Here is a 57,671-nt window from a genome sequence, read left to right on the forward strand (position 1 = left end):
TTTGATAAAGACATGATCCGAGGCAACGTCATTTATGTTGATGCTTTCGGCAACGCCATTACCAATATCTCAAAAGATCTATTCAATAAAGTTCAAAAAGGACGTCATTTTGTCCTTTATTTCAAACGCAATGAAACCATTACCAACCTTTCCTGGCATTACAACGAAGTTGGAGAAGGTGAGAAACTTTGTTTATTTGGTATTTCCAACTACCTTGAAATCGCCATCAATAAAGGTAATGCAAGCCAGCTACTCGGACTTCATGATGACGATTCCAATGTAATTCGTATAGAATTTAAAGATTAATTTCATAAATTCATTTGTAGTGCTTTCGCTCCATTTTTTTATCCTTGGTCAAACTGATCATAGGGCTAAAATTGTAGATGTAGCTTTATGGCAAAATAAAATTTTACCATGAACGTTAGTTTAAACTAAACATTTGATAAATAGATCGTCCAAATACATGATGAAATTCTTAAGATTCCTACTTCCAATCGCCGTTCTATTTTGCTTCTTTGGACAGGCCAAGTCGCAAAACAACGCAGACTCCAGCTCTTTTGAGGTACAACGAAGCCGTGTAAATGACCTACTCGATGCTAGACAACAGAAATTCGGGGCTTATGACACAAGCCTCACTCAAAAAACAGGACTTTTTGGCCTTTTCAAATCAAAAGGTGATATGCAAAAGAGCATTGATATCCTAAAAGATATCGTCATCACAGATAACAACATTTTCCTGGAAACCCAAAAACTATTGAAAATCAAAGATTTTGAGAAGGATAAATACCAACAATTGGCAACAGATTACGACAAGCAGGTCTCAGCCTATATTGGAACCATAAGTAAGCTTCAAAAAGAAAACGAAAAGCTGCGGGCACAGGGAGACAAAACATCCGGGAATCTGCCGCTAAGCAACATCCTCCTTTATATCGCTTTACTTATTATCGCCGTATTGGGATATTTACTCTATAAATTTAAAGCGCAACAAACAGCTTCGAAACAACAAAATTTAGGATAAAGCACCACAGCGATAAGCATTTGCACAACGACAAGCTACTTAAAACAGCTGTTTAAATCAGAAAAAGTACGATTCTGTTCAAAAATTGACTAAAGTATGATAGCAAAATATTTTTAATCTCTTTACATTTGTCCTCGCAACAAAATTTGAAGTAGCGGATATGGCAAGAGGATTCAACAGCGGTAATAAACAAGAAGAAGATCTACCAAAACCAAAATTGAATAAGGAGCTCCTATTGAGAGCATCTAAATTGATGACCTATTTAAAACCTTATCGGTTTAAATTTGGGGTCGGCATGTTTTTCTTGGTATTATCCAGTTTGGCCATGCTCGCCTTTCCGGCTTTGCTTGGTGCTATGATTGATGCTGCGCAAGGCAAGCAAACTTATCCCTGGCTTGCACCACACGTTTATTATATTGGTGGAATTGCCTTTATTATTCTGTCTTTTCTATCAGTCGTCTCTTTTTTTCGTATACGAATTTTTGTTGAGATTGCTGAGCGTACGCTATCCGCATTACGCAAGGACACCTACCTCAAACTCATTTCATTACCAATCGAATTTTTCGCCAATCGTCGTGTTGGAGAATTAAACAGCCGCTTGTCTGCAGACCTTTCACAGATTCAGGACACGTTAACAACAACATTGGCTGAAATCTTGAGACAGTTGATTAGTCTTTGTTTCGGTGTATTCCTTTTGGTTTGGGTATCGCCCAAACTTGCGCTCATGAACCTTTGTATATTACCGATCATTGTTGTGGCTGCTATTATTTTCGGAAAATTCATTCGCGAATTGTCGCGGCAGGCACAGGATAAAATGGCCGAGTCAAATAGTATTGTTCAGGAAACATTGTTGGGGATAAGCAACGTAAAAGCCTTTGTGAATGAATATTTCGAATTCAACCGCTACAGTAATCAGATGGATTCGGTCGTGAAATTAGCGGTCAAAGGAGCTACTTTCCGAGGTGCTTTTGCGTCTTTTATTATCTTCTGTATTTTCGGAGCTGTGATCGCTGTCATCTGGTATGGAGCGGCATTAGTTTCTATCCATGAAATGACAGTAGGCGACCTCACGACCTACATTCTATATTCGATGTTTGTAGCAGGTTCTATGGGTAGTTTTCCTGAGCTATATGCCAATATCCAACGTTCCCTAGGAGCGAGTGAACGGATTTTGGAAATTTTAGATGAGCCGCAAGAAAACCTCAATGTGAAGCCGACTTGTAAGGAAATTCACAAGACCATGACTGGTAAACTAAGCTTCAATCATGTTTCCTTTGCCTACCCAAGCCGTCCCGATATTGAAATCCTGAAAGACATCAACTTTACAGCCAATGCGGGCGATAAAGTCGCCATAGTCGGCCCAAGTGGAACCGGAAAATCAACAATAGCTTCATTGATTCTGCAATTCTACACAGCAAAAAAAGGGGAAGTAAGTTACGACGACAGACCCGCATCCGATTTTGAACTTTGTGATATCCGCAACCAAGTCGCTATCGTACCACAGGATGTTTTGCTATTTGGCGGGACAATACGTGAAAATATAGCTTATGGTAAGCTCGAGGCTACAGAAGATGAAATTATAGCAGCTGCGAAACGAGCCAACGCACATCAATTTATTTTAAATTTTCCTGAAGGCTATGACACCCTCGTTGGTGAACGTGGCGTTAAACTCTCCGGTGGTCAGCGCCAGCGCATTGCCATTGCCCGTGCACTTTTAAAAGACCCTGCAATTCTTATCCTGGACGAAGCCACCTCTTCCTTAGACTCAGAGTCAGAAAGACAGGTACAGGAGGCATTGGAGGAATTAATGCGTGGACGCACCTCGATCATTATTGCACACCGACTATCGACCATTGTTGATGCCGATAAAATTATTGTTGTCGAAAATGGAATCGTGTCCGAAAGCGGCACTCACTTTGAACTGCTCCAAAAAGAAAGTGGTCTCTATCAGCATCTGTATAATCTACAGTCAAAGCAGCAGAAAATTGATATGTAAAATTTTGTTAATTATTGATTCTTTTTAAACAAATTCACCCTGTGATTGTTCATTTGGTATCATACTTGATTATCATTTGAATATATAACAAAATTGAATATATAACAAAATAGAAGAATTATGAAAAATAGCAAAAATGGATTAGTGGCATTTGCTTTGGTAGGATTAGCTGCGGGAGCTGCTGCATGGTATCTTTTAGGAACTGATGATGGAAAAAAACAATTAGATCGTGCAAATGATGGCATTAAAAGCTTAACTAAGTCATTGAAAGATCTTTCAAAAAAAGAAGCTAAAAAGGCACAAAAACTAGCTAACAGAGCTTCGGCTGAACTAGACCATTTGAAATCAAAGGCACAAGCAGCGTTCAGCAGAGCTTCAGATGATGCAGATGCATTGAAAAACAAAGCAACAGAAGCCGGCAGAGAAGCTTTGGACCACGCCAATAATGCCGCTCAAAATTTGGCAAGCAAAATCGACAATACAACTGATGCTGCAAAGTCCAAAATTTCTAACGCATAAGTAAAAAAACAGCTTTTTTAAGAATTGATGGTTTTGGTCACTCTCGTGGTCAAAATACATTTGTATCTTTGCTGCATATGACTTTGCTGCAACAGGTAAAAACTTTAATTCTTAAAGACATCATTCTGGAATGGCGTTCAAAATATGCTATTAACGGAATTCTACTATATGTCGTATCAACTGTTTTCGTCTGCTATCAAGCGTTCAAATCAGTTGATACGGCTACTTGGAATGCATTATTCTGGATCATTATGCTCTTCGCTTCGATCAATGCAATCAACAAAAGCTTCGTCCAAGAAAACCCAAACCGGCAACTTTATTATTATTCACTGGTCGATCCCAGAGCAATCATTTTAGCGAAAGTCATTTACAATATGATGATGATGAGCCTGCTGGCCATCATTGCCTATTTTGTCTATTCGACAATATTCAGAAACCCTGTCGGTGATCCAACGCTTTACTTCATTTCGGTCATCTTGGGCAGCATTAGTTTTGCTACTGTTTTTACCATGATCTCCGGGATCAGCTCCAAAGCGGGCAACAATAGCACTCTAATGGCCATCTTGAGTTTCCCCGCCATTATTCCGCTGCTGATCGTATTAATCAAGCTGTCTCGCAATGCAATAGAAGGCCTAGAAAGGGCTTCCAGCAGCAAAGAAATAATCGTATTACTTGCAATTAATGTAATCACCATCACTATTTCTTTGTTGTTATTTCCGTACCTTTGGCGAGATTAAATGTCAGAATTGAGAACAAACTAAATTCAATTTATCCATGAGAAAAAAATGGTGGAAAATATTAGCGGTAATGATTATCTGTGCGGTCATTATCAATGGTCTTTTAGGACCTGTTCCCCGTCTATTCATCCTTCACGAAAGCATACGAAATGTTTATTTTCATGTCCCAATGTGGTCTGCCATGTTCGTTATGTACTTGGTTTCCGTTATTTACAGTATTAAATACCTCAATACGGGCAAACAGGAGTATGATTTAATGGCCATTGAAGCTGTCAATACAGGAATAACATTTTGTTTTCTTGGACTTGCGACAGGCATGCTTTGGGCAAACATCACCTGGGGAGAACCTTGGCCAAACGATCCGAAGCTTAATGGCTCAGCAATAGCAACACTCATGTATCTGGCCTATTTGGTGCTCCGTAATGCGCTGGAAGAAGAGCAAAAAAGAGCCAAAATATCGGCGGTGTACAATATCTTTGCATTTCCAATTATCGTCGTGCTACTTTATATTCTACCGAAGATGACAGACTCGCTTCACCCCGGAAGTGGTGGGAACGCCGCCTTTGGCGATTTAAAAATGAGCAGCGAGCTGCGTCCTACATTTTATGCAGCGATGATTGGCTGGCCAATGATTGCAGCTTGGATCTGTTCACTCCGCTATAGAGTACGTTTGCTCGAAAAGAAAGATTTGAACGCATAGAATTGAACGGCTAATACGATCCTTTATTTCTAAAATAGAGAAATCCGGTAAAGCCCAATCAATAAAAAAACAGGATATTACATAATCAAATAGCGTGTATCGAATCATGTATAACAATGAAAACGACACGAATAATATTTTAAACAAATGAAAAAAATAACATTGTCAATCGCCTTACTACTCTTATCGACTTTGAGCACATTTGCACAGGATGATGTCGAGATGGCGACTGGATTGCGTAGCGAAGGTAAGATCTACGTTGTTGTATTGGTCATGTTGGTCATTTTTTTAGGTTTGGCTTTCTTCCTTTTCTTGCTCGATCGCCGTATCAGTAAATTGGAAAAAAAGAATAAATAGCATTTTATTGATCGCATACAATGATTATAAGTCAGTTTAGAAATTATTCACCCATCAATATTTTATTTCTATCCCTCGTGGGTTTTGTTTTATGTTTAGGCATATTTCTTCACCTTCCGGACAAACTTGATTCTGTAATCTTTGAACCTGCCTTGGGGAATCTTTTGGGAGAGAATAACTTAATCAACCTCTCTCCTTCGACCAATGTTTTTATCACACTGATCTTGACGATTTCTCAGGCAACGATACTCAATCGCATCACAAGCCATTTTAACCTACTGGGCAAACCCAGTTTCTTGGTTGCTTTGATGTACATGACATTGGCCAGCTTGTTTTTACCATTTTTGGTACTATCTCCGACCCTGATCTGTAATTTTATTTCGATATGGATGTTAAGCAAGTTGCTCTCCCTCTATCGGCAGACAGATGTTAAAGCCGAAATGTTTGATCTCGGTATGATTGTAGGTATAGGAAGTCTGATCTACTTCCCGTTTCTGAGTATGTTCTTCTTATTGTGGATAGGCCTACTCATTTTTAGACCCTTCAATTGGCGTGAGTGGATCACCCCTTTACTTGGCCTAGCAACAGTCTATTTCATCTTAGCGGTTATCTACCTATGGATGGGTAAAATGGAGCAATTTTATACCATTTGGCTGCCATTTACCTACAAATTCCCTACTGCGATTCGCATTCAATTAGTCGATTATCTGGTACTCGTCCCGGTAATCTTTACGTTAATACTCTTCCTTTTGGTATTGAAAGACAATTTTTTCAAAAGTGTCGTGCATATTCGCAAGTCATTTCAACTGTTGTTTTTTATGTTATGCCTAGCGATCGTCTCTTTTTATTGGAATAAAAAACTAACGGAGGCCCATTTTTTACTTTGTGCCCCTTCTATCGCTATTTATATGGCTTATTATTTCACTTATGCCAAAAAGAAATGGTTTTTTGAAGTCGTATACGCCATCATAACACTTACCATAATCTACTTTCAGTTTTTCTAAGCCGTTGTACAATAGGTGTTTAACCTTTTTTAACAAAATCGGCTTAACAAGCTCGCAAAAATTGAATAGTTTTGTATGCGATTAAAAGCAAAGAACATTTAATATAAGAGTCAGATAACTCGAAAATTTCACTAAAACTAAATAAACATTAGTTTCTCAATTTTATAGATTGACCATGCAGAAACGCTTTACAAGCTCTCTAAGAAATAAATCACTCCAACTGTTGTTAGCAGGTGGAATTTTAGCTAGTTCTACTACCGCATTTGCACAAAAAACGACATCCGCATCACCTTATTCTCAATTTGGACTTGGTCAGATGCGTGAAGATTTATTGCCACAATATAGAGGGATGGGAGGTGTCAATACCGCTGTCCGGAGAATCAATGGCGTATACAATACCAACCCAAGCAATCCTGCATCTTATTCTGCAACACAGTTTACAACCTTTGATGCTGGTTTATACGGGAATTACACGCAGTTGAATTCGACGACCAGATCCGATAATACCGCGGATTTTGCCTTTAGCCACATTACCATGACTTTCCCAATGAAACGATTTGGTGGTATCAGCTTGGGTATCCTTCCCTACTCAGATATAGGCTATCGGACATCTTCAGCTGGAACAGTAAATTCTGATCCCTATACGAAAGTTTTCACGGGCGAAGGTGGTTTAACTAAAGCCTATGCCGGTTGGGGGGTACGCATTGTAAAAGGTCTGAGTATTGGTGCCAATATGTCTTATCTATTTGGAACCTTAAATGATTATAGCCGTGTTGAGTTTTTACCTACATCCGGAGCATTAAATACGCAACAACAAAATAAACGTGAAATCCAGGGGATTATCTTTGATTATGGCCTGCAATACGAACAACCTTTAAATAGAGAATATTCGTTGATCGTTGGTTATTCAGGATCGCTAAATAATGACGTCAAAGAAAGAGCAACAATTTTTAATACAAGAGTTACACCTTCAACGGATCCAGACAACCAAAATATTCCTTTGGATAGTACCTATATTTCAGACCGTAGCAGCAGGCATTTGACGCTTCCGTTGAGACATAACGTAGGTATTACCCTTGCACGTAATAACCGATGGTTAATAGGAGCCGACTTTAAATATGCCGATTGGTCAAGATTTCAGACAAGAGCGGGTGAAAACGAACTAAGGAAGAATTACGGCGTAGCGATTGGTGGTCAGATAACACCAGATGTTACTTCGCTCAAATATTTGAACCAAGTAGACTATAGAGTTGGTTTCAGGTATAATAAAACACAATATTTCTTAAGCGACCAGAATATCAACGATATGGCGGTTACTGTAGGCGTAGGCTTGCCATTGGCAAGAAATCAATTTTCAGGGGCCTTCTCTAAAATAAACTTCTCTGCAGAATTTGGCCAAATGGGCAAAATCAGCAATAGTCTCCTACGTGAGCGTTATATTAACTTTAATATCGGCTTTACCCTAAATGACCGCTGGTTTAGAAAACCTCCTTTAGATTAATTAATACGATGGTACGCAAGACATTTGCTTCATCCATATTCCAAAATATATCGCCCCTAGTAATATTATCTTTACTAGGGGCGCTCTCATTGACCTCTTGCGAACCGGATCTAAAAGAGGTGGACCGCCTTGCTAACATGAAAAAGGAAGAGGCGGTCGACATTTCACGTCATGTCGATATTATCTATAGCGATTCCACACGGGTGAAAGCGAATCTCACAGCGCCCGAAATGCGTATCAAACACGATAGCACCGAAGTATACGAATTTCCAAAAAGCATAAAAATCATCTTTTATGACGACAATTTAAAGGAAACTCAGCGAATCACTTCCGACCACGCCATTCGAAGGGAAAAAGAAAAGACGACCACCTTTACAAAAAATGTGGTGGTAACGATGGCCGACGGTTCTATCATCAAAACAGAAGAGATCATCTATGACGAAAGTAAAGCCGATAGCAACAGCAACATGACCTTTTATAATCATGTTCCCATTACGGCATTCTTTCGAGATAATCGCGGCAACTTACAAGGTTCATCATTTACTTCGGACAAGGATTTTAAACATGTCAATATTGCTAACGCAACCGGCTATACCATCGTTACCAACAATAACCTATTCCCCTCGCTAGGTAAATAGCTATGTACAGGCCATAAATCGGATTCAGGTTTAGTTTAACAGCCGGTATGGATCTGACAGGATGGCTTCAGCCAGTTTATTTATACGATTAAGTTACTCAAAACGAATCGTTTGAACTAAAAGAGAACAAAAAACTCCGCTTTATACAAATAGTTTTCAAATTTGTTTTGCTACATTCAGGAAAATATTCCGTTTTTTTTTATAAAAATTGTATCTTGCACCGCATTTTGCTATGCTATGCATAAATTAACGAAATACAAGTATTTACACAATATAAACACAATAAGCAGACTATGGGATTAATGGGCTTTTTGCGTAACAAAGCTGGCGTCATCTTGACCGCGGCTATGGCTATCGCAATTTTAGCATTTTTACTAGGCGATGTCGTTCGAGGAGGAGCTCCTTTTTGGGCGAGACATCAAAATCGTGTAGGGGAAGTCAACGGAACTGAAATTGAATATCCTGCGTTCAGTAAGCAAGTTGAACAAACAGAGGAAATGTTCAAACAACAAATGGGCGGTGCAGTTACCCCTCAAATGCGGACCTACGCTGTTCAACAAGTATGGAATCAATTTTTGTCAAGAGAGATCTTGAAAAAGGAAATTGAAAAAATAGGTTTGACTGTCGGTAAAGACGAATTAAATGATTTAGTACAAGGCAACAACCCTTCGCCTCAAATCGTTCAAGCCTTCACCAACCCACAAACAGGACAATTTGACCCGAGTCAACTTCGTGCTTTTATTAGCCAAATGAACACATCAGGCAACCAACAAGTGGCTGATCAATGGGAAGCACTACTGGAAGGCGTTAGAGATGAGCGTTTAAGCAGCAAATATGGCGAATTGCTTTCCAATAGCGTATATGTTACTTCTTTGGAAGCAAACGAAGAATACCAAGAGCGTAATAAACTAGCAGACTTCAAATACATTCTTTTAGATTACGCTTCTATTAAAGATGCTGATGCTAAATTGACTGATGCAGATTACCAAGAATATTATAATGAACATAAAAGTATGTTCAAAACACAAGAGGAAACACGTGCGATTCAATACGTAATGGTAGATGCAAAACCTCTTGCAAAAGATTCATTGGCCGTAAAAGAGACCATCAATAAATTGAAACAAGATTTAATCGTTGCCAAAGATGACTCTTTATTTGCTTCGATCAATTCAGACAACAAATTTCCGTTTACTTATGTAAAAAAAGGACAGTTGAGTCCTTCTTTGGATTCAGTTGTATTCAATGTGGCAGCCGGAACAACAGTTGGACCTTTCTTAAACAACAATGCGTTTGAAATCGCGAAAGTTGTTTCGACGATCGTAAGCCCTGACTCTGTGAAAGCATCACACATCCTGTTGGATCCTACTGCCGAAGGTGGAATGGATAAAGCATTGGCGAAAGCAGATTCTATCAAAGGTTTGATTCAAAAAGGAGACAATTTCGCAGCATTGGCAGTTCAATTCAGCAAAGATCCAGAGAGCAAAACCAACGGTGGAGAGCTGGGTACTTTAACAAGAGGCCGTATGGCTCCAGATCTTGAGACAGCCATCTTCGAAAGTAAAACAGGCGATATCAAAGTTGTAAAATCACAATATGGTGTCCATGTCATTAAAATAGAGAAACAATCAGGTAGTTCAAAATATGCTAAAGTTGCCATCATTGACAAAGTGATCAACAGTGGAAAAGAAACGTTGAACAATGCGCATAGCAAAGCAACAGCATTCTTATCTGCAGCTACAGCACAGAACTTTGCTCAAGAAGCGAAAAAACTTGGTCTAGAAGCAAAAACAGCCTCACGCGTAACAGCGATGGACAATGTACTAGATGGTGCCGAAGCTCCACGTGATTTAATCAAATGGGCTTTCGAAGCTAAAAAAGGTGAAATTTCAGATAAAGTATTTGAGACTGAAACCTCATATATCTTAGCAAGCCTGGTCGACATACAGCCTAAAGGAACCCTTTCCTTGGATGCTGTTAAGAAAGATATTGAACCTGCAGTAAGAAATATGGTTAAAGCTAAAATCTTGAAAGATAAATTTGACAAGGCTTTAGCAGGTACATCTTCTATTGATCAAGTTGCACAAAAAGTCGGTAAAGCAGCTATTCACGTTGAAAATGTTGTCTTCGCAAATCCAGTTATCCCTGGTGTTGCATTAGAAAACAAGGTAGTTGGTACTGTTTTTGGACTACAGCCAAACAAACCTTCCAAAGCTATTGAAGGTAATACAGGTGTATATGTTGTACAAGTGAATGGTTTTACCAATCCTGCCGCTATTTCGGATATCAACGGACAAAAGAAACAAATGCTTGCAGCTAAAGCACAACGTGCTTGGGGATCTATTTTCCGCGCATTACAAGACAAAGCTGAAATCATTGACAATAGAGTGAAATTCTTTTAAAAGATTTTTAAGTAAATTTGTAGCCGGACGAATTATCGTCCGGCTTTTTTTTGATGTAAATATGGATATTCAAACAAATATTGTCAACAAAGTTGCGCAAAGTGGGTTAGTCACAGTTGACTTGGCCAACTACCATCCTAAAGCAGACAATGTAGTATATGATATTAAGGATAATCTCTTCCATGGCTTGATTCTTAAAGAAAAGGACTTCCGCGAATTCATTAAGACACACGACTGGTCGCAATACGCGGGTAAACATGTCGCCATTACGTGCACTGCCGATGCTATTGTCCCGACTTGGGCTTATATGTTATTGGCCAACAAATTGGAGCCCTATGCAACGACAGTTATTTTTGGGGATTCAGAAGAGTTATTGCGCATTCAGTATGCTGCGGCAATTGAACAGATTGACATGGAACAATTTCGGGATCAACGTGTCGTTGTGAAAGGTTGTGGCGATACTTTTATTCCAGAGTCTACATTTGTACAGTTTACGGTAAAACTAAGTAAGGTGGCAAAAAGTATTATGTACGGTGAACCCTGTTCTACAGTCCCGGTATTTAAGCGGACACAGCCTAAATAAATCAGCTCAGAAATAAGTATAAGTCATCGTCCATGAACGTCTCATTAACTCCAAAAGTTAAATTTATTTGAATGAAATTAACATTTCTTTTTCAAACAAATTTCGTAAACTTACGTACATGAAACTTATATCGACTTTGCTCCTTTACTTATCCGTTATCGTAAGTACTGCTTTCGCTCAAGATTTACCGCATTTAAAAGAATCGGCATTTAAAGGTGGTGAGAAATTAAAATATAAACTCCGTTATGGCTTTATTTCAGCCGCCACGGGGACATTAACCGTTGAAGATACCAAGGACGGAGCTGGAAACCCTTCCTTTCATCTATACGCTGCCGGCAAAACAGCTGGCGCCTTTGCGATATATACCGTAAAAAATGAATACAACTCGTATATCAACAGCAAAACATTTTTACCGTATTATTATACAGAGAACATTCGTGAAGGTGGATATAGACGGAATGATAAGGTGCGCTTCAACCAGGAGACAAATAGCGTTGTAGGCAATAAAGGGACTTTCAATTCGAAGGTAGATCAGACTTTCGACTTGCTTTCTTCCTATTATTTCGCCCGTAATTTAGATCTGTCGACTGTTAAACCAGGAGAATCTTTTAAGCTGACTTATTTTTTGAATGATGAGATTGCCACCTTAGGCATACAATATATTGGAATAGAAAAAATAAAAACGGAATTAGGCACATTAGAATGTCTCAAATTCAGTCCTGAGATTAAACCGGGACGTATCTTTAAAAAAAATAGCAAGCTTTATCTGTGGGTAACCAACGATGGCAACCGTATTCCGGTCAAAGCCAATGTAGATATTCTCATCGGCTCGGTAACATTAGAATTACTCGAAGCCAGTGGATTAAAATACAAATTGGGACAAAAAGCAAGCTACTCAAAATAATTAGAATGATTGAAGTAGGAAATGTATTGGTACACGAAGATCTAATCAACAATGACTTTGTGTGTAATTTATCAAAATGTAAAGGAATCTGTTGTATTGAAGGCGATTCAGGCGCCCCTTTATTGGAGAGTGAAAAGGCTATATTGGAGGAAATTTATCCCAAAGTAAAGCCCTATATGACCGAGAAAGGCATTGAAGCGATTGAAGAGCAAGGGAAGTATGTTGTCGATGTTGATGGCGATCTAACCACCACCTGTGTCGATGGAAATAAAGAATGTGCTTATGTGACCTGGGAAAATGGCATTACAAAATGTGCTATCGAAAAGGCGTACGAACTTGGTGAGGTCCATTGGCGCAAACCCGTTTCGTGTCACCTCTATCCTATCAGGACAACACATTATCCCGAATTCGACGTACTTCACTATGACCGTTGGCATATCTGTAAAGATGCATGCTCATTTGGCAAAGAATTACAGGTGCCTGTATTTAAATTTTTAAAGGATCCTCTCATCCGCACCTATGGTGAAGAATGGTACAAAAATCTTGAGAAAGCAGTCGAAGAGTTGTAACAAAATCACTATCTTTAAGCTTTAACTATTTTGGTATTTCACCCCAATTCATGTCAAAATTAAGAGAGATCCAACGCCCTATTGCCCACGAACTTGAGGCTTTTGAAAAAAAATTCAAAGCTTCAATGAAAAGCTCCGTCCCCTTGTTGGATCGTATTACACAATACCTGATCAAACGTAAAGGCAAACAAATGCGGCCTATGTTTGTGTTCTTTTCTGCTGGTATATGCAACGGCATTAATGAGTCCACCTACCGAGGAGCTGCTCTTGTAGAATTGTTGCATACCGCCTCACTCGTACATGATGATGTAGTGGACAATTCCTACGAACGCAGAGGTTTTTTCTCCATCAATGCATTATGGAAAAATAAAATCGCTGTTTTGGTGGGTGATTTTCTGCTGTCTAGAGGCCTGCTCCTTTCTGTAAAACATCAGGATTATCACTTGTTAAAAATTGTATCGGAAGCTGTGGATCAGATGAGCGAAGGTGAATTGCTTCAAATCGAGAAGGCCCGTAAACTGGATATTGAAGAATCTATTTATTTTGAGGTCATACGGAAGAAAACAGCTTCCCTGATTGCCTCTTGCTGTGCCTGTGGATCGGCTTCTTCCAATGCAGATCAGGAAACAATAGATAAGCTCCATCAATTTGGTGAAAAAATCGGAATTGCATTTCAAATCAAGGACGATTTATTCGACTTTGGGTTAGATGATGTCGGCAAACCGCTCGGCAATGATATCAAAGAGAAGAAAATGACCTTACCGCTAATCTATGCCTTGAATCAAGTGACTTCAAGTGAAAAGCGTAGAATCATTAATTTGATTAAAAACCATAATGAAGATACGCACAAAGTGGCCCAAGTCATTGCCTTTGTCCGCCAGAGCGGAGGGCTCGAATACGCTACAAATAAGATGCTGGAATACCAACAAGACGCTTTCCGGATTTTGGAAGACTTTCCCGACAGTGAATACAAAGCGGGGTTGGAGCAGCTGGTAAAATATACAACAGAAAGAAAAAAATAAAATGAGTCACGAATTAATGTTTTTTGGCGGATTCCTCATCTTTATTGCACTTATGCTCGCAATAGATCTAGGCTTATTCTCCAAAGGCGACAAGCCTGTTAGCCTAAAGATGGCTAGCATCATGAGCGCCATCTGGGTCTTATTCTCATTGGGTTTCTATTGGCTTCTTCGTCACTATGGATTTGAACTACACAACATCCATGACTTGGACCACCTTCAGGAAATCATTACCAAACACCACCATGATATTAAAATCATTCCGGGTGATTTAGCGGCGAGTCTCGAGCTCTACAACAAAAATCTTGGTCTGGAATATCTCACCGGTTACGTTGTGGAATATGCCCTATCCGTAGATAATATCTTTGTGATGGTATTATTATTTACATCTTTTGGGATTCCGGAGCGCTATTACCATAAAGTTTTGGTATGGGGAATTTTGGGCGCAATCATTATGCGTTTCTTATTTATTTTCCTTGGCGCTACCCTGATTGCTAAATTCGGCTGGATTCTATATGTTTTTGGTGCTTTTTTGGTCTTTACAGGGGTAAAAATGTTTATCAACCGTAACCAGGAAGAAGAAGTAGATCCACAAAACCACCCAGTTGTTAAATTCGCTTCCAGATACTTTAAGGTAACACCAAAATTAGATGGCGGGCACTTCTTCCATGTAGAGAACGGAGTGAAATATATGACGCCACTATTTCTTGTATTACTGGTCATAGAATTTACGGATTTGATTTTTGCTGTGGATTCTATCCCTGCAATTTTCTCGGTTACCAAAGATGCCTATGTTGTATTTTTCTCCAATATTTTTGCCATACTTGGATTGCGGTCTATGTTTTTCCTTTTGGTCAATATTATCCACAAATTCCAATACCTCAAAGTCGGTTTAGCATTTTTGCTGGTCTTCATTGGTTTAAAGATGCTGCTGCATCACTGGTTGGCCGAATTAGGTTTTACAACAACACATTCGTTGATCGTTATTGTTGGCATACTTGCGTTGAGTATCATTGCTTCGCTGCTTTTTCCAAAAAAGCCTTCACCGGCTGATTAAGCGATTATTGACAACCTACCGGTGGTCATTGTTCGACAAGAAACACCAGTAATCAGCGCTAAATTATAAACGATACAAAACACCATGGTCAGAAAAAATTTCTGACCATTTCTATTTGATGTTATCGCTTCTTACATATCCTATTCTCCAACAAAAGATTAGCAAAAAAATAGTAGATTTTTAAGAACAATTATTTTACAGAGGAATTTACCTTACTAAATTTAATTTATTTAATTTAGCACCACACTAAATTAACAAAATACTAACAATGAATTGGAATAAAACGATTGTACTAGCTGCTTCACTTTTCGCAGCTTCATTCCAAGTACAAGCACAGGACAATTTGATCAATGCACTAAAAGCAAATCAAAATGACAATAGCAAATCTGGATTTACATTTACTGAAGTTATCAATTTAGGTAACACATCCATCAAAAACCAAGGTTCATCAGGTACTTGTTGGTCTTATTCAGGTAATTCTTTCCTGGAGTCAGAGATGATCCGTATGGGTAAAAAACCAGTTGAGATCTCCCAAATATATACTGCGCGCAATACGTACTTAGATAAAGCACGTACTTATGTTCGCCTTCATGGTGGATTGTCATTGGGTGAAGGTGGTCAATTCCATGATGTTTTGAACTCATTCCGTAAATACGGTACAATGCCGCAATCTGCTTACACAGGTCTTCACTACGGTACTACACGTAACAACTTTGGTGAAATGACAAATATGTTGGATGCGATGTTAGGAGCAGTAGTAAAAGGCAAAACATTAACTACAAACTGGGAGAAAGCATATACCGCAGCGATGGATTCTTATCTTGGGGAAGTACCTGAGAAATTTGATTACAACGGTAAATCCTATACACCACGCACTTTTGCAGATCAGGTAATCGGAATCAATCCGGATGATTACGTAGGTATTGCTTCGGTAAGTGACCATCCATACTACAGCCAATTCGTATTGTTGATTCCTGACAACTGGTCATTCGACCGTTTCTATAATGTTAAGATGAACGATTTAACGGACATCATCGACAATGCTTTACAAAAGGGTTATACTGTAGCTTGGGCAACTGACGTATCAGAAAAAGGGTTCTCTTGGAAAAATGGTGTAGCTTATGTACCAGAAAAACCTTTCGAGGAAATGACAGATCAGGAAAAGTCAACGATGTTTGTTGGTCCTAAACCAGAGTTAAAAGTAACAGCGGAAGAAAGACAAAAAGCTTTCGACAACTGGCAAACTACAGATGACCACGGTATGCATATTGTAGGTCTTGTAAAAGATCAAAACGGAAAAGAGTATTACATCGTTAAAAACTCTTGGGGCACAACAAATGACTATCATGGTTATTTATATGCATCAAAAGAATTTGTACGTTATAAAACAACTTCTTTGATGTTACATAAAGACGGTCTAACAAAAGATTTAAAATCGAAGATAAATATCAAATAAGCGATTTATCCGTCCACGAAAACACCTCTGAAATTAATACTTCAGAGGTGTTTTTGTTTTCAGATTAATTTAATAACTTAAACATAATTATGAATCTTTTGTTGAGTGAGTATGAGAAGTATAATCGCGTTATGTCTTACAATTTTATTCGGGAATTTGGCTCAGGCCCAGACTAAGGGGGTGAAATTTGTAGAAGGGTTGAGTTGGAAGCAAATAAAGGAGCGGGCACAAGCTGAGAACAAGTTTATCTTTGTAGAGCTATTTGCAACCTGGTGTGGCCCTTGCCAATATATGAGCAATGAGATCTTTCCCTTAGAGCAGGTGGGGCAGCCAATTAATCAGAACTTCATTAGTGTCAGGGTACAAATGGATTCCACAGAGTCCGACAATGCCAATGTCAAAAAATGGTATGCCGATGCGCGTGCTATTTCCAATGAATACAACATTCAATCCTTTCCCACATTTCTTATCTTTAATCCCAATGGGCAAGTGGTACACCGAATTGTCGGTGCAAGTGATGCTCCCGAATTTGTCGGTCATGTGATGGATGGACTATATCCCGAAACACAGTATTACACGCTGTTAAAAAAATTCGAGAAAAGACCTCAAGATATTTACACTGCCAAGCAGATGCTGAAAGCAGCGAATATCGCTTACGATGAAAATACAGCACGAAGGGCAGAAAATACTTTAGCAAATTCGTTGGGCACAGATGAGTTATTCAAAAAAGAAAATGTCCATATTTTATTGGCAGCTGCTAAATTCACCAATTCAAAAGCTTTCAATCTTATTCGCAACAATAAAGAGAAAATTGATATTCTATTAGAGTCACCAGGTATTGCCAACCGCACACTGGCAAATGTTGTCGTCAACGAATTATTTCAGATTAAAATAGATGCCAAACATGAACCCAACTGGGATAGTTATCAAAATGAACTTGCTGCAAAATATCCAGACATCGATTTCGTCCCGATGTTCAAGAAGATAAAAGCACACTATTACCTTCAGGTGAAGAATTATATAGCCATGAAGAATACCATCAATGATTACCTTTCGTCAGAAGATTTTACTCCACACCAATTAAATACCTTTGCCTGGACTATTTTTAACAATAGCAGTGATGCTGCATGTATTGAATCCGCGTTAAGCTGGAGCAAGAAATCCATCATTGAAGATCCAAGCAGTGCATTCTTGGATACCTATGCAAACCTACTCTATAAGAAAGGAGAAAAAGAAAAAGCCATAAAGTGGCAAAACAAAGCTATTGAAATGGCCAGTGAGGACGATCGTCCTATCTATCAAGAAACACTGGACAAAATGATGAAAGGAATAAAAACTTGGGAGAACTAACCTTATCCCGACCAATGTGAACGATTAAATTAAAAATCTAAAATACCGACATTATGAAAAAATTGATTTTAATGCTATTTCTAATTCCTACCCTACTATTTGCGCAAAGCGAGGGGGTCAAATTTGAGCATGGGCTCAACTGGAGTCAGATTAAGGAAAAAGCGGCTAAAGAAAACAAATTCATTTTTGTAGACTGTTTTACAACCTGGTGTGGCCCTTGTAAATATATGTCGAGTACCATCTTCCCACAAGCTAAAGTAGGTGATTTCTTCAATGCGAAGTTTATCAATGCAAAAATTCAGATGGATAAAACCAAGAATGACAATGAAGATATAAAATCATGGTACGAAGAGGCCGACCGTTTTGCCAAAGATTATAAAGTTAGGGCATACCCAACTTTTCTGATCTTTGATTCAAAAGGTACCCTTGTGCATCGTATCGTTGGTGGCGGTGAAGCGGACGATTTTATAGCGAAAGCACAAAAATCACTTGATCCAAATACACAATATGAAACGCTATTAGCAAAATTTAATGCCGACCCAACTAATGTAAACATTGCCAAAAGTATGGCTATGGCAGCCAAAGAAGCTTATGATCAAGAGACACAGGCAAAAGCGGAAGGAGTCGTATTAGCGTCCTTGACTACAGATCAAATCTTTACAAAGGAGAATATCAGTTTATTACTTTCGGCGGCGAATGTTGTCGATTCTAAGGCTTTTAATTTAATCAAAGATAACCCTGCTAAATTTGACGCCGTTAGTGAAAAAGTAAAAGCAAATGACTTCTTGTCCCAGCTGTTGGTTAGCAACGCCGTAAATACCAAAATCCAGGCAAAGGAAACGGTTGATTTCGCAAGCATAGAAAAAGAATTGGCCCAAAAATATCCAACTGTCAATACAGAAAAAGCAAGTCTCGAAATGCAACCACGTTATTACAGTTATACCAAAAATTACCCGGGCTTAAGAGATAGCTTCAATAAATATATTGCAAAATATGGGTCGACCATCACAGCCGCAGAACTGAACAACATGGCTTGGTCTATTTTTGAAAACTGCAATGATCCTGCCTGTTTAAAAGCAGCAGCGGAATGGAGTAAATTGTCCAATGAGAAAGAAAAAGATGCGCCGATGTATCTAGACACTTTTGCAAACATATTGTATCGCCTTGGAGAAAAAGAAAAAGCTATTAAAACGCAAGAAAAAGCAATTTCACTGATCACAGATGCTACCCAAAAAGAAGAATATGTAGCGACCTTACAAAAAATGAAAAAAGGTGAAAAGACTTGGCAATAAGAAGATATTCTAATCGTCGATGAATAAAAAATCCGCGGTCAATAACTTGATCGCGGATTTTTTATTCATTGCTCTACAGACAGTGCTTTGAACCAACAGATAATGCTTTGAGCATTGGAAAACTGTCTACTTATTTTAATTCTTTGACCCCCATATTCCAGAGCGCGAAAGCATATTTATCAACTGTACTATTGATTAGAACTTCTGTTGACCGTCCAGCACCGTGGCCAGCTTTTGTCTCAATACGAATCAATACTGGGTTATCACAAGCTTGCTTTGCCTGCAGTTCGGAAGCAAACTTGTAGGAGTGCGCCGGTACCACCCGATCATCATGATCTCCGGTAAAGACCATCGTTGCGGGGTAACAAACTCCAGATTTCACATTATGCACCGGAGAATATGCTTTCAGATAATCAAACATTTCTTTGCTATCACTGACCGTACCATAATCATAGGACCAACCTGCACCAGCTGTGAAGGTATGATAACGCAACATGTCCAAAACACCAACCTCAGGCAGTGCGACCTTGGCGACTTTGGGATCTATTGTCATTGTTGCCCCAACGAGCAAGCCACCATTGGATCCCCCCGATAAAGCAGTATACTCGGGTGATGTATAACCATTCTCCTGAAGATAATGTGCCGCGGCAATAAAATCGTTAAACACATTCAATTTGTTGAACTGTCTACCGCCATCATGCCATTTCTGACCATATTCACCGCCTCCGCGCAAATTCGGAACAGCATAAACACCACCATTTGCCAACCAAACCGCAACGGAAGTACTAAAGGCAGGTGTCAAGCTGATATTAAAGCCGCCATAACCATACACAATCGTCGGGTTTTTCCCATTCAAGACAATCCCCTTTTTGTACGTAATAATCATCGGAACCTTAGTACCATCTTTGGATGTGTAGAAAACCTGTTTCGATTCATACTGATCGGAATCAAATTTCACCTTAGGTTTGATATAAAGTGTAGACTGACCAGAATTTACGTCAAACGTATAACTTGAAGAAGGTGTAATGTAATTTGAAAAACCAAAATAGATTTCTTTTTCCTTTTTCTTACCCGAAAAGCCACTCGCCGTACCCACACCAGGCAATTCTATTTGCCGAATCTTTTTACCTGTATAATCGTATTGAATCACAACCGAAACGGCATCTTTCAAATAGTTTGCAAAAAGATAGCCCCCACCTGTACTGATCGAAAGTACATTTTCAGTTTCTGGAATAACATCTTTCCAGTTTTCCTTGGCAGGATTCTTCAAATCAACTTTTACCAAACGGTTGTTGGCAGCCTTGTAGTTCGTCTCCAATAAGAAACTATCCCCAATATTGTCAACGACACCTGTATTTGCATCAAAATGATCTTGTAGGCAGACAATCTTGCCATTCGGCTGATTGAGATCTTGGTAATAAAGTTCATTTCCTGTTGTCGTATTTGCAGCGGAAATAATCAGGTAACGTTGATCGTCTGTTAATGAAGCTCCTACATAACGTCTCGGTGTTGCAGGGCCACCAAAAATCAATTTATCTGTAGATTGGGCTGTTTTAAGTTTATGGTAGTATAATTTATGTTGGTCTGTTTTTTCAGAAAGTTCAGATCCCTTTGGCTTATCGTAACTCGAGTAATAAAAACCATCATTTCCTTTCCATGCAATACCGGAGAATTTGACATCCATTAGCGTTTCACCTACAGGCGACTTATCCTTGGCATTCAGTACAATGACTTTCCGCCAGTCTGATCCTCCTTCAGAAATAGAATAGGCGACTAAGCTGCCATCCTTTGAAAACGAAACATCGGCCAATGAAGTTGATCCATCTTTCGAGAATGTATTTGGATCCAAGAAAACTTCTTCTCCTCCCGTCTCCCCTAGTTTACGATAAAGCACAGCATGTTGCTGCAAACCGTTATTCTTAAAAAAATAAGTATATGCACCTTCCTTAAACGGAGTCCCTATTTTTTCATAATTCCATATTTCGGTTAATTGATCTTTTAATTTTGTACGGAATGGAATTGCATTCAAATAGTCAAAAGTCACTTTATTCTCTGCCTGTACCCAGTTTTTTGTCTCAGCTGAACGATCATCCTCCAACCAGCGGTAAGGATCTGCAACCTTTTCACCCCAAAATTCATCCACGACGGTTCCTTTATTTGTCTTCGGATATGTCAACTGTTGTCCATAACCGGTCGTCGCCGTACCTGCCATACCTATCATCATTAGAATAAGGCCAAAATTTTTGTTTATCATAAAAAATCGTCTACTTGTTTCAACCAACCTAAGTTTTATTCACTTAGCATCTGAAAATTCAATTTGAGTTGAATATAAATAAATTTATCGATCTCTTATCTTAAAATATACGATACACCTGCATTTTTTTACTCACAACAACCTATCCAACAACATTATACACATATTTCTTCGCGGTATATTTTTATAGCAACCGAAATTTCTTTAGATTTATTTAAATCTTGAAAATATTACAACAATGTTAAAAAAAGTCATATATCTTTCTTTGTCAATTTCCATTCTTCAAATTGGAATAAGCGAAGCACAACAACTTTCCATAGATCAACAATATCGAGCCACTCCTACTAAGATCAACGATCTTGTCCACACCAAGCTCGATGTACATTTTGACTATACCAATCAATTCCTCAATGGAAAAGAGTGGGTTACATTAAAACCTCATTTCTACCCAACGGACTCCCTTCGCCTCGATGCAAAAGGCATGGATATCAAACAGGTTTCTTTGGTCAATGGCTCACAATTGATTCCTTTAAAATATACCTATGATGATCATTCGATACTGATTAAGCTCGACCGTAATTACCTTGCAAAGGAGCAATATACGGTATACCTCGATTACACAGCAAAACCCAACTTATTAAAAGTTCAGGGCAGCGCAGCGATTAACGATGCTAAGGGACTATATTTTATCAATCCTGATGAACGCGTGCCGAACAAACCTCGTCAAATATGGACACAGGGTGAGACTGAAGCATCATCAGCCTGGTTCCCGACGATTGATCGCCCCAACCAAAAGACTACAGCAGAAATCTCCATGACCGTTCTTGACAATTATGTAAGTTTATCGAACGGTGCATTGAGCAATCAACAGAAAAATAGTGATGGCACACGTACAGATACCTGGAAAATGGATTTACCACATGCCCCATACCTATTTATGATGGCCGTTGGTGATTTTAAAATCTATCAGGACAAATACAACAATATCCCCGTTGACTACTATCTTGAACCGAAATATGCGCCCTATGCCAAAGATATCTTCGGTAAGACACCAGCGATGATGGACTTCTACAGCAAGACATTGGGTGTTCCTTACCCTTGGAATAAATATGCGCAGATAGTCTGTCGCGATTATGTCTCAGGCGCCATGGAAAATACAAGTGCAACACTACATGGCGAACATGTACAAAAGACAAAACGCGAATTGTTGGACGATAATCAGGAAGGAACGATTGCGCATGAACTATTTCACCAGTGGTTTGGTGATTTGGTCACAGCAGAATCCTGGTCCAATTTGACCATGAATGAATCTTTCGCCACTTTCGGCGAGGTTATCTGGCGTGAGCACGACGGCGGTAAAGATCGTGGAGATAAATCTAGATTTGAAAAACTCCAGTCCTATCTCAAATCGACAAAAAATGGGAAAAGCCCGACTTTAGCCCGTTATCATTATCATGATAAAGAAGATATGTTTGATAATATCAGCTATGCGAAAGGCTCATTGATTCTCTATGCCCTAAAAGAGCAAATGGGTGATGAAGCGTTCTATCAATCGTTGAAAAAATACTTGACAGACAATTCTTTTAAAACCGGTGAACCGCAACAGCTCCGTCTAGCGATGGAAGAAGTGACCGGCAAAGACTGGGCTCCGTACTTCAATCAATGGTATTACCAAGGCGGGCATCCAATTTTGAAGGTCACAACAAGAAACGGAGAGAACAGTGTCATACTGAATGTAGCCCAAATTCAAGATTCTACAGTACAGACATTCCAGCTTCCCTTGGCCGTCGATATCTATACCAAAAATGGGAAGATCAGACAGACCTTTCAACTCAACAGGCGGAATGCTCAATTTATGATTCCATTACCTGCTGCTGTTGAATTTATTGATATTGATCCCGAAAAAACACTCGTGGGTCAAATTCAAATCGATAAATCAGATGGCGACTACCTATATCAATATGAGCACGCCCCTTCATTTGCCAACCGCGTCGGTGCGATTGCCTATGCCTCAAAAAATCCGACAAATACCATCAGCCAGCAAATCTTAACAAAAGCATTGGCGGATACCGATGCGGATCTTGCTGCAACAGCGATTCAAGGTCTCGATCTAAGCAATCCCGCGGTTCGCAAGTCAACAGAAAAAACCATCCTAACACTTGCAGAGAAATCCGAAGCATCTGTTATCCGTGCCTCTGCGATTCAAAAGCTTTCACAGACAAAAGATAAAAAATACAAAAGTCTAATTCTGAATGCTGTAACCGACAAATCCTATATGGTTATTGCAAGTTCAATCATGGCAATAAAAAGTACTTATCCAGATCAACTTCAGCAGTCTTTGAAGCGCATTGATCCCGATGCTACGGAATATCTAAAAGCGCTCATCACCGAATTATCAAAATCATAGCAAAATATATTGTGGAGGCGAATTTTGTATTCGCCTCCATTTTTTTTAGTTTTGGCCACATGTCAACAAGAACAAAAATTTATTTTGCCTCCGACTTTCATCTTGGATCTTACCCCTTGGAACGTTCACGGGAAAGGGAGCTGCAAATTATACAGTGGCTGGACCAGATCAAAACAGATGCTGCACAGCTCTATCTTGTTGGTGATATTTTTGATTTCTGGTTTGAATATGCTACTGTTGTTCCAAAAGGCTATATCCGCTTTTTGGGTAAATTAGCCGAAATTGCAGATCTCGGCATTCCCATTACTTTATTTAAAGGCAACCACGATATGTGGATGTTTGATTACCTCAAAAAGGAATTAAATGTACGGATCATCGACAATGAGCTGGAGTTACAACTCAACGGCAAACATTTTTACATTCACCACGGCGATGGTTTAGGTTCGGGAGATTACAAATACAAGATACTCAAGAAAGTATTTCGGAGCCGTCTCTGTCAATGGTTATTTGCACGGTTGCACCCAAATCTCGGAATCGGAATCGCGACACGTTGGTCCAAACATAGCAGGCTTTCGAATAATGAGGACGAAAAGTTTCTGGGCGAAGACAAAGAATGGTTGATCGGTTATGCAAAGGAACTGGAGTCAACCCAACATCACGACTATTATATCTTTGGCCATAGGCATCTTCCCTATGATGTTGAGCTGAACTCCAATAGCCGTATTCTAAATTTAGGGGAATGGATCAATTACCATACCTATGCCGTATGGGATGGTGAAACTTTACGTTTGGAAAAATGGGCGAGCAAATCCTAATTTCTTTATCCGATTGCCTGAATGGTTATCACTTTCTAACGCCTGAAAGTGCTGCAAAATTGGAGCAGGTCAGTAAGAAAATCACGGCGAAAAGAAATAGCCTGTTGATCGAACAGGACAAAATTCAAAAAGACATCTATTTTCTGGCTTCAGGATTAGCCCGCGTTTACTACGAGACGGCCAACCGTCAGATTACCCTGGATTTTGTTTCACCCGGCGGAACACTCATATCGATGAATAGTTATGTCCATGATACCCCGGGTTATGAAAACATAGACCTTTTGGAAGATAGTGTTGTTTATCAGATAGACCAAAAGCAACTTTTTGACCTCTACGAAAGTGATATTGCCATTGCAAACTGGGGAAGAAAGATGGCTGAACTTGAGTTTATCAAGGCCGAACAACGAACCATGTCCAAGCTCTTTAATACTGCCCAAGAGCGCTATGCTGAATTACTTCAAAAGTACCCCCAATATATCCAACGGATCAAACTTGGTTACATCGCCTCCTATCTCGGCGTCAGTCAGGTTACCTTAAGCCGGATTCGCGCAAATATTCACTCAAATTTTTAACATTTGTAAAAATTATTATCGGCCAAAAGCTGGACCTTTGTACCAAAACAAAAAATAGAAAACAATATGAACTGGATATTTTTAATATTGGGCGGATTGTGTGAAATTGGTTTCACCACGTGTTTGGGTAAAGCCAAAGATGCAACCGGGAATGGGCAATGGTTCTGGTATGGTGCCTTTGTCGTATTCCTATTTGCAAGTATGGGCTTATTGATCAAAGCCACACAAACACTTCCCTTGGGCACAGCTTATGCCGTTTGGACCGGAATAGGTGCGGTAGGTACTGTTTTAATGGGGATCATCTTTTTTAAGGAGCCAGCAGATTTCTGGCGCATATTCTTTATTTTCACGCTGATTGCTTCCATCGTAGGACTAAAAGCAGTTTCCTCTCATTAATAGCAGGCTAGGTTGTTTAAAAGCAACAAAATTTCCTTACTTTTGTACACTCAATAGTAATCTAGGTCATACATTCCTAGAAGAAGCATTTTTGATATATGTTAGACAAATTACAAGCGATAAAAGAAAGATGGGAAGAAGTGGAAGCTGAATTGAGCAACCCTGATACCATGCAAGATATGAAACGTTTTGCCAAATTGAATAAAGAGTACAAAGATTTGGGCAAAATTGTGGACCAATACCATATTTACAGAAATATGGTGAGTAATATTGATACCAATAAGGACATCATCATGAACGAGAAGGATCAAGAACTTCGTGAGATGGCAAAAGAGGAATTGGATCTTTTATACGTAGCAAAAGAAGAAAAAGAAGAAGAAATTCGCCTAATGCTTATTCCGAAGGATCCTGAAGATGCGAAAAATGCAATTATCGAAATTCGTGGTGGATCAGGTGGTGATGAAGCAGCCTTATTTGCGGGCGACCTTTACCGCATGTACACACGTTATTTCGAAACCAAAGGCTGGCGCAACGAAGTAATGGACGTTACTGAAGGAACTTCTGGCGGTTACAAGGAGGTGATCTTAAAAGTTATTGGCGATGATGCTTATGGTCAATTGAAATACGAATCAGGCGTTCATCGTGTGCAACGTGTTCCTGACACGGAGACACAGGGCCGTGTACATACTTCTGCGGCATCTGTTGCAGTTCTTCCTGAAGCTGAAGATGTCGATGTTGAGATCAATCCGGGTGATATTGAATTACAGACATCCCGTTCAGGTGGTGCTGGTGGACAGAACGTCAACAAGGTAGAAACAAAAGTACAGTTGACGCATAAACCAAGTGGCATTGTTGTTGTTTGTCAGGTAGAACGTTCCCAATTAGCCAACCGTGAGTTAGCGATGGAGATGTTGCGGAACAAACTTTACGAGCTCGAGTTGAACAAAAAGAACGGCGACATCGCTGCAAAAAGAAAAACTTTGGTTTCTACAGGAGACCGTTCGGCAAAAATTCGTACATATAACTACCCACAAGGCCGCGTAACGGAGCACCGTATTGGAATGACGATGTACAACTTACCGGCAATTATGGACGGTGATATTCAAGGAATTATCGATGCATTGCAGTTTGCTGAGAATGCAGAGAAGATGAAAGATGGCCAAGTAGATTAGTTTTTTTTCAAAAAATCTTTGCAGATACGTAAACAAACGCTATATTTGCACACCTTCTGAGGAGAAGGGTTGAGGTCTGGTAGTTCAGCTGGTTAGAATACATGCCTGTCACGCATGGGGTCGCGGGTTCGAGTCCCGTCCAGACCGCTTCAAGAGAGAGAAATCTCAAACGTTCTTTAACAAAATAAGTTTTTAAGATTTTTAGGTCTGGTAGTTCAGCTGGTTAGAATACATGCCTGTCACGCATGGGGTCGCGGGTTCGAGTCCCGTCCAGACCGCCAAAAATTATTAAAAACAATCCTTAAGATTTTAGGTCTGGTAGTTCAGCTGGTTAGAATACATGCCTGTCACGCATGGGGTCGCGGGTTCGAGTCCCGTCCAGACCGCTAAAATTTTAAAAACACAATTGTTGGTCTGGTAGTTCAGCTGGTTAGAATACATGCCTGTCACGCATGGGGTCGCGGGTTCGAGTCCCGTCCAGACCGCCAACAAAAAAAAGCATCATTTAATTATAAATGATGCTTTTTTTTTGCCTTAACAATACACCAGTTATTATTTTTTTAATTCGTACTGAAGAGCTCCCGAAGGACAGTGCTTGATCTGTTCAATCAATTCAGCCGTACTGGCATTTTGGGCCGTGACCCAGGGCTTATCTTTCGGATGATACACATTCGGCAGACTCTTTACACAAACTGCAGCATGTACACAGCGTTCAGGTATCCAAAGGACGGTTATCTCTCCATTTGGATGTGGATATCTAACTATTTTTTCCATAATTCCATCTCTCTTTAGCAATTCATATTTTAAGAACTAATAACGATAAGGACAATTTTGTTTTAAGAAACAGCGCGTCGTTTTCTGATCATATTACTCACCCGATAGATCATAAAAATACCCACGATGGAAAGTAGAATAACAATCATCCCCAATGTCGGGTAATGCTCCAAGGGGCTTTCTTTTGTTTCTTGGACAATGATTACACCAGCCATTGAAGCTGCCACTCCACCAGCCAACTGTTGTAATGATGAACTGATGCTCATAAATGCGCCCCTATCTTTCATCTCCGGAACAGCAGTGATCAAAGCCGAAGAAGGTGTCATCCGACTCAAAATGCCCGCCATCATCAAAATGTTCAAGATAACAACGATATAAAATGGCGTAACACCTAGGTTCGTATAGATAAATACGACGACCATAAGCCAAAGGGAAGCGAAAGCGAAAATCTTAAACTTATCGTAACGGTCACTCAATTTCCCTACAATGGGCATAATAATCAAGGATGCGATACCCGATATCATAAACAACATCGGTAGCTGTTCGTGGCTTACTTTTAGATTATTTACTGCAAAAGCACTTCCAAACGGCATCATCATATATCCCCCGATCGAAAGCAAAGCTGTTGCCATAAAGCCGATCCGATACTCTCGCTGTGAAAAAGTCAACCAAAGATGTTTTAACGCAGATTGATGTTTCTGAAGGCCTATATGCGCTGTAATAGGAACGAGCTTGGCCGCTATGATAACGACAATAATCAAAGCCATCACTGCAATCCACAAGAAGGCGCTGTGCCAGCCCCAATTGTTTGCAATATATAATCCTATGGGAATACCCAAAACCTGACTTGCACCAAAGCCCATCTGGACAAAACCCATAACACGTCCGCGCTGTTGGAGTGTAAAGATATCGGTAATAATAGCCATAGAAATTGAACCAATAACACCGCCAAACAATCCCGTGACGATTCGGGCAACGACCAAAGTCCCGTAATCGTTGGCAAAACTACAGCAGAATGTTCCGATGATAAATCCAGTATAGAAAAACAGCAACAGTTTCTTCCGGTCAAAACGATCGGCAAACCCGGCAGTCAGCAAGCCCGAAGCCCCCGCGCTAAAGGCGTAGGCCGAAACCGCAATACCAAATTGAGCCGGTTTGAGATCTATGGCTTTCATCAGGATATCCCCCATCGGTGACATCACCATAAAATCGAGTACAACCGTAAACTGTGTCATTGCCAATAAAAACACCACAAGTTTTTGATATGCCGTAAAGGGCGCGTTATCAAGTTTATTTATTTCCATACTGTTCAGATTGCCTCGGTTTAAACTGGTCTAAAAATACAGAAGTGCGCGAACATTCTTCGTAATATGTTTGCAAAATTATCGCTCAAGATTCTATCTTACCTGTTTAGGCTAGACAATCAATCGTTTCTGTCAATCGCTATTTGAACATAGCATAGGGTCGCTAACAAAAAAGCCAGCACCTGTGACAGGTGCTGGCTCAATATGCGATATAAAGCAAATTATTCAGCTATAACAGCAAATTCAGCTCCGGAAGCATAGTCGTCACCACGCTGTGAGTTAAGTCCTGTAAAACGGATATAACGTCCTTTAACAGGCGTTTCGAATCGAACAGTTTTTAGTTTTTTATTCCGTTCAAAAGATCCTGACATCACATCTTCCCAGTTCTTCCCATCTTTACTCACCTGAATCTTATAATCCTTGATATCACCATTGGGTCCATCCTGTCTTGGCAGAAAAGTGAAGCCCTTGATTGTTTTGCTACTTCCAGCATCAAAATCAACCCAATGTGGATACTGTGCTACGGTAACCGAATACATCGTATGCCAAATCGAGGAAGGATCTCCATCCAAAAGGTTCTTAGCATCACCTTCGCCAGTCTCTTGACTTGAAGCAAAAACAACTTCCATTGGAATAGTTTCGATTTTAGTGTATTGCTGTGTTACCTTTAATTTTTCATTATGCTGATACCAAGCCGTTACTGTACCGCCGGCGCGTAAATCAAAAGGCGCTTTGTAGACGCTTGCTTTCGCATTGTTCAAACTGTATACAACAGGTTCATTCTCATTACCTGACAAAATAGAAACTTCACCGTTTGAACTTCTTGCCAAAGAAATTGGCGCATCGCCTGCAGTCGCTACCTGAGCCTTCTCCATCATATCATTATTCTGAATCGGTCGGATAATAAAGCCCATAGACGTTGGCACTGCTTTCACACGGTCTTTTTCCAACGGTGGCCCTTGTCCACAGCTATTACCGCCCAATCCTGTTACCGCCGCATCTAGATGCAGATGTACACCTGAACTTTTTGGCAATTGATAAGGGTGCGGTGCAAACGTCAGTTCGAGCTCACTATATTCCAAAGCGGAAGTTGCTAAATGATTTTTTGCAACAAAGATAGCTCCTTGACCATTATTGTTTGTTAATGCTGTCCAGCGCACATCCTCGTTATTGCTCATATTTTGCGGATTAGGCCATGGCACAAACTGATCTTTTACGGTGCTTTTGTGCAATTCAATAAATTGAGCAGTCTTGCGATCAGCATAATTGTTGATCGGTCCGCGGCCATAATAACTATAGTTGCTATATTCAGCCGGTAATTGCAAAGAATAGCCCAATCGAGCTAACACGACACTCGCATTATTGGATGTAATACTTGACGACAATTCAATAGAGCCATCCTTATAGATTGTCCAGATCTGATTGCTTGTAAATTTAAAATCATCCTTACCAAAAGGCTTATCTGTATGCTCTTTAAGGGTATACGTTCCCGAAGTTCCCCCCAACAAAGACGCACCATATGGAGCTTGTGATTCAATCGTAAACGCCAATACAACTGTTCCATCCTTCTTGGTATAACTGTTTGAAGACAAAACCTTATGTTTCAGGTTATGCAATCCTTTTTCAAACCATTGTTGGTAAGCCCAGTTGTCATTGTCAACCGGAGCACGTAGTGCATCTAATTTGGGTCCTTCACCATCGCGAATGATCTGTTTACCAGCATAGATTAAGTTATATAGCGACCCTGTCTTATTATCAAATTTGGCAGTAAACTGTTGTCCTTTCACCACCTGCAAATCACCTTCTTTGGAAAGCAACGCAGCCTCTCCGTGTGCCACAGATGAAATCAACGGTTTATTTTCAGCCGCTTTTACAAACAGTTGTTCCTCCATTTGTACAAAACCTTTGGCTGCCCAAGGTCGATCCGTATTGAGAATAAACTGTACTTTTACAAAATACTCCGATCCCGCATCTAACTGCGCATAATTTATCGGCAATACAAGCTGCTTGCGTTGGCGCGCCTTAGGCAAATCTGTTGCACTGATTGTACCCGTGCTATTTTCCACCTCTACCCCATTTTTATATAGCGACCATTGAACCTGATAATCGGATAGATCCTTAAAATAATTTTTATTGAAAAGCTCAATTTTCCCTTGTTGAATATCAACAGCTTTTACACCGGCATTTTGGTACACTTTCTTTACCTCATAATACTGTGGCTTAGGTTTCATATCGGCAAAGATCAACCCGTTATTGACAAAGGTTCCATCATTGGGTTTGTCTCCAAAGTCGCCACCATAGGCTAAGAAGCGTTCGCCGGTCTTTTTATCATAATAATACATGGCCTGATCAATCCAATCCCAGATGGCACCGCCCATAAAAAAGTTGGTCGATTCGATGGCTTCCCAATAATCTATAAGGTTACCAACGGCATTCCCCATGGAATGTGAATATTCCGAAATATGAAATGGATATTTCAATTTGTAGGTACCTTTTACCGCTCCTCTTACCCAGTCTATCGAAGGATATTGGTTGGACCCCATATCAACGATTGTATTGTTACGCTCGTATTGAACAGGTCGTGACGTATCAATTTTCTTGATAGCCTGATAGGCGGCCACGAAATTATCACCCGGACCGGCTTCGTTTCCTAAAGACCAGATCACAACAGCCGGATGGTTGATGGTCGAATGCACCATCTCGATATTACGGGCTACATGGGCATTTTTCCATTCAGGAACATGAGAAAGAGACTCTTTGCCATAATAATACTCATGACTTTCGATATTGGCTTCATCTTCAAGATAAATTCCATATTTATCGCATAAATAATACCAATAAGCAGGTTCTGGATAGTGCGAATTCCGGACATGGTTGATATTCGCCCGTTTCATCAATTTCACCTCAGCTTCCATCTGCTCTCTGGTCACTACCTTACCATGTTCAGGATTGGTCTCATGACGGTTGACACCTTTCAGTTTCACCGTCTTGCCATTGACATAATAATAACGTCCGGCCAAGCCAAATTCATCATCAGCAGCCTTGGTGTCTTTAATCTCAACCTTTCTAAATCCAACGTAGGTAGAAATAGTCTCTATGGTTTTGTTCTTTTTATCCTTCAATTCAGCTACCAAAGTATACCGATATGGTAATTCGGCAGACCATTTATCTGGATTTTTAACGTTCAACGTTGCTGCCATGCTATTGGAAACTTGATCATCCAGGGTTGCCACAGCAGAAGAGGCTTCTGTCTGGTCAACAAGGGTATTCTCGTCACTGTATAGCTTATTTTTATAAAGTGAATAAACAACTTTATACCCTTCAGCCTTCTTATTCCCTAGATTGCGTACAGTACTCGTAATTTTTAACGAACCATTTTCGTAATTGCTATCCAAGTCTGGAATAGCCGCTAAATCGCGAATCTGAACTTTTGGCGTTGAAGTCAGAGAAACATCCCGAAATATCCCGGGCAATCTAAACATATCCTGGTCTTCCAAAAAGGAAGCGTCCGAACTGCGGTAAACTTCAACAGCCAACACATTTTCAGCACCCTTTTTTAAGTAAGGTGAGATATTGAAAGAAGCGACGTTTCTTGAATTTTTTGAAAATCCGACATATTTGCCATTTATCCACAGGTAGAAAAAGGAGTCTACACCATCAAAATTGATAAATACCTCACGACCGTCCCAATCAGTAGGTACTGTAAAATTGCGTCGGTACGATCCCACTTCATTACGGTAGACATAAGTTGTCCAATCTTGGGCTGGTGTTCGCATGACTCCACCGCGCCAATCATCGACCTTTACTTGATGATGAAAGATCACACGTTGGTTGGTATAAATAGGTACACCATATTTTAGGCTTCCATCCTTCTGTATACCATAAATATTCCAGCTCATCGGGACTGGAACAGATTCCCAGGCACCAACATTATAACTAGGATCATAAAAGTCCTTTGGTCGCTCTTCCGGAGTCTTTACCCAGTTAAACTTCCAAGATCCATTGAGCGAAAGCCAATAGTTACTATGCTCGGGAAGTACTTTTCTTGCACTTTCTACGTTCTGAAAGGAGAAGAACGAAGCATGTGGCAACTCCTTATTAAGTGATAATAATTGAGGCGATTCCCATTCATTCCCTTTTGGAGCCACTGCAGCTCCATACTGGAAACCGTCGATAGATGGCGTAATCGTTTGCCCTATCGCAACGGTAGTGTCCAGCGACAGCAATGAGGCTAGAATCGTTGAAAAAATAACAGAGTTTCTTAACATAATGTAATTAAGCAATTTAGTCCAGGAAATCAAATGTAACTTCATTTTGCAGTAATAACAAGCAGATTATTAAAGCACTCGATTGCGAAACTTTTTCGATACAAAAAAAGATCATATAGAACGTTAAAATCGTCCCATAAGATCTTCTTTCGAGAATTGTACATAAAACAAAGCAAAAACATAAAAAATAGAGGCGGCGAAAAATCACTATTTCCTCCCAAAAGCAGCTGATTTCAATAAAAAACAAATGCTTTCGGTTTCAAGGAATAAGCCTTATTTTTGGGGATAGATTTCGCTTTAAACAAATAAAAGTTTACGTTTGAAAATATTTCGAAGAATTTTATTTTTCAAAGGGTTACAATTTAAGCATTAAGGTATTAATAGGTGAGTAAATTCAGTAAATCAGTCCTGCTAGAAAATGATGAGCAAATCATTGAAGGCATCAAAGACGGCAACAGCTTGGCGATAGATGCTATCTATAAGCGGTACTATCCGTCTATAAGCCATATGATCTTGCAAAACAATGGAAGTGAGGACGAAGCGAAAGATATTTTTCAAGAAGCTGTCATTGTGCTCTACGATAAAGTTTCCAAAGGGAACTTTGAGCTCAGCAGCAAACTAAAAACATATCTTTACTCGATTTGCAGAAGGCTTTGGCTTAAGCAACTCAATCGTGCTGGTTTTGGCAATAGTGACATTCGCGGTTATGAAGATTCCTTATTTGAGGAAGAAGATCTTCAACAGCATCAAGAACTTGAAAAAAAGTTCGATCAAATGGAGCTTGCCTTAGAGAAAATGGGAGAACCTTGTAAGACAATCTTACATGATTTCTACATCTTAAACCATTCGATGCAGGACATCTGTGAAAAATTTGGTTATACCAATACAGATAATGCCAAGACTCAGAAGTATAAATGCCTACAACGGCTGAAAAAAATATTTTTTTCAACAGATTAAAACTAGTGTAACACCATGGGAACAATGAATCAAAAAGAATTTTTCGAATTAGCAGACCAGTATCTTCGCGGCGAATTATCGGCCGAAGAAAATGCTGCATTTGAATCTTTTTGTGCTGATCAGCCCTCCTATGCTGCCCAATTACAACAACACCGGGAATTTGTTGCCAATATGAAAGAAACTAGTCAACGGCTGGATTTCAAAAATGCATTAGCGCAATCAGCAAAAGAATACCATAAAACCCAAAACAAACCCGCAAAGGTCGTTCCTATAAAACAATCAACGGTAATTTCACTTTGGGAACGCATCAAAGCAAGTTCTTTGGTGGCTGCAGTGGTAGCGGTATTTGCAGTATTTGGCACATTATGGCTGAGCGGTTATTACAGCAACCTCGAGAAAGCTTCTTCCGATTACAGTGCATTACGTAGAGACATGAACAATGTCAAAAAGAACGTCAACGCTCACAACGCTGCAATCAGGGATATCAATGACAAAAAATCAGTAAAAGGTACCGAAAGCCAGTTTGGCGCAACAGGATTTATGTTGACAACAGATGGCTATGTCGTCACCAACTACCATGTCATCAGTGGGGCTGATTCGATCTATTTACAAAATAGTAAGGGCGAATCGTATAAAGCACAAATCGTACATACCGATCCAAGCAAAGACTTGGCTATTTTATACATTGCAGATAAGACCTTTAAGAAAGCTAAAAGCTTACCTTATACATTCAAAACATCGACTTCAGATCTTGGCGAAGATATTTATACGATCGGCTTTCCTCGTGACGAAGCAGTATATGGTCAGGGATACCTAAGCTCATCAACAGGTTATGCCGGCGATACCATCGCTTATCAGATCTCCGTGCCTGTCAATCCAGGTAACAGTGGCGGTCCGGTATTGGATAGCAGAGGTAATGTGATTGGTATTATTTCCGGAAAACAACGTGGCATCGATGGTGCCGCCTTTGCAATCAAAACGAAATCAATCTTGAATGCTTTAGCGGACATCCCAAGTGATTCACTGGTTACTGGTCTTAAGATCAACAAAAAGAATAGCTTGGCAGGTTTACCAAGAACAGAACAAATCAAGAAAATGCAAGACTATATCTACATGGTTAAAGTCTATTAGGACGCATTTATAACTTATAAAAAAAGGCAACGTTTTCCCAACGTTGCCTTTTTTTATCCCTTAATACAAGCCTAATCCTTACAGATTAGGTTGTGGCGTCGTCCTCAAATACGGTTTGATCTCCTTAAACCCTTTTGGAAATTTAGCAGGAATATCTTCTGTCTTTATCGCTGGAACAACAATAACATCTTCACCATGCTTCCAGTCAGCAGGCGTAGCCACTTGATAATCGGCTGTTAACTGTAAAGAATCAATGACTCGTAAGATTTCATCAAAATTACGACCTGTTGATGCTGGATAAGTCAACGTCAATTTGATCTTTTTGTCAGGGCCAATAATAAATACGGAACGTACGGTCACTGTTGCGGAAGCATTTGGATGGATCATATCGTACAATTCGGATACATGATGATCTTCATCAGCGATAACCGGGAAATTCACTTCGGTATTTTGCGTTTCATTGATATCCTTAATCCAATTCAAGTGATCGTTTACATTATCGACGCTTAGCGCAATGGCCTTCACACCTCTCTTGTCAAATTCAGATTTCAATTTTGCAGTACGGCCCAACTCTGTTGTACATACCGGCGTATAATCTGATGGGTGCGAAAAGAAAACGACCCAGCTATCTTTGATATAATCGTGAAAGTCTATTTCACCAATGGTTGTTTGCGCTTTAAAATTTGGCGCTTCATCCCCTAATCTTAAACTCATAATCTTATTTTTTAAATGTGTTTAAATCATATAGTCTACAAATATAGTAGATTAAATTTAGCAAACAAGTAATTCTTCAATTTTTTAAATTAAGATGAAAAAACTAAACTTAATCCAATTGAAAGTAAGGATTTTACACCTATAAACAAAATGGAAAATCAACATGATCCTTTATGTTTATCCCATGGAGAGGTTGACTTCCCTCTGCAAATACGTCTCCAGATTAAACGAGACTAGATGCCCTATCCAGCCCATTATTCACCAAAAAGTTTATTATGATTAACTAAAGTAGTATAAAAAGTAATTTGCCTAATTACTATGCTTGCATAATATATATTTTGTATATTTGAGTATGGTGATACACCAATCTCATAAAATGATTGTGAGTTGGGAGAAAACTTTTTGACAGCAAACCTTATTAGATATATAAGTTATCGGCTTGGTAACTGACGAACCAAAAAAACTGAAATGCCATGAATTTTGAATTAAGCGAAGAACATAAAATGATCCGCGACGCAGCGCGGGAATTCGCCCAGGAGCTAAAGGCTGGGGCAATCGAGCGCGATGAAGCCGCAAAATTTCCAACAGATTTTGTCAAGCAGATGGCCGAATTAGGATTTATGGGTATCATGACCCCCGAAGCTTATGGTGGAGCTGGCATGGATACGTTGGCCTATGTTCTTGTTCTCGAAGAAATTGCCAAAATTGATGCCTCTGCGGCCGTTATTGTATCCGCCCACAATTCCCTGGTATTATATGGACTCAATGCTTTTGGTACAGAGGAGCAAAAACAAAAGTACCTAGTTCCTTTAGCGAAGGGCGAGAAACTTGGCGCTTTTGCGTTATCAGAACCTGAAGCCGGTTCGGACGCCTCCTCGCAACACACAACCGCCGAAGATAAAGGAGATCACTATCTACTAAATGGCACAAAAAATTGGATCACCAACGGTGGCCATGCCGATATCTACCTTGTCGTTGCACAGACACATCCTGAAAAAGGCCACAAAGGAATCAATGTATTGATCGTTGAAAAAGGGCTGACGGGATTTACCATTGGTCCTAAAGAAAACAAATTGGGTATCCGCAGTTCTGATACCCATTCACTCCTATTTTCCGATGTTCAGGTTCCTAAGGAAAACCGCATCGGAGAAGATGGCTTCGGGTTTAAATTTGCCATGAAAACACTCGATGGCGGTCGTATCGGCATTGCAGCACAGGCCTTAGGAATTGCTGCCGGTGCTTATGATCTCGCTTTGGCTTACTCAAAAGAGCGAAAGACCTTTGGAAAACCAATTTCGGACCATCAGGCCATACAGTTTAAATTGGCCGATATGGAAGTCGATATCGAGGCAGCTCGACTTTTGACGTATAAAGCTGCCTGGACGAAAGACCAGGGACTTCCTTACGGTAAAGAAGCTGCCATGGCCAAACTACATGCATCGGAAGTCGCCATGAAACACACCGTAGAAGCTGTACAGATCCACGGTGGCTATGGTTACGTAAAAGAATATCACGTCGAAAGGTTAATGCGCGACGCAAAAATCACACAAATCTATGAGGGGACCTCTGAAATCCAACGTCTGGTGATCGCCCGCGAGATTCTGCGCTAAGCTGTCAGTCATGCTATGAACCCAAAAAGTGTCTAACTTTTTTGTGGCATTGCATGACTGACAGCTTTTTAAATTTAAAGGCTCTTCAACTTGTTATCGATCATGGCAAGATATTGATAATCCTGAAAGGCAAAGCTCGCCGTTTCGGCCATCGCCAGATTCAAAATAAACTTTGCTTTGCGAAGTAAATTCTCCTGATTACCATCTGTAGCATTCAAACCGTCAAACAAAAAGGTTAAAGCCAATGGATGTAGTTGCTGTATTTGAAGATCTGTTTTGAGATATGCCGAAAGCTCGCTTTCGGAAAGATTTAAAAAATAGGCCCTACTCTTTTCGAAGAATTTCTCATAAGCATCTTCAAACACTGCTGGATCAGTCGGCTCCGTAAAGGCATCATGGCCTTCTGTCCAAATGCGAAGAAATTTACCAATTTCTTCGATCCAATTCATCAATACATCTTTTTTAAAACTTAATCCCATGATCTATGCTTATCTGATCTGTCCATTTCCACGGACAATCCATTTCTCTGTTACCAATTTTTCCAATGCAAATGGTCCGCGGGCATGTAACTTTTGGGTAGAGATACCGATTTCTGCCCCCAAGCCAAACTCACCACCATCCGTAAATCGTGTTGACGCATTGGCATACACCGCAGCTGCATCCACTGTATTTAAAAATTGTTCAATATGGAGTTCGTTAGAGGAAACAATACATTCCGAATGTTTAGAGGAATATTTTGCAATATGCTCCAACGCTTCATCTAAACTCCCAACCGTCTTTATTGAACACTTCAAATCTAAAAATTCTCTTCCAAAATCCTCTTCTTCTGCGTGCTTTAAATTTGAAAAACTTTCACCCTGCAGTACCTCATAAGCCGTAGAATCCGCGAAAATTTCCACCTGAGCATCTTCAAAATAAGTTTTCAATTTCCGTAGAAACTCGGGAGCAATAGCGCGATCGACCAAAACAGTATCTAAAGAATTACACACCGATGGCCTGGAAATTTTAGCATTAGCAACAATTTTAGCTGCCATATCCAAATCTGCTGTACGGTCCACATAAGTATGGCATACTCCCGCTCCTGTTTCAATGACAGGCACCTTAGCGTGCTCCCTGACATAATCAATCAACGACTGTGAGCCACGTGGTATGATAATATCAACATATTCGGTAGCCTCCAATAATTCCAAAACATGCTTCCTCTCAACAGGCAACAGTTGCACAATAGTTGTTGCAATACCATGCAGTTCCAAAATATTATGGATCACTGTCAATAACGCTTCGTTAGTGTGTAATGCATCAGAACCGCCGCGCAATAGACAAACGTTACCCGATTGAATACATAATGCAGCAACATCTATCGTCACATTGGGCCGCGATTCATAGATTACCCCCACGACACCGAGCGGCACCGTAATTTTCTCGATCTCCAATCCATTCGGTAATATCTTTTTTAGTAATAGCTGATCTGTTGGATCCGCTAACTGAGCGATCTGCTTAACACTGTCTGCCAAACCTTTTAGACGATCGCTATTGAGCAAAAGACGATCCTTTTTGGGGTCGTCATCAGACATACGATCCAAATCAATCTTATTGGCTTGTAATATATCCGCAGTATGTGTGACAAGACCATCTGCGATGGCATTTAAAATAGCTATTTTGGTATCAGGAGCCAGTTGTTGCAAAATTTGTTTTGCTTTGGCCGCCGCCTGAAGTTGTTTTACGATGGATTCACTCATAACAATACGATATCATTTGCATGTGCAATTTCTACATTTTTTTTACTGGTTTGGGACAAAGCAGATGAATCCATCTTCGCCCGGGCAACGGCAACGGTTAAGCCTTCTAGATTGACGATATTTAACACTTCTCCTTTTTCAAAATGTTCAACGATACGGGTTACCCCCACGGCTAGTAAACTTTTGTGCTTCAATAATGCTTCCTCCGCTCCACGGTCAACCATCAATTCCCCTTTTATCAAACTTCCACTCGCAAGCCATTTCTTGCGGGAAGAGATCTTCTTACTTTGAGCCAGACACAATGTGCCAGTCTCGTGCTTAACCGCTTTTTGGATCGCCTCTTCGGTTTGCATACTAAAAATGACAACAGCGATCCCCATCTGATTGGCCAATCGGGCAAAGTTCAATTTCGAAGTCATTCCCCCCAATCCCACTGAAGATTTGTCCTTCCTTGCCAAACCTAAGATATCCCGATCGATGGTTTCAATTTGCGGTATAATCTTGTTGTTTGCATCCAACACACCGGGGACGGAAGTGCTAAACAATAACTTTTCGGCCCCAAAACCAACAGCAATCAAGGTTGCCAGCTCATCATTATCTGAAAACTTCAGTTCTTTATTACTCACCACATCATTTTCATTTGCGATTGGAATAACATTGTTCCGCCACAATTCCTCGTAGGTATTTTTTAATTGTAGAAATTGATCCCGATTGGAAAAATGATGTCGCTCGCATAAACTTTGCGCCAATGAAATTTTAAACGGTCGGAAATAAGTTGAATAAGTATTAATCAATATGGGGTTCCCAATTGCAGCAGCGGCCTTTCGTTCGGATAACGTCCCCGTATAACTGGGCAGAAAACGTTTACCGGCAGCAACAGCACCTGAAGAGACCAAGACAATATTGTATTTCTTTTGTAAGGAAGCAATCTGCCTAGCGATCTCCAAAACAATACGTTCATCAACTTCTCCCTCTTTCGTGGTAATAGAAGCCGATCCAAATTTGACAACGAGAATTGGCTTTTTCATTTTTTAGTATGTTTTAGTTTAGATTTGAGCACTAATTTACTGAGAAGAATTTGATTTACGCAAAATATGTTAACAATTGAACAATATAATTCAATTGAAAAACTCATGAAATAAGGTCGATTCCAATGGATCAGGAGACATCCGATGTGAAAGAAAGGAAAAGAATTAGAATAGATCCCAGAGGTCAATACAGATCTCAGAGATCAGTACAAATGACCTGAAGATGAAAACATAAAACTTGAGCTTACAAAAAAGCAGCAAATCCGATGATAACGCGTTAAAAAAAACAGGTTCTTTCTGAGGCGATATAATTGATGGAGTGCTGCTTCCCGTTAAAGTTATATTAGTTGCTATTTTTTCAGTATCTGATGGAGGTCAAATCGTAAGCCAACATTGAACGTACGGTTATAGAGTTTTACATTTTCATTGACGCTCATATCCTTCATCCCATAATTAGAGCCAATGAAGAAACCATAGCCCCCATTCCATTTGTAACCTAAGTTAAAACCCAAACCATAGTCTGAAGGATTGGTCGTTGCATCGTAAAATTTTCCATCATTATTATTCACAGACATCTGTATACCATAATAGGGACTAGCAGCAAGATAAATCCGACCTTCTCCAACCGTAATATTATAAGCTATGTTTAAAGGAAGATCGATCGCATTTCTTCGGTATGTTGTCCAGTTATTTTCAAGAGCATGCTTTGCCTCCATACCATTTTGGGTAAAGTTTACTTCAGGCTGAATAGAGAGTCCACCAACGAGCGGTATTTCAAGAAAAAGCCCTGCTGTAACACCCGAAATGCTTCGGAAGCTATAACTGTGCGTTCGTTTATTGGATACCAATGATCCGGCATTTGTGTACCCTGCGTTTATACCGTAGGAAATTTTACTTTGGCAGCATGCTGTGGAAAACACAGAAAACAGTATTATACTGCAGATTAAATGTTTCATATGTGGTCAATTTATTTACAATTGCCACAAATATGCACGGCGGAATCTTAATTTAAACGCTATTTAGCGTTGTTTAACAAATCTTAATATTGATTAACAATAATTAATACATATTAACAAACCGCCTTCCTTTACCATGGGAATCGCTCTTCATAGAGCTTCTCCAAGGAGAACATTTCATCACGGTATTTCGCTGCTTCCAAGAAGTCCATTTCTTTTGCTGCTTTATCCATTTTCTTCCGTACGTTATCGATCGCTTTCTTCAGATCCTTCTCACTGAGATACTGCATCACTGGATCAGCTGCAATGGCGTGCGACGGATCAGGTTCAACATAAATTTTAGGTTCAATACCCGAGAAATCAGCAACAGAAGTCTGCTCTAAGATCTCCTCTCTTGTTTTGCCGACTGTACGCGGTGTAATGCCATGTTCCAAGTTATATTTCATCTGCTTGTCTCGACGACGATTGGTCTCGTCTATCGTAACACGCATGCTATCGGTCATTTTATCCGCATACATGATTACTTTTCCCTTATCATTTCTGGCGGCACGACCAATCGTCTGGATAAGCGATCGTTCGGAACGCAGAAAGCCTTCCTTATCTGCATCGAGAATAGCAACAAGCGTGACCTCAGGTAAATCAAGCCCCTCACGGAGTAAGTTCACCCCGACCAGGATATCAAATTCACCCAAGCGAAGACCCCGTAAGATTTCCACCCGCTCCAAGGTTTTAATTTCGGAGTGTATATAACGGACTTTTAAGTTCAGCTTGGTCATATATTTGGAAAGTTCTTCGGCCATGCGTTTGGTCAATGTAGTAGCCAAAATACGTCCTCCTTCTTTGATGGTCTTATCCACTTCCTCCAATAAGTCATCCACCTGATTGATCGCTGGCCGCACTTCAATAATCGGATCCAGAAGTCCTGTTGGACGAATGACCTGCTCAACGACAACACCTTCGGTCTGTTGCAGTTCGTAATCGCCCGGAGTCGCCGATACATAGATTGTCTGATTCGTCAGGGATTCAAACTCCGGAAAGTTCAGTGGCCTATTATCCATTGCAGCGGGTAACCTAAATCCATGTTCCACCAAGGAAACTTTTCGCGATCGATCTCCGCCATACATCGCACGCAATTGCGGTAAGGTCACGTGGCTTTCATCGATGACCAACAGGTAATCCTCCGGAAAATAATCCAGCAAACAGAACGGACGCATCCCCGGTTGTCTACCATCGAAAAAGCGGGAATAATTTTCAATTCCCGAGCAATAGCCCAGTTCACGCATCATTTCCAAATCATAATTGACCCGCTCTTCCAAACGCTTCGCTTCAAGCATTAAGCCTTCCTCTTCCAGTTGCGTTTTCCGTTGCATCAATTCATCTTGAATAGCCCAGATCGATTCTTTGAATTTTTCCTTCGGTGTGACGAAGAGATTCGCCGGAAAAAGAGCAAGATCTTCCATCTTGTTGAGCGTTTTTCCTGAAACAGGGTCGATTTCACTCAGTTCATCAATTTCATCACCAAAAAAGGAAACGCGAATTGCAAAATCCAAATAGGCGGGATAGATATCCACCGTATCACCTTTAACACGAAAAGTACCCCGTTTAAACTCTGTGGTGGTACGTGAATATAAGATCTCCACCAATTTATGCAGGAAAGCATTTCTTGTGACAGTCATACCGACACCAAAACGAAAAATAGACCGGGAGAAATCCTCCGGATTTCCCATACCGTAGATACAGGATACCGAAGAAACGACTACGATATCACGCCGCCCCGACATCAATGACGACGTGGTTGCCAAACGCAACTTCTCGATTTCTTCGTTAATCGCTAAATCCTTCTCGATGTAGGTATTCGTCGAAGCAATAAAAGCTTCGGGTTGATAATAATCATAATAAGATACAAAATAGTTGACCGAATTATTGGGAAAGAACTGCTTGAATTCACCGTACAACTGAGCCGCCAATGTTTTATTATGGCTTAAAATCAATGTTGGCTTTTGTGTTTCCTGAATCACATTGGCAACAGTAAAGGTCTTACCCGATCCCGTTACCCCCAAAAGCGTCTGGTATTGCTCTGCCTGCTCTACACCTGCAACCAACTGCTTAATTGCTTCTGGCTGATCGCCTGTGGGTTTGTACTCCGATGTCAATTCAAATTTCATATACTTCCTATTTCTTAAAGAAAACTATTCAGGCCTTTTCCAGCAAACATTGCACCACGAATTGCTTGAGCCGTAGGCTCAAAAACAGCTTTTGTGATCCGATGGTTTCAATCTGCAAAAAAGAGGATTTTTCGACCTGTGGTCCAGGCCATATCCTCCTACGGTCTTACACAAATTTACTAAAAATTTTACCATTTTAGCGCAAACTATAATAATACCATAGATGTTATTACTTTCAATTGATTATTTATTATCTTTAGTTTAATTGAACTAGCACACACGCCATGGTCACTATTCTATCTACCCAAAATAGCATTGCAAATCATTTTATTGCCGAGCTGAGAGATATCAGCATTCAACAGGATCGCATGCGCTTTCGTCGGAATCTGGAACGATTAGGTGAAATTTTCGCTTATGAAATCAGCAAGACGATGGCCTACAAACCTGTTGAAGTTGAAACTCCGTTAGGTGTGGCCAAAACCCATCTCTTGATGGAACAACCCGTGCTCGCAACAATTCTGAGAGCGGGCCTTCCCTTTCATCAGGGACTTTTAAACGTATTTGATCAGGCCGACAACACCTTCATTGCGGCCTATCGGCATACAAAAAAGAGCGGTGAGTTTGAAATTCATAAGGAATATGTCAATACACCAAACTTAGACAACCGTACAGTAATCATTGTAGACCCCATGCTGGCCACAGGAAAGAGCCTTGTTTTATGCTGTAAGGATCTACTGGCCGAATATGATATCAAAGAATTACACATTGTTGCGGCCATTGCATCCGAAGAAGGACTAAACCACGTTCAGGCTTTTGTACCCACGGCGCATATCTGGGTTGGTGACGTCGACCACGAACTGACCTCAAAAGCCTATATTGTACCTGGGCTCGGTGATGCCGGAGACCTGGCCTATGGTGTAAAACACCATTAATGTGGATAAATTATTTAAAACTAAATTAACACTTAGCTCATTGAAATTCAGTAAATTTATGTCAATGATGAAGTTTAATTTTTTTATATCTAATTTATATCGCTATGAGATGGCAAAAATACAATGGCGAATCCATTCGCTCCACGATTTTCGATGCTGTTGAAGAAGTCATTAAACGAGAAGATGCCCTAGGGAATAAGCTCAAGGTTTATATCGGCACCGATTCCCAAGTCAAGAGAGGCATCATCGACTTCGCAACAGTCATCGTCTTTCTCCGGGAACATAAAGGTGGATTTATGTTTATCCAACGGGACAAAAGGCACCACCGAATGAGCATTAAAGAAAGGATGCTACTCGAAGTCCAAAAATCCATCGATATAGCCTATCAACTCTGCCCCCTCCTCGAAAAACACAAAGTAGACCTCGAAGTCCACGCCGACATCAACACCAATCCAAATTTCCAGTCAAATGTTGCCCTGAAAGAAGCCATGGGCTATATTATGGGTATGGGATTTGTTTTTAAGGCCAAGCCCGAGTCTTTTGCCAGTACCAATTGCGCTAATAAACAGGTTCAATAATTGACTATAAGGCAGACTTTGTATATTTAGGGTGTAATTTTTAATACACCACATGCATGAATTTTTTCAGCAGATTGCACGTCAATTTGCCCAGACCTCTTGGCTCGAATGGTTAGGTACCCTGACAGGCTTTCTTTGCGTCTATTTGGCCGCTAAGCAAAATATATGGAACTGGCCGATTAGTATCATCAGCGTGGCGTCCTATGCTATTCTGTTTTATGATGCCAAACTATACGGAGATACTGTACTGCAATTCTACTTTCTGTCTACTGCTGTTTATGGCTGGTATTATTGGATAAAACGAAAAGAGGAAAAAAAGAAACCCATCGTCAAAGCCAGCAAGGGGCAGTTGCTCCTTTGCCTCCTGGCAATCCTCGTCCTGACACTGTCAATCGGTTATCTCCTCGATAGCAAGACAAATTCCGATGTTCCTTATATTGACGCTTTCTGCACGTCCGTAAGTTTTGTTGCTCAATTTCTGATGACACGCAAAGTGCTTCAAAACTGGCTCTTATGGGTATTTGTGGATATTTGTTATATCCCGCTCTATATACACAAAGACCTTATGCTGACCGCAGTACTCTACCTTGTTTTCACACTCATTGCTTGGAATGGCTATCGCGATTGGCAGAAAACCTATAAAAATTTTGCGTAATATTGCCTATCAAAACGATCGATGTGGGAAAAGATTTCATAAAAATTGCCGTTGTTGGCCCCGAGTCCACCGGAAAATCAACGATGGCACAATTTCTTGCGAAGGAATTTCAGACGGTATGCGTGCCCGAATATTCACGTTATTATTGCCAAAGCCTCAACAATAAATATACCTTACAGGACGAAGTCAATATGTTTTATGGACAGGTCGCTTTGGAGGAAGCGCTGGTCCCTTTAGCACAAGGACAGCTCCTCATCTGTGACACCACCTTCCTTACGGTCAAAATTTGGTCAGATCATCTTTTCGGTCATACTCCACAGGAAGTCACCGATAAAATTCAACAACATGTTTATGACCTTTATCTGCTGATGGATATCGATCTACCCTGGCAGGATGACCCACTACGGGATTTTCCCGAACAGCGTGAACATTTCATGGAGATCTGGAAAAGCGAATTGAACGCCATTAGTGCGAATTATCATCTTATTTCGGGGCTCGGCGACCAACGTCTTGAAAATGGACTTCATGCTGTAAAAGATTTTCTGACATTGATTTGAGACAAGTGTCTTGACGAAGCAGCCTTTTACAGCTATATTTGTAGGAATAAAATATAGCTTATTGTTTATGCGGAGTAAGTATACTTGCCCGGCGACAGAAAGCTTTATAGACACAATTAAAATAGAATATTAACATTTTACTTAAGAAATAATGTATCCAGAATATTTAGTAACTCCAATGCGTCAAGAGTTAGTTGATGCGGGATTCGAAGAATTAAAAACACCTGAAGCAGTTGATCAGGCTATCGCATCAGAAGGAACTGTTTTTGTGGTTGTAAACTCTGTTTGTGGTTGCGCTGCTGCAAATGCACGTCCAGCTGCAAAAGCTGCTGTAAAAAACGAAAAACACCCAGCCAAATTGGTGACTGTTTTCGCAGGTATGGAAACTGATGCAGTAAACACTGCACGTAACTACATGTTGCCTTACCCTCCATCTTCACCAGCAATGGCTTTATTTAAAGACGGGAAATTGGTACACATGATTGAAAGACATATGATTGAAGGTCGCCCGGCACAAATGATTGCTGACAATTTAGTTGCAGCATTTGACGAGTACTGTTAATCACGTATTTTGATTTTTGAATTAAAAAGGCTGTCCAAGTTATTTGGATAGCCTTTTTTGTCTATTGGATAATTCGTATTTTCCTTACTTTTCCTGCACGTCCCCTTTCATAACTTTACTGATGGTCCCCTGTCCGAACAATATGCGGCAACCCAGCATAGGCGCTTCACGTAAAGCAATTCGATCAGCCAAAACCTCAAGTCCGCATATCCAGCAGACCTAGCCCCAAGTCTAGTTTTAGTTTATTAAAAGCTTTTTCCTATTTTTAGGTTATGAAAACCTTCCCAATAATCATTTTTTTATTCTGCTTGACGATCATATCATGTTCACCGCAAACGAAAGTGGACCTTATTGTTTATCATGCGCAAGTATATACTGTAGATTCGGCTTTTAGTACAGCACATGCTTTTGCAGTCAAAGATGGTAAGTTTATTGCCATCGGTTCCGATGAAGAAATACAGCGAAAGTACAAAGCAGTAGAAAAAATTGACGCACAGGGGAAGGCCATTTATCCGGGATTCTACGATGCCCATGCGCATTTATTTGACGAAGCCGAACTAATGGATCAAGTCGATCTAAACGGCGCCGATTCTTTCGAGGAGGTTATTCAACGTGTCAAAAACTACCAACAAAAAAATCCGCACAAAACTTGGCTGATCGGTGGTGGCTGGGACCAAAATCGCTGGAAAGATAAAACTTTCCCAACCAAGGATCTACTCGACACAGCTTTCCCGGATATCCCCGTCTACCTCATGCGTGTAGATTATCATGCGGCGGTTGCGAACTCCAAAGCGCTCGAATGGGCAAAATTAATGAGTATCCCCATCATTCGCGGCGGTGTGGTCGGCGGGACTAATGATACTCCCAATGGTCTCTTGATCGACAATGCAATGGATCTTGTCAATAAGAAAATTCCGGTTCCGAGTGAAAAAGAATATTTAAGAATGCTCAAGCGGACGCAAGACTCTCTCCTTTCCGTTGGCCTTACCTCCATTGTAGACGCAGGTTTATCAAAAGAAAGACTCGATCTGCTAAAGAAATACTATCGGGAAGGGCAGTTGAAAATTAGAGATTATGCCATGATCCTAGGCAATCCCCAAAATATAAAGTCATTTATCGATCAGGGTTTCTATGAAACAGACCGTTTCGAGATCAAAGGATTTAAACTGCTCGCCGATGGCGCATTGGGATCCCGTGGTGCATGCCTCCTTGCGCATTACCATGATGCACCCACCCACGGCTTTCTCCTCCATAGCCCTCAAGAATACGAAGCAATGATCAAACAGATTGCCGAAAGTAAGTTTCAGGCAAATACCCATGCGATAGGCGATTCGGCCAATCGTATTATATTGGATATTTATGGCAAATACCTCCATAATAATGGCGATCGTAGATGGCGAATCGAGCACGCCCAAATTATATCGCCTGCAGATTTTGATAAGTTTCGAAAGTATCAAATCATACCATCTGTACAACCCACACATGCAACCTCCGATATGTACTGGGCCAAAGATCGACTCGGTGAAGAACGTATGAAAGGCGCTTACGCTTATAAGCATCTGTTGAAAGAATATGGAAAACTCGCATTGGGGAGTGATTTTCCGGTCGAACATTTCAATCCCTTATATGGTTTCCACGCGGCAGTAGCCCGTGTCGACAAAAAAGGGTATCCTAGCCACGGATTTCAGATGCAAGACGCGATAAGCCGTGAAGACGCTTTGAAAGGAATGACAATCTGGGCGGCATACTCCTGTTTTCAGGAGAAAAAAAGAGGAAGTATCGAAGTAGGAAAAGATGCCGATTTTGTTATCCTCGAAAAGGATATCTTGAAAATCCCGAATGAGCAACTGCGAAATGTAAAAACAGAACGGACAGTAATTGCAGGTGAGACTGTGTTTAAAAGATAACAATAGCTCATATGCCTAAACATGTCTACTAAACTTATATCGCTAACAATACAACATAGTTAACAAAAAAATCGCTAACAAATCAAACATTTCTTCACCTGCAGCAACCTCCTCTAGGGAGGATTACAAGGAAAAGTTTGAATAAATTTTCATGATTACGAATATTTCGTATATTTACGATATAAACATACATTTATGAAATATTCATTACCACTCCTATTATCCTTAGCGACACAGCTGTTATTTGCACAAGAGCGTACTCCAGCAATCGCTAAAGTACATTACGAATTCAAGCATGTAAATGACAGTACCCAACGGGATCAATTTATACGCGATGAAACAGTCGTTTACCTGAATCAACAGGCGAGCTACTACACATCATATTCATCCAAGCGCATGCAAGATGAGGTCAAAAAACAAATGGAGGGCCCCAGTTTCGACGGTACACTAAACATTACTACTCGTTCGACACCATCGAGCTCCTCCTATTTATTAGACGCCAATCAAAACAAAATGACCGAAGTGGTCAGCGTTGCCAGTGACAATTTTGCCATTCCACAGGTTTACCCTATTCAAGATTGGGAAATACTGGGTGACCGCAAAGAAATTGGTGGCTACAATTGCCAGAACGCAAAAACAACATTCAAAGGCCGAACCTATATCGCCTGGTTTACAACCGAACTGCCGTTTTCCTATGGTCCGTGGAAACTTCATGGCCTTCCTGGCCTAATTCTGGATGCCCGTGACACAAAAAATGAAGTGATTTTTGCTTACGCCGGATTCGACAAAATTGAGGATGGCAAAACATCGGTGGCCCTGCCGCAAAACGCCATCGTAAGTACTGTAGAAGAGGTGAAAAAAGTTCAGGAAGCCTTTAAGGCCAATCCACAAGCTTATATGCAAGCCCAATCGGGAAAAAACAGAACCATCAGTGTAGGTTCATCGGGAAATATGGTTGCAGTGAGATCCAGTTCCGGCTCCGGAGGAGGCTCCCCTACTGGTGCTTTGGATCCGTCAAAAATAAAGAGTTTCAATATTTCAAGAGACGATAAATACAAACCTTCAAAAGTTACCAACAATCCGATAGAGCTGACGCCTTAATGAAAGTATTTTTATGTTTATTTATAGTCGTTTTGCTTGGGCAAATGACCTTTGCCCAGCAAACGATTAGTGGAACGGTCCAAGTGGATAAGATGCAGCATCCCGTACCCTTTGCCAGTGTCAACATCCTTTCAGACAACAAAATCATCGCTTTCAAACCGACAGATAAAGAAGGGCGTTTTACAATTACATTAACAAAGGACTATGCAAGCCTCTACCTGCAGATCAATCACCTTACTTACGAAAAATTTGAGCTCAAACTTGGCACGCAGACATCCAATCTTCGGATCGCCCTCGTACCAAAAACCAATCTACTACAAGATGTCATTGTAAAGAGCAAACCTAAAGTAAGCCGTTCAAATGATACAATCTCTTACGACGTCGGATCTTTTGCCAAAGAAGAGGATCGAAATATAGGCGACGTAATCAAACGTCTTCCGGGTATGGAAGTTACTGAATCGGGTCTTATTAAATACCAGGACAAAACCGTTTCTAAACTTTACATTGACGGTGACGATCTATTGGAAAATCGCTATGGTGTAGGTACACGGACAATCCCGCATAAAATGGTAAAGGACATTCAGGTACTCGACAATCACGAACATTATAAAGTCCTTAAAAATAAAAGGTTTACAGACGACGTCGCCATAAATCTCGTTATCAAAGAGGAAGCAAAGCTAAAACTCACTGGGCAGGCCAAAATTGGCGTCGGCACGCCCAATCTCTATGATCCTGAATTGAACTCAATCCTATTCAACAAAAAAGTTAAGATGTTGAATGTCCTCAGCGGTAATAATACCGGCAATGATCTTTCCGGAGATATCATCGGCGCCAATCAGTCCTCTTTACTGGCCAAGTTTGGCAGCTCGCCCATCAACAATCTCCTGGCGACGAGCACAACAGGCAGTCCAAATATTCCTAAAAGCAACTATTATTTCAACAATACAGGTTCGCTAAACACCAATAACCTATATAACCTTAAGAATCACTGGCAGCTAAAATCAAATATTCAGGTTTTATACGACAACGATAGGCAAAATAATACCTCAAGCACACAATACCTGCTCGATGATGGCGACGTCTATTTTAATGAGCAAAATCACCTGAAAACAGCGCGATGGCTCGGCGCAGCCAGACTTTCGGCATCCACCAATACGGAAAAGAAATATGCGAGTAATGCCTTGTCATTTGAGTATGAAAAAAAAGATATAACAGCATTGTTGGCAAACTCTTCAGGCCAGATCGAGCAGTTCCAAAAACACCACATCAAGGGATTCAGCAACTTGTTCAGCTATATACCCCAACTTAAAAACAATGACATTATTGCAATCAACTGGTCTTTAAATTATGGTAATAAACCACAGACTTTACAGATCTATCCTGGGGTTTTTCCAGAAATACTCAACGATAGCATTCCCTATAAAAGTAGTCGCCAGCAAATTGAAGTTCCTTCCTTTTTTACGGAGATCAGTACAGGTTATCGCTTCAATAAAGGCAGAATCAAGCAATACTATCAAATTGGCTTCAATACAGATCGCCAACACTTCAACTCGCTCCTTGCAATAGCGGATAATGATCAACATATTCGAACATTGGGCGATAATACCCGTAATGATCTGCATTGGAGCAGGTCCCAAGCATTTATTACTCCTCAATATTCATGGAAAACAAATCGGTTTGAAACCCAGCTCGACATCCCGGTCACCTATTTATTTACGCATTATGAAGACGTCAGTCATCAGCTGTCCACTTCCAAAAATTCTGTGCTGATCAATCCTAATTTAAAAGCGAGATGGCAGGTTTCTCAAGAAGACTATCTTCAATTTAACTATCAATTTGCGCAGGACATTGGCAACATAGAAGATATATACCGTGGTGCAGTATTACGGAACTATAGAATGCTCAGCCAAAATAATGCAGCGCTAAATGAATCAAAAAAACATACATTTAATCTCAATTATAACTTAGCCCGTACCCTAAAAGTATTATTTGCAAATGCTGGTATTAGCTATTCAAGATCGCTTTCCAACACGATATTATCTTCCGTTATAAAAAATAACATCACCGAAAATATCTTGGTCAATATGGATAACCTTCAGGAGCGCTGGTCTTCTCAGATCGGGTTTGATAAATATATTTTCCCCCTGGCAAGTACCCTCAAACTAAAAGCAAGCATTTCTCACTTCAAATACAATCAATTGTTAAACAATGCCCTAGTCCCTATTCGAAGTATGAGCTATCTATTTCAACCCAGTATAGAAGCTAAAGTCTTTAAATCTTATAACATTTCCTATTCAGGACTATTCAATTGGAGCAGGAGTAAACAACAGGGTCTGGACAATACGATCCAAAATAAAACCACCACAATGATGCATAATATAGGTTTTCCGACCAGCCCCTTCAAAAACGGCTTTATGCGGCTAAACCTGCGCAATCTTGCCACCTTTCAAACAAACATGAAGAATGCAAGTTATACCTTCATAGACTTTTTTACGCGCTACAAGGTCAACAAGTGGAAAATGGATTTCGAATTGGAAATGAATAATTTGGCCAATATCAAAAACTATCGTACTTATCTGATGACGGCCAATATGATTTCCCAGAATGAATTTGAACTTCGCGGAAGAACAATTTTACTCCGCACAGTTTTTAACCTTTAAAGCATCAGACCACATCGGAAAGAAACAATTGCGTTGGGCTATAAAAAAAAGAAGCCTGAGCAAAAAAATCACTCAGGCTTCTTTTTATATCTTGCGAAAAGTATTCTTTGTTAAAAAACTTTAGAACTGTTTTCTATTGCATATCGAATAAATGTTTCTCAGCATGATAAGAAGAACGAACCAACGGTCCAGACTCCACATACTTGAATCCCATTTCTAAACCAATTTTCTGATATTTCTCAAATTGTGCAGGTGTAATCCATTCGATTACAGGATGGTGAGCTTTCGTAGGCTGTAAATATTGACCTAATGTCAAAATATGCACCCCGACGTTATATAAATCTTGCATTGCCTCGATAACATCTTCCTCAGTTTCACCTAAGCCAAGCATAATACCAGATTTTGTACGGAGTCCAGCTTCAGAAATGCGACGTAGGCACTCGAGTGAACGATCGTATTTAGCCTGAACGCGAACTTCTCTTGTCAAACGACGGACAGTTTCGAGGTTGTGCGAAACAACTTCGGGACGTACTGCGATCACGCGGTCCAAATTATCCCATTGTCCTTTAAAATCTGGCAAAAGTGTTTCCAGGGTTGTTTCTGGGCTTTCTCTACGGATTGCATTGATTGTCTCCGCCCATATTATCGAGCCACCATCTTTTAGGTCATCACGATCTACCGAAGTGATCACACAGTGTTTCACCTGCATTAACTTGACAGAATTGGCGACACGATTGGGTTCATCCAAATCAACCGCCAAAGGACGACCGGTTGCTACCGCACAAAATGAACAAGAACGCGTACAGATATTTCCCAAAATCATGAAGGTTGCCGTTCCAGCCCCCCAACATTCGCCCATATTCGGGCAATTTCCACTCTCACAAATTGTATGTAATTTATGCTCGTCTACAAGACTTCTGACATGTCTATACTCTTTACCAACAGGCAATTTGACACGCAACCAATCAGGCTTGCGTTGTGCAGGAGTTGCCGGAATAACTGGAAGTTCAATCATACAACAAAGTTAAGGATTAAAAATGTAATTTCTAACCGTCAATTTGTTGGTTTTATATCATAAAAAATGACCGATTGCCACCAATAATAGAATTATGAAACAAAAATTAGGATATTTGTGTTGATTATCATTAATCTAATAACAAAACTATGCGACTGAGCCGATCTTTATCCATGTTGTTACTTGGGGGTGCAACCATCTTTACTGCACATGCCCAAACCAACTTTGACATTATACCCAAACCTTCGAAAATCACATTGGCTACGGGAACATACGCTATCTCTACACATCTTCAGGTTATTGTTTCAGATGAATTTCAGGAGGCGACACAACTGCTTACTGAACACCCAGCTATCAAAAGCCTAGCTGTCGAAGTACTCAAGAAAAATAAAAAAGGTCCAAAAGAAGGCTTTCGCATTATTAAAGCAGTTGATGCAGATAACCTTAGCAAGAACGCCTATTCCATCCAAATCGATGAAAAAGGCCTGCTGCTCAGGGCCTGGAATGTACCCCAGGTTATCAATGGGATTTACACACTGGTTCAATTGGGCTATCTACAAGCTGATCCAAGTAAAATAGCCTATGCGACTATAGTCGATGAGCCACGATTTGCCTACCGTGGCTTACACCTGGATGTATCGCGCCATTTTATGCCGCTATCTTTTGTAAAAAAGTATATCGACATCATGGCCATCTATAAATTCAACAACTTTCATTGGCATTTAACTGATGGAGCGGGATGGCGGCTGGAGATTAAGAAATACCCCGAGTTAACACAAAAGGCGGCCTGGCGTACACATACGGGCTGGAAAGATTGGTGGAACAATGGTCGTCAGTATGTAGAAAAAGGGAAGCCAAATGCCAGCGGTGGATTCTATACGCAGGAAGAAGCCCGCGAATTGGTCGACTATGCAGCCCGCAAAGGAATCAATGTTATTCCTGAGATAGAAATGCCCGGGCATTCGGAAGAAGTATTGGCCGTATATCCAGAACTCTCCTGTTCCGGAAAGCCCTATGGTCAGGGAGAATTCTGTATCGGCAATGAAAAAACCTTTGAATTTTTAAAAAATGTTTTGGATGAAGTCCTCACGATATTCCCTTCCCAGTACATTCATATCGGCGGTGATGAAGCTGAGAAAAAGCATTGGGAAACCTGCCCAAAAGATCAGGCGCTCATGCAAAAAGAAGGATTAAAATCTGTCGACGAATTGCAGAGCTATGCTATCAAACAAATGGATCTATACCTGCAATCCAAGGGTAGAAAGCTGATCGGTTGGGACGAAATCCTCCAAGGGGGGCTCACCGAAGGAGCTACCGTCATGAGCTGGCGCGGTGAAGATGGCGGCATAAAGGCCGCAAATGCAGGCCATGATGTCATCATGACTCCCGGTTCACACCTTTATTTTGATTCTTATCAGACAGACCCTCGGACACAGCCTGAGGCCATCGGAGGTTACCTTACACTTGATAAGGTTTATTCGTATGATCCTATTCCAGCTGCCATACAAGGAGATAAGGCGAAGCATATCCTCGGAGCACAGGCGAATATATGGACAGAATATGTACCTACCACCGAGCACCTCGAATATATGGTTTTCCCACGGGCATTGGCTTTGGCGGAGGTCAATTGGACGAATAAAGATGGAAAAAGCTGGACTGACTTTCAGCGAAGACTGCAATCACATTATAAGCTTTTACAAGATCTAAACGTCAATTATTATCGTCCTTCCTTTAATGTCGCTTATACAGCAACATACAATGCCGCTAAAAACAATAATAAAATTACGCTGACAACGGAGCAACTAAAAACGGATCAGATCCGATATACTATTGATAGCAGTGAGCCTACGATCTTGTCTACGCCATATACTGGACCATTTGAACTCAGCTCAACAGGTCATATCAATGCCGCTTATTTTCAAGATTCTATCAAAATAGGTCCAACCCTATCCTTTGATATTGACATTCATCGTGCTATCGGAAAAAAAGTAACGTACAACACAGCATGGTCTGGATATCCAGCACAAAAAGATTCTACCTTAACTAACGGAATCATGGGCGGTCTTTCCTATCACGATGGTCAATGGCAAGGATTCACCAGTCCGATTGATGTTGTTGTCGATATGGAACGAAGAGAAGAAATACACCTGGTAGCCATGAATTTTATGCAGATGATTGGCCCGGGCGTTTATATGCCAGGAGAAATGGAAGTCCTACTTTCGGATAATGGCCGTACCTTCAGATCCGTAGGAACAATCAAAAATGACATATCCGATAAAGAATCCAAGTTGACTTTCAAAAGGTTTGAACTCAAACTTGACAAAGCCCAACAGGCTCGTTATATAAAAATCAAAGCCAGCAATCCAAAAAAAGGCTACTTGTTTACGGACGAAATCATCATTTATTAAACAAATCAACCCCATTATTGCCTACGAGTTGGAAAACATATCGCTTATGTTTTCCAACTCGTTTTTGTTTTTTCAGGACCACTTTTCTAAAAAACTACATTTTTTCTGAAATATTCTTAAAATAAATAGTTAATTTTCAAAATTTAAAATGTAACTTTGCACTCCGACAAAGCAGTCGGAATGACCCTTCCCCATGAGCTACTTTTGATTGTCTTTGCTCAGATTTACAATAGGAAATTTAATTTTTTGAACTAGATATAATGCCAAGAAACACTTCCATTAAGTCGGTTTTAATCATCGGATCAGGTCCCATCGTTATCGGTCAAGCTTGTGAATTTGATTATTCTGGATCTCAAGCATCCCTTTCATTGAAAGAAGAAGGTATTGAAGTATCCATCATCAACTCAAACCCTGCAACAATCATGACGGACAAAGTTGTTGCAGACAATGTCTACTTACTTCCATTAACATGCGAAAGTATTGAAGAAATTTTGCAAAAACACAACATTGACGCTGTACTTCCTACCATGGGTGGCCAGACTGCTTTGAACTTATGTATCGAAGCTTCTAACCTAGGTCTTTGGGAAAAATACAATGTAAAAGTTATCGGTGTTGATGTTGCTGCCATTGAAAAAACTGAAAACCGTGAAGAATTCCGTCAATTAATGGTTGATATCGGTGTGGGCGTTGCAACATCCAAAATTGCAAACTCATTCCTTGAAGGTAAAGAAGCGGCACAAGAAATTGGCTATCCGCTTGTTATACGTCCATCTTATACTCTTGCAGGTACAGGAGGTGGATTTGTTCACAGAAAAGAAGATTTTGATGCGGCCTTAAATAGAGGTTTACACGCTTCACCAACACACGAAGTTTTGGTAGAACAAGCGGTATTAGGCTGGAAAGAATTTGAGTTGGAATTACTTCGTGATACCAACGACAATGTTATCATCATCTGTACCATTGAAAACTTCGATCCAATGGGTATCCACACTGGAGACTCAATCACTGTTGCACCAGGCATGACATTGTCAGACAAATGTTATCAAGATATGCGTAATCAGGCTATTCTGATGATGCGTTCTATTGGTACATTTGCAGGTGGATGTAACGTTCAGTTCTCTGTAAACCCAGAAAACGAAGAGATCATTGCCATCGAAATCAATCCACGTGTATCACGCTCTTCGGCTTTAGCATCGAAAGCAACGGGTTATCCGATTGCGAAGATTGCAGCTAAATTGGCGATTGGTTACAACTTGGATGAATTGCAAAATCAGATCACAAAGACAACATCCGCATATTTTGAACCAACATTAGACTATGTGATCGTTAAGATCCCTCGTTTCAACTTCGATAAATTCAAAGGAGCAAACAAGGAATTAGGTCTACAGATGAAAGCGGTAGGTGAAGTAATGGCAATCGGCCGTACATTTATCGAAGCTTTACAGAAAGCTTGTCAATCATTGGAGACTGGCCGCGCTGGTTTAGGTGCTGACGGTCGTCAATGGAGAAACCTTGACGAAATCATGGACAGTTTGGAACATCCAAGTGGTGACCGTTTATTTCATATCAAAGATGCTTTCGAATTAGGCGTTCCTTTGGAATCTATCCGTAAGGCAACACGTATCGACAAATGGTTCTTAGTACAGATCCAAGAGTTGGTACACCTTGAGCAAGAATTACGTCGTTATCAATTGAATAATATTCCACGCGATTTCTTCATGACCTTAAAACAAAAAGGTTATTCAGATGTACAAATCGCATGGTTATTAGGAAATGTAACAGAGGATCAAGTTTACGATCGTCGTAAGGAGTTAGGTATCAACCGTGTTTACAAAATGGTAGATACTTGTGCTGCAGAATTCCCTGCACAAACACCATACTACTATTCGACATTCGAAGAAGAAAACGAATCGATCTCTTCAGATAAAAAGAAAA

48 protein-coding genes and 4 tRNA genes (2 of these 52 only partly in view) are annotated in these 57,671 nt (G+C 40.3%); 41 read left to right on the forward strand and 11 right to left on the reverse strand.

Annotated features, from left to right (window positions below; all coding sequences use genetic code 11):
• The 19 genes from GVK91_RS18305 to GVK91_RS18395 all read left to right on the forward strand — a co-directional run.
• On the forward strand, nt 1–306 hold the end of the coding sequence (locus GVK91_RS18305; protein ID WP_046672337.1) for an S-adenosyl-l-methionine hydroxide adenosyltransferase family protein. The gene continues 483 nt to the left of window position 1, outside the view; only the last 306 of its 789 coding nucleotides appear in the window; the start codon falls outside the window, past its left edge; the stop codon is at nt 304–306.
• Between the two features lie 157 nt (nt 307–463).
• Complete coding sequence (locus GVK91_RS18310; RefSeq protein WP_153847485.1) at nt 464–1,018, forward strand: hypothetical protein; 555 nt, start codon at nt 464–466, stop codon at nt 1,016–1,018.
• Nucleotides 1,019–1,178: 160 nt separating this feature from the next.
• Nucleotides 1,179–3,014, forward strand: coding sequence for an ABC transporter ATP-binding protein (locus GVK91_RS18315; protein ID WP_153847486.1), 1,836 nt, complete (start codon nt 1,179–1,181; stop codon nt 3,012–3,014).
• A 120-nt stretch (nt 3,015–3,134) separates the two neighbouring features.
• Nucleotides 3,135–3,533: a hypothetical protein gene (locus GVK91_RS18320; RefSeq protein ID WP_153847487.1), complete on the forward strand. Its 399-nt coding sequence runs from the start codon at nt 3,135–3,137 to the stop codon at nt 3,531–3,533.
• Nucleotides 3,534–3,610: 77 nt separating this feature from the next.
• The gene (locus tag GVK91_RS18325; protein ID WP_153847488.1) at nt 3,611–4,270 is read left to right on the forward strand and encodes a heme exporter protein CcmB; all 660 of its coding nucleotides are present in this window, start codon (nt 3,611–3,613) and stop codon (nt 4,268–4,270) included.
• A gap of 37 nt (nt 4,271–4,307) precedes the next feature.
• Nucleotides 4,308–4,970: a cytochrome c biogenesis protein gene (gene ccsA, locus GVK91_RS18330; RefSeq protein ID WP_153847489.1), complete on the forward strand. Its 663-nt coding sequence runs from the start codon at nt 4,308–4,310 to the stop codon at nt 4,968–4,970.
• 147 nt (nt 4,971–5,117) lie between these two features.
• Entirely contained in the window at nt 5,118–5,327 is a 210-nt protein-coding gene (locus GVK91_RS18335; RefSeq protein WP_046672332.1) for a CcmD family protein, read from the forward strand.
• Nucleotides 5,328–5,347: 20 nt separating this feature from the next.
• Nucleotides 5,348–6,331: a DUF6427 family protein gene (locus GVK91_RS18340; RefSeq protein WP_153847490.1), complete on the forward strand. Its 984-nt coding sequence runs from the start codon at nt 5,348–5,350 to the stop codon at nt 6,329–6,331.
• 175 nt (nt 6,332–6,506) lie between these two features.
• The gene (locus GVK91_RS18345; RefSeq protein ID WP_153847491.1) at nt 6,507–7,832 is read left to right on the forward strand and encodes a hypothetical protein; all 1,326 of its coding nucleotides are present in this window, start codon (nt 6,507–6,509) and stop codon (nt 7,830–7,832) included.
• 8 nt (nt 7,833–7,840) lie between these two features.
• Nucleotides 7,841–8,470, forward strand: a complete 630-nt coding sequence (lptC, locus tag GVK91_RS18350) for an LPS export ABC transporter periplasmic protein LptC (RefSeq protein ID WP_153847492.1) — start codon at nt 7,841–7,843, stop codon at nt 8,468–8,470.
• 293 nt (nt 8,471–8,763) lie between these two features.
• Nucleotides 8,764–10,869, forward strand: a complete 2,106-nt coding sequence (locus tag GVK91_RS18355; RefSeq protein ID WP_159730664.1) for a SurA N-terminal domain-containing protein — start codon at nt 8,764–8,766, stop codon at nt 10,867–10,869.
• Between the two features lie 61 nt (nt 10,870–10,930).
• Nucleotides 10,931–11,452: a DUF2480 family protein gene (locus GVK91_RS18360; RefSeq protein ID WP_075990973.1), complete on the forward strand. Its 522-nt coding sequence runs from the start codon at nt 10,931–10,933 to the stop codon at nt 11,450–11,452.
• Between the two features lie 118 nt (nt 11,453–11,570).
• Nucleotides 11,571–12,356 carry a DUF3108 domain-containing protein gene (locus GVK91_RS18365; protein WP_153847495.1) on the forward strand — a complete coding sequence of 262 codons (786 nt, stop codon included), beginning with the start codon at nt 11,571–11,573 and terminating at the stop codon, nt 12,354–12,356.
• A gap of 5 nt (nt 12,357–12,361) precedes the next feature.
• Complete coding sequence (locus GVK91_RS18370) at nt 12,362–12,925, forward strand: DUF3109 family protein (RefSeq protein ID WP_046672325.1); 564 nt, start codon at nt 12,362–12,364, stop codon at nt 12,923–12,925.
• A 50-nt stretch (nt 12,926–12,975) separates the two neighbouring features.
• Nucleotides 12,976–13,947: a polyprenyl synthetase family protein gene (locus tag GVK91_RS18375; protein WP_159730666.1), complete on the forward strand. Its 972-nt coding sequence runs from the start codon at nt 12,976–12,978 to the stop codon at nt 13,945–13,947.
• Between the two features lies 1 nt (nt 13,948).
• Complete coding sequence (locus GVK91_RS18380; protein WP_159730676.1) at nt 13,949–15,001, forward strand: TerC family protein; 1,053 nt, start codon at nt 13,949–13,951, stop codon at nt 14,999–15,001.
• Between the two features lie 268 nt (nt 15,002–15,269).
• On the forward strand, nt 15,270–16,457 hold the full coding sequence (locus GVK91_RS18385) for an aminopeptidase C (RefSeq protein WP_159730678.1): 1,188 nt from the start codon (nt 15,270–15,272) through the stop codon (nt 16,455–16,457).
• Between the two features lie 111 nt (nt 16,458–16,568).
• The gene (locus GVK91_RS18390) at nt 16,569–17,807 is read left to right on the forward strand and encodes a thioredoxin family protein (protein ID WP_159730680.1); all 1,239 of its coding nucleotides are present in this window, start codon (nt 16,569–16,571) and stop codon (nt 17,805–17,807) included.
• 53 nt (nt 17,808–17,860) lie between these two features.
• Entirely contained in the window at nt 17,861–19,099 is a 1,239-nt protein-coding gene (locus GVK91_RS18395) for a thioredoxin family protein (RefSeq protein ID WP_159730682.1), read from the forward strand.
• 130 nt (nt 19,100–19,229) lie between these two features.
• On the opposite strand, the gene GVK91_RS18400 is transcribed toward GVK91_RS18395, so the two are convergent.
• The gene (locus tag GVK91_RS18400; RefSeq protein WP_159730684.1) at nt 19,230–21,353 is read right to left on the reverse strand and encodes a prolyl oligopeptidase family protein; all 2,124 of its coding nucleotides are present in this window, start codon (nt 21,351–21,353) and stop codon (nt 19,230–19,232) included.
• A gap of 238 nt (nt 21,354–21,591) precedes the next feature.
• Between GVK91_RS18400 and GVK91_RS18405 the strand changes: the two genes are divergently transcribed.
• From GVK91_RS18405 to GVK91_RS18445, 9 genes are all read left to right on the forward strand, one after another.
• Nucleotides 21,592–23,760 carry a M1 family metallopeptidase gene (locus tag GVK91_RS18405; RefSeq protein ID WP_159730686.1) on the forward strand — a complete coding sequence of 723 codons (2,169 nt, stop codon included), beginning with the start codon at nt 21,592–21,594 and terminating at the stop codon, nt 23,758–23,760.
• Nucleotides 23,761–23,819: 59 nt separating this feature from the next.
• A complete protein-coding gene (locus GVK91_RS18410) occupies nt 23,820–24,575 on the forward strand; it encodes a UDP-2,3-diacylglucosamine diphosphatase (protein WP_120333599.1) in 756 nt (251 codons plus the stop codon).
• Nucleotides 24,557–25,147 carry a Crp/Fnr family transcriptional regulator gene (locus GVK91_RS18415; RefSeq protein WP_120333600.1) on the forward strand — a complete coding sequence of 197 codons (591 nt, stop codon included), beginning with the start codon at nt 24,557–24,559 and terminating at the stop codon, nt 25,145–25,147. The genes GVK91_RS18410 and GVK91_RS18415 overlap by 19 nt, the downstream gene beginning before the upstream one ends.
• Nucleotides 25,148–25,213: 66 nt before the next feature.
• Nucleotides 25,214–25,543: a multidrug efflux SMR transporter gene (locus GVK91_RS18420; protein ID WP_153847502.1), complete on the forward strand. Its 330-nt coding sequence runs from the start codon at nt 25,214–25,216 to the stop codon at nt 25,541–25,543.
• Nucleotides 25,544–25,641: 98 nt separating this feature from the next.
• Entirely contained in the window at nt 25,642–26,715 is a 1,074-nt protein-coding gene (gene prfA, locus GVK91_RS18425) for a peptide chain release factor 1 (RefSeq protein ID WP_153847503.1), read from the forward strand.
• Nucleotides 26,716–26,788: 73 nt separating this feature from the next.
• Nucleotides 26,789–26,862 (forward strand) — tRNA-Asp (locus GVK91_RS18430).
• 57 nt (nt 26,863–26,919) lie between these two features.
• A tRNA-Asp gene (locus GVK91_RS18435) sits at nt 26,920–26,996 on the forward strand.
• 31 nt (nt 26,997–27,027) lie between these two features.
• A tRNA-Asp gene (locus GVK91_RS18440) sits at nt 27,028–27,101 on the forward strand.
• 25 nt (nt 27,102–27,126) lie between these two features.
• Nucleotides 27,127–27,203, forward strand: a tRNA-Asp gene (locus GVK91_RS18445).
• 64 nt (nt 27,204–27,267) lie between these two features.
• Here GVK91_RS18445 and GVK91_RS18450 read toward each other — a convergent pair.
• The 3 genes from GVK91_RS18450 to GVK91_RS18460 form a co-directional block, all read right to left on the reverse strand.
• The gene (locus GVK91_RS18450) at nt 27,268–27,489 is read right to left on the reverse strand and encodes a (4Fe-4S)-binding protein (RefSeq protein WP_088160155.1); all 222 of its coding nucleotides are present in this window, start codon (nt 27,487–27,489) and stop codon (nt 27,268–27,270) included.
• Between the two features lie 62 nt (nt 27,490–27,551).
• Nucleotides 27,552–28,793, reverse strand: a complete 1,242-nt coding sequence (locus tag GVK91_RS18455) for an MFS transporter (protein ID WP_153847504.1) — start codon at nt 28,791–28,793, stop codon at nt 27,552–27,554.
• Between the two features lie 221 nt (nt 28,794–29,014).
• Nucleotides 29,015–33,061, reverse strand: coding sequence for a glycoside hydrolase family 2 TIM barrel-domain containing protein (locus GVK91_RS18460; protein WP_159730688.1), 4,047 nt, complete (start codon nt 33,059–33,061; stop codon nt 29,015–29,017).
• Between the two features lie 384 nt (nt 33,062–33,445).
• Between GVK91_RS18460 and GVK91_RS18465 the strand changes: the two genes are divergently transcribed.
• The gene (locus GVK91_RS18465) at nt 33,446–34,018 is read left to right on the forward strand and encodes an RNA polymerase sigma factor (RefSeq protein ID WP_075990961.1); all 573 of its coding nucleotides are present in this window, start codon (nt 33,446–33,448) and stop codon (nt 34,016–34,018) included.
• A 24-nt stretch (nt 34,019–34,042) separates the two neighbouring features.
• Entirely contained in the window at nt 34,043–35,149 is a 1,107-nt protein-coding gene (locus GVK91_RS18470; protein ID WP_227550289.1) for a serine protease, read from the forward strand.
• A gap of 78 nt (nt 35,150–35,227) precedes the next feature.
• On the opposite strand, the gene GVK91_RS18475 is transcribed toward GVK91_RS18470, so the two are convergent.
• Complete coding sequence (locus GVK91_RS18475) at nt 35,228–35,863, reverse strand: peroxiredoxin (RefSeq protein ID WP_145331041.1); 636 nt, start codon at nt 35,861–35,863, stop codon at nt 35,228–35,230.
• Between the two features lie 473 nt (nt 35,864–36,336).
• On the opposite strand from GVK91_RS18475, the gene GVK91_RS18480 reads away from it, so the two are divergent.
• Nucleotides 36,337–37,473: an acyl-CoA dehydrogenase gene (locus GVK91_RS18480; protein ID WP_159730690.1), complete on the forward strand. Its 1,137-nt coding sequence runs from the start codon at nt 36,337–36,339 to the stop codon at nt 37,471–37,473.
• Between the two features lie 74 nt (nt 37,474–37,547).
• Here GVK91_RS18480 and GVK91_RS18485 read toward each other — a convergent pair whose 3' ends face one another.
• The 5 genes from GVK91_RS18485 to uvrB form a co-directional block, all read right to left on the reverse strand.
• Nucleotides 37,548–37,922, reverse strand: a complete 375-nt coding sequence (locus GVK91_RS18485; RefSeq protein WP_228280070.1) for a hypothetical protein — start codon at nt 37,920–37,922, stop codon at nt 37,548–37,550.
• A gap of 39 nt (nt 37,923–37,961) precedes the next feature.
• Nucleotides 37,962–39,212 carry a glutamate-5-semialdehyde dehydrogenase gene (locus GVK91_RS18490; RefSeq protein ID WP_159730694.1) on the reverse strand — a complete coding sequence of 417 codons (1,251 nt, stop codon included), beginning with the start codon at nt 39,210–39,212 and terminating at the stop codon, nt 37,962–37,964.
• Nucleotides 39,209–40,240 (reverse strand): glutamate 5-kinase, encoded by a 1,032-nt coding sequence (gene proB, locus GVK91_RS18495; RefSeq protein ID WP_046672306.1) that lies wholly within the window; start codon nt 40,238–40,240, stop codon nt 39,209–39,211. The genes GVK91_RS18490 and proB overlap by 4 nt, the downstream gene beginning before the upstream one ends.
• Nucleotides 40,241–40,590: 350 nt before the next feature.
• Nucleotides 40,591–41,196, reverse strand: a complete 606-nt coding sequence (locus GVK91_RS18500) for a porin family protein (protein ID WP_153847511.1) — start codon at nt 41,194–41,196, stop codon at nt 40,591–40,593.
• Nucleotides 41,197–41,327: 131 nt separating this feature from the next.
• Entirely contained in the window at nt 41,328–43,361 is a 2,034-nt protein-coding gene (gene uvrB / locus GVK91_RS18505; RefSeq protein ID WP_159730696.1) for an excinuclease ABC subunit UvrB, read from the reverse strand.
• A gap of 284 nt (nt 43,362–43,645) precedes the next feature.
• Here uvrB and upp point away from each other — a divergent pair, with 284 nt between their 5' ends.
• The 8 genes from upp (at nt 43,646) to GVK91_RS18545 (ending at nt 52,313) form a co-directional block, all read left to right on the forward strand.
• Nucleotides 43,646–44,293 (forward strand): uracil phosphoribosyltransferase, encoded by a 648-nt coding sequence (gene upp, locus GVK91_RS18510; protein WP_153847513.1) that lies wholly within the window; start codon nt 43,646–43,648, stop codon nt 44,291–44,293.
• Between the two features lie 104 nt (nt 44,294–44,397).
• Nucleotides 44,398–44,871 (forward strand): ribonuclease H-like YkuK family protein, encoded by a 474-nt coding sequence (locus GVK91_RS18515; RefSeq protein ID WP_046672303.1) that lies wholly within the window; start codon nt 44,398–44,400, stop codon nt 44,869–44,871.
• 52 nt (nt 44,872–44,923) lie between these two features.
• Nucleotides 44,924–45,526: a nicotinamide riboside transporter PnuC gene (gene pnuC, locus GVK91_RS18520; RefSeq protein ID WP_075990952.1), complete on the forward strand. Its 603-nt coding sequence runs from the start codon at nt 44,924–44,926 to the stop codon at nt 45,524–45,526.
• 23 nt (nt 45,527–45,549) lie between these two features.
• On the forward strand, nt 45,550–46,083 hold the full coding sequence (locus tag GVK91_RS18525; protein ID WP_153847514.1) for an AAA family ATPase: 534 nt from the start codon (nt 45,550–45,552) through the stop codon (nt 46,081–46,083).
• A gap of 151 nt (nt 46,084–46,234) precedes the next feature.
• Nucleotides 46,235–46,645 (forward strand): BrxA/BrxB family bacilliredoxin, encoded by a 411-nt coding sequence (locus GVK91_RS18530; RefSeq protein ID WP_070563263.1) that lies wholly within the window; start codon nt 46,235–46,237, stop codon nt 46,643–46,645.
• Nucleotides 46,646–46,986: 341 nt separating this feature from the next.
• Entirely contained in the window at nt 46,987–48,552 is a 1,566-nt protein-coding gene (locus GVK91_RS18535; RefSeq protein ID WP_227550291.1) for an amidohydrolase, read from the forward strand.
• A 195-nt stretch (nt 48,553–48,747) separates the two neighbouring features.
• A complete protein-coding gene (locus GVK91_RS18540) occupies nt 48,748–49,653 on the forward strand; it encodes a GLPGLI family protein (protein WP_153847516.1) in 906 nt (301 codons plus the stop codon).
• Nucleotides 49,653–52,313, forward strand: a complete 2,661-nt coding sequence (locus tag GVK91_RS18545) for a hypothetical protein (RefSeq protein ID WP_153847517.1) — start codon at nt 49,653–49,655, stop codon at nt 52,311–52,313. The genes GVK91_RS18540 and GVK91_RS18545 overlap by 1 nt, the downstream gene beginning before the upstream one ends.
• 133 nt (nt 52,314–52,446) lie before the next feature.
• Here GVK91_RS18545 and lipA read toward each other — a convergent pair whose 3' ends face one another.
• Nucleotides 52,447–53,328 carry a lipoyl synthase gene (lipA, locus tag GVK91_RS18550; protein WP_046672297.1) on the reverse strand — a complete coding sequence of 294 codons (882 nt, stop codon included), beginning with the start codon at nt 53,326–53,328 and terminating at the stop codon, nt 52,447–52,449.
• A gap of 173 nt (nt 53,329–53,501) precedes the next feature.
• Here lipA and GVK91_RS18555 point away from each other — a divergent pair, with 173 nt between their 5' ends.
• Both GVK91_RS18555 and carB read left to right on the forward strand, forming a co-directional pair.
• Nucleotides 53,502–55,736, forward strand: coding sequence for a beta-N-acetylhexosaminidase (locus GVK91_RS18555; protein ID WP_228280071.1), 2,235 nt, complete (start codon nt 53,502–53,504; stop codon nt 55,734–55,736).
• A 260-nt stretch (nt 55,737–55,996) separates the two neighbouring features.
• Nucleotides 55,997–57,671 carry the 5' portion of a carbamoyl-phosphate synthase large subunit gene (carB, locus tag GVK91_RS18560; RefSeq protein WP_153847519.1) on the forward strand. 1,145 nt of this gene lie beyond the right edge of the window, so the window shows 1,675 of its 2,820 coding nt (coding positions 1–1,675); the start codon lies at nt 55,997–55,999; its stop codon lies off the right edge, out of view.

This window comes from Sphingobacterium sp. 18053 (genome assembly GCF_902706145.1).
Lineage (GTDB): Bacteria > Bacteroidota > Bacteroidia > Sphingobacteriales > Sphingobacteriaceae > Sphingobacterium > Sphingobacterium paramultivorum.

What these genes read in the sequence shown, in the direction of transcription:
- GVK91_RS18415 (WP_120333600.1), top strand. Translation starts at nt 24,557, where the DNA reads ATGGGCGAGCAAATCCTAATTTCTTTATCCGATTGCCTGAATGGTTAT.
- GVK91_RS18315 (WP_153847486.1), top strand. Translation starts at nt 1,179, where the DNA reads ATGGCAAGAGGATTCAACAGCGGTAATAAACAAGAAGAAGATCTACCA.
- GVK91_RS18405 (WP_159730686.1), top strand. Translation starts at nt 21,592, where the DNA reads ATGTTAAAAAAAGTCATATATCTTTCTTTGTCAATTTCCATTCTTCAA.
- GVK91_RS18500 (WP_153847511.1), bottom strand. Translation starts at nt 41,196, where the DNA reads ATGAAACATTTAATCTGCAGTATAATACTGTTTTCTGTGTTTTCCACA.
- GVK91_RS18515 (WP_046672303.1), top strand. Translation starts at nt 44,398, where the DNA reads ATGAGATGGCAAAAATACAATGGCGAATCCATTCGCTCCACGATTTTC.
- GVK91_RS18455 (WP_153847504.1), bottom strand. Translation starts at nt 28,793, where the DNA reads ATGGAAATAAATAAACTTGATAACGCGCCCTTTACGGCATATCAAAAA.
- GVK91_RS18365 (WP_153847495.1), top strand. Translation starts at nt 11,571, where the DNA reads ATGAAACTTATATCGACTTTGCTCCTTTACTTATCCGTTATCGTAAGT.
- GVK91_RS18345 (WP_153847491.1), top strand. Translation starts at nt 6,507, where the DNA reads ATGCAGAAACGCTTTACAAGCTCTCTAAGAAATAAATCACTCCAACTG.
- ccsA (WP_153847489.1), top strand. Translation starts at nt 4,308, where the DNA reads ATGAGAAAAAAATGGTGGAAAATATTAGCGGTAATGATTATCTGTGCG.
- GVK91_RS18390 (WP_159730680.1), top strand. Translation starts at nt 16,569, where the DNA reads ATGAGAAGTATAATCGCGTTATGTCTTACAATTTTATTCGGGAATTTG.
- GVK91_RS18395 (WP_159730682.1), top strand. Translation starts at nt 17,861, where the DNA reads ATGAAAAAATTGATTTTAATGCTATTTCTAATTCCTACCCTACTATTT.
- GVK91_RS18460 (WP_159730688.1), bottom strand. Translation starts at nt 33,061, where the DNA reads ATGTTAAGAAACTCTGTTATTTTTTCAACGATTCTAGCCTCATTGCTG.
- GVK91_RS18360 (WP_075990973.1), top strand. Translation starts at nt 10,931, where the DNA reads ATGGATATTCAAACAAATATTGTCAACAAAGTTGCGCAAAGTGGGTTA.
- GVK91_RS18375 (WP_159730666.1), top strand. Translation starts at nt 12,976, where the DNA reads ATGTCAAAATTAAGAGAGATCCAACGCCCTATTGCCCACGAACTTGAG.
- GVK91_RS18485 (WP_228280070.1), bottom strand. Translation starts at nt 37,922, where the DNA reads ATGAATTGGATCGAAGAAATTGGTAAATTTCTTCGCATTTGGACAGAA.
- GVK91_RS18410 (WP_120333599.1), top strand. Translation starts at nt 23,820, where the DNA reads ATGTCAACAAGAACAAAAATTTATTTTGCCTCCGACTTTCATCTTGGA.
- GVK91_RS18325 (WP_153847488.1), top strand. Translation starts at nt 3,611, where the DNA reads ATGACTTTGCTGCAACAGGTAAAAACTTTAATTCTTAAAGACATCATT.
- GVK91_RS18470 (WP_227550289.1), top strand. Translation starts at nt 34,043, where the DNA reads ATGAATCAAAAAGAATTTTTCGAATTAGCAGACCAGTATCTTCGCGGC.
- GVK91_RS18400 (WP_159730684.1), bottom strand. Translation starts at nt 21,353, where the DNA reads ATGATAAACAAAAATTTTGGCCTTATTCTAATGATGATAGGTATGGCA.
- GVK91_RS18475 (WP_145331041.1), bottom strand. Translation starts at nt 35,863, where the DNA reads ATGAGTTTAAGATTAGGGGATGAAGCGCCAAATTTTAAAGCGCAAACA.
- GVK91_RS18320 (WP_153847487.1), top strand. Translation starts at nt 3,135, where the DNA reads ATGAAAAATAGCAAAAATGGATTAGTGGCATTTGCTTTGGTAGGATTA.
- GVK91_RS18480 (WP_159730690.1), top strand. Translation starts at nt 36,337, where the DNA reads ATGAATTTTGAATTAAGCGAAGAACATAAAATGATCCGCGACGCAGCG.
- lptC (WP_153847492.1), top strand. Translation starts at nt 7,841, where the DNA reads ATGGTACGCAAGACATTTGCTTCATCCATATTCCAAAATATATCGCCC.
- GVK91_RS18340 (WP_153847490.1), top strand. Translation starts at nt 5,348, where the DNA reads ATGATTATAAGTCAGTTTAGAAATTATTCACCCATCAATATTTTATTT.
- GVK91_RS18530 (WP_070563263.1), top strand. Translation starts at nt 46,235, where the DNA reads ATGTATCCAGAATATTTAGTAACTCCAATGCGTCAAGAGTTAGTTGAT.
- GVK91_RS18355 (WP_159730664.1), top strand. Translation starts at nt 8,764, where the DNA reads ATGGGATTAATGGGCTTTTTGCGTAACAAAGCTGGCGTCATCTTGACC.
- GVK91_RS18490 (WP_159730694.1), bottom strand. Translation starts at nt 39,212, where the DNA reads ATGAGTGAATCCATCGTAAAACAACTTCAGGCGGCGGCCAAAGCAAAA.
- GVK91_RS18370 (WP_046672325.1), top strand. Translation starts at nt 12,362, where the DNA reads ATGATTGAAGTAGGAAATGTATTGGTACACGAAGATCTAATCAACAAT.
- GVK91_RS18545 (WP_153847517.1), top strand. Translation starts at nt 49,653, where the DNA reads ATGAAAGTATTTTTATGTTTATTTATAGTCGTTTTGCTTGGGCAAATG.
- GVK91_RS18380 (WP_159730676.1), top strand. Translation starts at nt 13,949, where the DNA reads ATGAGTCACGAATTAATGTTTTTTGGCGGATTCCTCATCTTTATTGCA.
- GVK91_RS18310 (WP_153847485.1), top strand. Translation starts at nt 464, where the DNA reads ATGATGAAATTCTTAAGATTCCTACTTCCAATCGCCGTTCTATTTTGC.
- lipA (WP_046672297.1), bottom strand. Translation starts at nt 53,328, where the DNA reads ATGATTGAACTTCCAGTTATTCCGGCAACTCCTGCACAACGCAAGCCT.
- GVK91_RS18335 (WP_046672332.1), top strand. Translation starts at nt 5,118, where the DNA reads ATGAAAAAAATAACATTGTCAATCGCCTTACTACTCTTATCGACTTTG.
- prfA (WP_153847503.1), top strand. Translation starts at nt 25,642, where the DNA reads ATGTTAGACAAATTACAAGCGATAAAAGAAAGATGGGAAGAAGTGGAA.
- GVK91_RS18540 (WP_153847516.1), top strand. Translation starts at nt 48,748, where the DNA reads ATGAAATATTCATTACCACTCCTATTATCCTTAGCGACACAGCTGTTA.
- GVK91_RS18450 (WP_088160155.1), bottom strand. Translation starts at nt 27,489, where the DNA reads ATGGAAAAAATAGTTAGATATCCACATCCAAATGGAGAGATAACCGTC.
- GVK91_RS18555 (WP_228280071.1), top strand. Translation starts at nt 53,502, where the DNA reads ATGTTGTTACTTGGGGGTGCAACCATCTTTACTGCACATGCCCAAACC.
- proB (WP_046672306.1), bottom strand. Translation starts at nt 40,240, where the DNA reads ATGAAAAAGCCAATTCTCGTTGTCAAATTTGGATCGGCTTCTATTACC.
- pnuC (WP_075990952.1), top strand. Translation starts at nt 44,924, where the DNA reads ATGCATGAATTTTTTCAGCAGATTGCACGTCAATTTGCCCAGACCTCT.
- GVK91_RS18385 (WP_159730678.1), top strand. Translation starts at nt 15,270, where the DNA reads ATGAATTGGAATAAAACGATTGTACTAGCTGCTTCACTTTTCGCAGCT.
- upp (WP_153847513.1), top strand. Translation starts at nt 43,646, where the DNA reads ATGGTCACTATTCTATCTACCCAAAATAGCATTGCAAATCATTTTATT.
- uvrB (WP_159730696.1), bottom strand. Translation starts at nt 43,361, where the DNA reads ATGAAATTTGAATTGACATCGGAGTACAAACCCACAGGCGATCAGCCA.
- GVK91_RS18420 (WP_153847502.1), top strand. Translation starts at nt 25,214, where the DNA reads ATGAACTGGATATTTTTAATATTGGGCGGATTGTGTGAAATTGGTTTC.